We start from the raw sequence: 56,428 nt of genomic DNA, 5'->3' as shown, positions 1-56,428 counted from the left end.
GTAGATTGGAAACAGCACGGTTCCGAGCATGAACATGATCGCGAAGAAGACATAAAGGTTGCTGGTTCCGAACAGCATCGCGAGAACGCACATGAAAGCGCCGACGCCTCCGGCGAACGCCATGACGTAGCGGCGATCCATGCGGTCCGACATTCTGCCAAGTGGAATCTGGAGCAACGCCCCGCCGAACATGGCGAGCGCCAGCATGGTTGCGCCCGAAGCTGTGGAAAGGCCGCTCAGTTGCGCATAGACGGGCGCCAGGTTGAGCCAGCTACCGCCGATGACGCCTGCAAGCAGACAGCCGATCACCGCGGCGGGCGATGTCAGGTAAAGCTGCTTCAGGTTAATGGACACCTGCGTCAGCGGCTGCGGCGACTGCGCGTTGGACAGGCCTGTCGGGATCAGCGCCATGGCGTAGATCACGGCGCAGACCATGAACAGGGTCGGCAACATGGGATTGCCGAGCGGAACCATGTATTGGCCAGCCATCAATCCGATCATGGACACGACCATATAGACCGAAAAGACGGCGCCGCGCGTCTCGTTGGTCACCCGTTCGTTGAGCCAGCTTTCGATCACCATATAGCCGCCGGCGATCGAAAATCCTGCGATGCCGCGAATGAGGATCCAGGCGGGGATGTCGACGATAAGTGCATGCATGAGCAGCGATATCGACATGAGCGCAGCCAGAACCGCAAAGACGCGTACATGGCCGACGCGCAGCACCATGCGCGGGACCACGATGCATCCCAGCGTGAAGAAGAGCGAATAGCTCGTCGCGATCATCGAAATATGGAATGTCGACCAGCCTTCGCCCACCGCGCGAAGCGGCAGGAGATAGCCGGCCAGACCGCCGCCGATCATCATGAAGAATACGGACAATAGCAGGCTTGCTACGGGCAACAGATTGCGGGCCATATCAAATCAGTCCTTGCCTGAAACTGAGTTCAATTCGGTGGAAGCTCCGTTTTCGCAGCGAGTCGGCTGTGGATCCCTGTCGACGAATCGGACGGATACCTTTAACGCTTTCACATCTGGAAACGACATGCGCCCCAATTTGCGACAGGCGCGTATAATTCCGACTTGCTGGCGTCAACTGTCGTCCGGCTGTGATGCGACTTCATCAGCGCGTTTTTTGAGCGCCAGGAAATCCATCCAAGACAGGCGCTTGTGCGCGGGATTACGCAGGAGATAGGCGGGGTGCAACGTCGGAAGCGCCTGTATGTCCAGCGCGTCGCCCAGTTTGTAGCGCGTCCACGAGCCGCGGATCGAAAGAATGCCGCGCGTCGTATTGAGCATCGACTTGGTCGAGACATTGCCGAGAAAGACGATGATTTTCGGGTTCGCAAGCGCGATATGTCGTTCGATGAACGGCCGGCACAGTTCGATCTCGAAGGGCGTCGGCGTTCTGTTGCCGGGAGGACGCCAGGGGATCATGTTCGTGATGTAGACGCTTTCACGATCCAGGTTGATTGCGGCCAGCATTCTGTCGAGCAATTGTCCTGCGCGCCCGACGAAGGGCAGACCCTGCCTGTCCTCGTCGCGTCCCGGAGCCTCGCCTACGAGCATGATGTCTGCGGCCGGATTGCCGTCCGCAAAGACCGTGTTGCGAGCGCCGGAGCGCAGATTACAGCCGTTGAAAGCGAGCAGCGCCTCGCGCAAAGCGTCGATTGAGGCTGCTTTCGCTGCGGTTTCCCGCGCATTGTTCACCGCGGCTTGATCCGGAATGGCTGCGGCTGCAGGCGCCGCCGCGGGCGGCGGAGATTGCGGTCCGCTCTTTTCGCTGCGGCCGGGAGGCGGGGACTTTTCCGGCAGCGCGCGAGCAGGCGCTGGAGCCGGTTCAAGCTTCTCAGATTCCACAAAACGGTCGACCGGCTCATCTCCGACAAGCGTATCAACGCCGGATTCGGCGTAGAATCGCAGCAATGTCGCCAGATTGACATCCGGTTCCGCCTGAGCCGTTTTTTCATCACTTGCCGTCATGCCCTGATCCTATCGCAGCGACCGGTCGGTGAAAAGCAAACTGTGGGGGAGAACAGGCTGTGGACGAAATGCGCGCGACGCCGTTGGCCACAGGTTGCGGAACATCGGCGCATTCGCTCCTTTCAGACGGTTGATGTTGACTTACGTTTACGTCAAGGTAATTCAATATCTGAAGAACGGAATGGTTCTAAACAATTGCACTGGCCTTGCGCGCGGGTTATTCCCTGTAAGAATACGCCGAGGCGCAAGAGTTTTGGAGGGATTTGGCATGAGCGAAGAGATGGAACTGCCGGAACGCGAGAGCATGGAGTTCGACGTCGTGATCGTCGGCGCCGGCCCCGCGGGCCTGTCCGCGGCAATCCGTCTCAAACAGCTCGATCCGGAAATGTCGGTGGTTGTCCTGGAAAAGGGCGCCGAGGTCGGCGCGCATATCCTGTCGGGCGCCGTGGTCGATCCAGTCGGCGTGGACCGGCTTCTGCCGGACTGGCGCGAAGACCCCGAACATCCGTTTAAAACCCCCGTCAAACAAGACAAGTTCCTGTTTCTGGGTCCCGCCGGCTCGATCACCCTGCCGAATTTCATGATGCCGCCGCTGATGAACAATCACGGAAACTACATCGTCTCGCTCGGCAATGTATGCCGCTGGCTGGGCGCCAAGGCGGAAGAGGCGGGCGTCGAGGTCTATCCCGGCTTCGCGGCGACCGAATTGCTCTACAATGACGACGGCGCGGTGATGGGCGTCGCGACCGGCGACATGGGCCTGGATCGCGAGGGCAAACCCGGACCGAACTACGCGCGCGGCATGGAATTGCACGGCAAATATGTGCTGATCGGCGAAGGCGTGCGCGGGTCGCTCGCCAAGCAACTAATCAGCCGGTTCGATCTGGCGAAGGGCCGCGAGCCGCAGAAATTCGGCATCGGCGTCAAGGAGCTCTGGGAAGTTGCGCCGGACAAGCATCAGCCCGGCCTTGTCCAGCACAGTTTCGGCTGGCCGCTCGACATGAAGACCGGGGGCGGATCGTTCCTTTACCATCTCGAAGACAACAAGGTCGCCGTCGGCTTTGTGATGCACTTGAACTATCAGAATCCGTATCTCTCGCCATTCGGCGAGTTTCAGCGCTTCAAGACGCATCCGGCGATCGCGCCCACCTTTGAAGGCGCGAAGCGAATCTCCTATGGCGGCCGCGCCATCACCGAAGGCGGATGGCAGTCCGTTCCGAAACTGACTTTCCCGGGCGGAGCGCTGATCGGCTGTTCGGCGGGCTTCGTCAATGTGCCGCGGATCAAGGGTTCGCACAACGCGGTCCTCTCGGGCATGATGGCGGCGGAGCATGTCGCAGCGGCGCTGAAGGACGGCCGCGCGTCCGATGAAATCACGGCCTATGAAGAAGAGTGGCGCGACAGCGACATCGGCAAGGACCTGAAACTCGTGCGCAACGTCAAGCCGTTGTGGTCGAAACTCGGCACCATCGGCGGGGTCATGCTGGGTGGCCTGGACATGTGGGTCAACACGCTTCTCGGCGGCTTTTCCTTCCTCGGCACGCTGAAGCACGGCAAGCCGGACTATGCCTGCCTGAAGCCTGCGAAGGACTGCAAGAAGATCGACTATCCCAAGCCCGACGGCGTGCTGACGTTCGACCGGCTTTCTTCGGTCTTCCTGTCGAACACCAATCACGAGGAAGACGAACCGGTTCACCTGCAGGTCAAGAACCCCGAACTGCAGAAAGACTCCGAGTTCGAGGTCTATGCGGGGCCGTCGTCCCGCTACTGCCCGGCGGCTGTCTATGAATGGGTCACGGAAGGCGAGGAAGAACCGCGTTTCGTCATCAACGCGCAGAACTGTGTTCACTGCAAGACCTGTGATATCAAGGATCCCAACCAGAATATAAACTGGGTTCCGCCGCAGGGCGGCGAGGGACCTGTCTACACCGAGATGTGACGAGGCTTCAGGGGACCGGGGAACCTGATGGCGAGACTGGCGCTCCTGTTCGTTGTCTATATCGACATTCTGGGGCAGGGGCTTCTGTTCCCGCTTCTAAGCTCGATCATGCTCGATCCGGCCCAGGATTTCCTGCCGAAATCCATGTCGGCGGCCTCACGCGAAATGCGCTTCGGAATCGTACTCGGCCTGTTTTTTACGGCCTGGTTCTTCGGGGCGGCTTTTATCTCCAAACTCTCGGACTATATCGGCCGCAAGATCTGCATCCTGATTTGTCTTGTGGGCGCACTGGCCACCTATGCCTGCACCGTTATGGCGCTTGAGACCGCCAGCCTGACGCTTCTCGTTATCGGTCGAATTGTTGGAGGCTTCACGGCCGGCAACCAGCCGATTGCACAAGCCGCGCTGATCGATCAGTGCGATGACGACAGGCAGAAGGCGCGGCTGATGGGATATATCGGCGGCGCGGTCGCGCTCGGTTTGGTGACAGGCCCGCTCTTTACCGGCGTCTTCAGCGACAAGGCGGTGATGGGGGCATACGCTTCGTTACAATGGCCGCTCTACACCGCGATTTTGCTGATTGCGGTCAATATCGTGCTGATTTCGGTGTTTTTCTCCGAAACGCTGGCCAGGCGGCGCGCAATCGATTTCGGTCTTTCGGAGGTGTTTTTGACGCTCTGGCGGATCCTCGAACATCCGGTCACTTTGCGGCTGGCGCCGGTGTTCTTCTTCGCGGTGATGGGCTTCAACGCCTGCTTCATTTTCATGAGCGACTTCCTGTTTACGCGCTTCCATTTCGACACCGTTCAAAACAGCGCCGTCATGATCGTCATGGGTGCGACCATGGGATTTATCAGCGCGTTTCTGGTAGGCCCTGTCGCAGCCCGCGCAACACAGGCTCAGGTGATCGTGGTCACCGTCATCGTCATGATCGCCGCGATGGCGGCGCTTCTCGTCAATCCATGGCCGCTGCTCGCCTTTGTTCTCGTCATTCCGTTGATCGGCGCGTTTTCGTTCGCCTATCCGACTTTGCTGTCGATGTTCTCCCAAAGCGTGAACGGGACAGAACAGGGATGGGTCATGGGCGTGGCGATCGCCCTCTACACAATCGGCTCCGGGTCCTCTTCATTCATCGGCGGCGCCACGATGTCGATCAATCCGGGTTTCCCGCTTATGATCGGCATGGGCGCCTGCGCCATGGCGCTCGTCATGGTCGCGCTGCTGTGGCGGCGTCACCGCAGCATCAGCCGGCTGGATCCGAACTGGCGGGACGGCGTCGCGCCAGCATAGGTTACTGAAAAGCCGGCTCGAAGAAGCTTCTGAGCTTGCGGGAATGAAGACGCTCCGGCGGCATTTCCGCGAGTTTTTCCAGCGCCAGAATTCCGATTTTCAGATGCTGGTTGACCTGCTTTCGATAGAACTCGGTCGCCATGCCGGGCAGTTTGAGTTCGCCGTGCAGCGGCTTGTCCGAGATGCACAGAAGCGTGCCGTAGGGCACTCTGAAACGGAAGCCGTTTGCGGCGATGGTCGCCGATTCCATGTCGAGCGCAATGGCGCGCGATTGGGAGAGGCGTTTCACCGGACCACTCTGGTCAACCAGCTCCCAGTTCCTGTTGTCGATGGTGGCAACGGTGCCGGTGCGCATGATGCGTTTCAGGTCATACCCTTCGAAGCCGGTGACGTCTGCGACGGCTTCCTGCAGCGCTACCTGTATTTCGGCGAGCGCCGGTATCGGCACCCAGACCGGCAGATCGTCGTCGAGCACATGATCCTCGCGAACATAGGCGTGGGCGAGCACATAGTCTCCGAGCCGTTGCGTGTTGCGCAGTCCGGCGCAATGGCCGAGCATCAGCCAGGCATGGGGCCGCAACACCGCAACATGGTCCGTGATGGTTTTCGCGTTTGACGGGCCGATGCCGATATTGACCATGGTAATGCCGCCATGGCCTTCCTTCTTGAGGTGGTAGGCGGGCATTTGGGGCATGCGCACGGCGGTTTTCGGATCTGTCGGCGAATCCTGGCCGGCGCGGGTTTCCACATTGCCGGGTTCGACGAATGCGGAGTAGCCGCCGCCGCCATTGCGCATCAGTTCGCGCGCGTGCTCGCAGAATTCATCGATATAGAACTGATAGTTCGTGAACAGGACGAAGTTCTGGAAATGCTCGGCGCGCGTGGCCGTGTAATGCGACAGACGCGCCAGTGAATAGTCGACCCGCTGGGCCGTGAAGGCGGCAAGCGGAAGTTGGTCCGCATTGTCTATGTCGTAGGTGCCGTTGACGATGGCGTCGTTGGTGATGGTAAGGTCGGGCGTGTCGAAGAGATCGCGCAGCGGCGTGGTGATCGGATTGGCCATGGCGGCTTCCGCAATCGTGTCGTCGCCCATGGCGAAATGCAGCGGGATCGGCGTATCCGATTCGCCAATCTGCAGCTGAACATTGTGGTTTCGGATCAACAGATCAAGCTGTTTTTCCAGATAGGATCTGAACAGATCGGGACGGGTTATGGTTGCTGTATAATTTCCCGGAGCCGGAACATGGCCAAATGCGAGGCGCGAATCGACCTGCGAAAAAGTCGAGGTCGAAAGGGAGACCTGCGGATAATAGGCGCGATGCCGGCAGAGCTCGAAATCCTTGCCGGCGCCCAGCGATAGAAATTTCTTACGCAGGAAATTGACGTTTCGATTATAGATGGCCTCAATCGCGTCGACCGCTTCCCGCGCATCGGAATACGAGGCGTCCGGGATCTCCGGAGGCGATACGATCGAGATATGTTCGTGATGTTTGATTCTCTTGTCCATGCTCCAATATAGTCGTGACGGCATGGCATTTAAACGACAAACACTGTCTCACTGACCAATTTTTGAGCAGCATTTGAAACGGCCGGACCGAGCGACCGGAATGGTGTGATACGGTTGCGGCGCGGCGACCCGGGGCGCTCGTGTGACGGAGAATGCGCGGAATGGATAGCCGGCGCGACAATGATATGGCAGGTCGCAGCGACTCCGATGAAATGACGCGAAGGCAATGTTCCCATGGACAGACCAGGCCCAGTGCAGAAACACGACCGTTCCATCCGCCGTTCATCTCTTTTTTCTGACCGGATCGCCCCCTTGCTTCACGAAGTCCCTCCGGTGCACTAAGTGAGTAACATTACAATTTGCGGAGCTTCCCATGACCAAGCAGACCAGCCCGATCGAACTGTACTACTGGCCCACGCCGAATGGCTGGAAGATTTCCATCATGCTCGAGGAACTCGAATGTCCCTACGACGTGAAGTACGTGCACATCGGCAAGGGGGAACAGTTCCAGCCGGAATTCCTGAAGATCGCTCCAAATAACCGGATGCCGGCGATCATTGACCCGGAAGGTCCGGGCGGCGAACCGATATCGGTGTTCGAATCCGGCGCAATCCTGCAATATCTCGGCCGCAAGTTTGGTCGTTTCTATCCGTCGGACGAGCGCGTGCGTGTCGCCGTCGATGAATGGCTTTTCTGGCAGATGGGCGGTCTTGGCCCGATGGCCGGCCAGGCCCATCATTTCAGACAATATGCTCCGGAGAAGGTGTCCTACGCCATCGACAGATACACGAACGAGGTGAACCGTCTCTATGGCGTCATGGATACGCGGTTGAAGGATCGCGAATTCCTGGCCGGCGACTATTCGATCGCCGACATGGCGTGTATCGGCTGGGTCATGCCTTACGAGCGCCAGGGTCAGGATCTCGACGAGTTTCCGAATCTCAAGCGCTGGTTCGAAACGATGCGGGCGCGCCCGGCCGTAATCAGGGGAACGGAAGTCGGCAAGGACAAGCGCCGCCAGGCGAACCTTGCCGATGACAAGGAAGTCCAGAAGGTTCTCTTTGGACAACGGGCGCGACGCTGACGCCCGCTGTCTTGAGAATTGCTTCCTACTGCCTTTTCCAGTTCTGGGAGCGGCAAATCAGGCCGGCAAGCACGCAACCGCTCATCTTGAGCGTTGCGCCGGAGATCGACGCCTTGCCGCTGTAGGTCTTGTCGTCAGCAGGATCCGTGATCTTGCCCTTGTAGACGCCGCCGCTATTGGCGAGCGTGCCGATCTTCTTGCCTGCATAGGAGCCGGTTTTCAGCGTGATGCAGAAATTTCCGCTGCCGCAAGGCGCGATTGAGGCTGTTTCCCCGGACTCCGTCGTCCAGTTTCCTTGTATGGCGTCGGCGGCCAGGGCCGAAGGCGCGAATAGCAATCCGGGAAGCAGCGCGCAGATAAGCAACCGTCTGAACATATCATTTCTCCTCCACATTCAGGGTCTTGCGGACGACGATATCGGGAATTCTGTCGGCTGCCAATCGGTCACATCCGGACGCGGAATGAAGAAATTTTACGACGCCGCCTTTCGCTGTGGTTAGCAAAGGGTTTCAATTCGAATTCCTGCAATTTTATTAAATTCATTGCGAAACCGCGCAAAGCCGGGCGCTGCGATGTTTAACAAAAAACCAAATTTACCAATCGTTTGAGTTTTGTTTTCCTCCAGTTAATCATGCTGTTTAACACCGGATTCAGCGGCTGCGTGCACACTCGCCTCATCAACAAAACGCCGGACAAACCGGCAAGAACCGGGGCTCTCTCGGAAGTTTAACAGGCAAGACAAACGAACCAACGGGGACAAGAAGATGGCGCGTTACGAAATGCTCGATCAGCAGCTAGCAGTGGCAGGCGGCAAGGCGGAAGCCGATATTTTCTGTGAAATGGGAATGATGTATGCGATCGGTCGCGATTGTCCCCTGGACTACGTCGCAGCCCACAAATGGTTCAACATAGCAGCCATCAAGGGCTCGGAGAGGGCTGCGGAATTGCGCGCCGATCTGGCCAAGACTATGAGCAAGGGCGAACTCGCTTCCGCGCTGCGTTCTGCTCGCGAGTGGATGACGATGCACTGACGGGCGCTGGCCTCCAATCCGGCCGGTGGACTTGAAATCACCAGAATCACCGCGCATTGTCTTTCACACGGATCCTGGCCCGTCTTGCTGGACGGGCGGTATCGGCGAAAGGCGTTGTATGTTTACGAAATCTCTCTCTGCGGCCGTTTTGACATTCGGTGTTTTGAGCTGTTCCAACGCTTTCGCGGATGAGGAGTTGACGTTCGATTCGCTGGATTCCTTTGAATATGAGGAAGATAACAGCGTTTGTGCTTCCTATGGCGAAGGCTATGCGCTGGTTCCGGGCACGAAAACCTGCCTGCGCGTCAGCGGTTACGTTTCGACCCAGTTCGGGACGTCGAGCAGGTCTGGCGGCGACGAGACAGGCAGCCGCGCGGGCCTCCAGTTCGATAGCCGCGGCGACACCGAATTCGGGGATTTCGCAAGCCAACTGAGGCTTCAGGACGCTTTTGGCGACTGATTCCAGTCCCGAGCGCGCGCAATTTCCTTGCCTGGCGGGCCTTTTTCCGGTGTGAGAAAGCGCCAAAAAATTATCCTTTGAATCCATGAAATTGAAAAGCTTTTGACAAACAATAGCTTATTAAAAAAATACTGCAGGCTTCCATATTCTGACTGGAGGTCAGAAAATGAAAATCAAGAGCCTGCTTCTCGGCTCCGCTGCAGCACTGTTTGCAGCCTCTGGCGCATCCGCAGCCGATGCCATCATCGCTGCCGAGCCGGAACCCGTTGAATATGTCCGCGTCTGCGACGCGTTCGGCAACGGCTACTTCTACATCCCGGGCACCGAAACCTGCCTTCGCATCAGCGGTTATGTCTGGTTCCAGGTTGGCGCAACCAATGTGAGCTACGATTCCAGCTATGACGACAGCTGGGAAAACAGCACTCGTGCTCGCGTCAACATCGACGCTCGGTCTGACACGGAATGGGGCGAACTTGCTTCCCGCATCCGTCTTCAGGGCACTTTCGGAGACAATGGCGACGGACCTGTCGGCGTTGACCAGGGCTGGATCCGCCTCGGCGGCCTGTTCATGGGCTATTCGGAATCCTACTGGGTAAACGCTTACAACACCGGCCCGACGAACTTCGGTTCGCACTCCTGGGACGGTATGGGTTACGGCTATCAGCAGCGCCAGCAGATCGGTTACACCTTCAACACCGGCAACTTCTACATCGCTGGTTCTGTTGAGGATAACGACAATTCCGACTGGACGCCGAACTTCGTTGGCAAGATCGGGGGCGCATTCGGCCCGGTCAACGTCTTTGTCAAAGGCGGATATGACGACGACACAGGCAACGCCGGTTACGGCGCCGGTCTGGTGACGGACATCGGCTCCGCCGGTAACTTCATCCTGTACGGCTACTATGCTCCGGACGGCGCCACCGCATATGGCGGCAACAAGAGCTTCAAGACCGATACGGCCACCGGTGAATGTCTGTTTGGCGTACTTTCCTTTGCAAATTGTTCGGTAACGCCTGAATGGTCGGTCCTCGGTTCGTTCCGGTGGCAGTTCACGCCTGAATTCTCGGCGTCGATCGGTGGTCAATATTTTGGTGATTTCTATTACCCGGCCGGAACTACCTACCAGAATATCAGCACTGGTATTGACGCCTGGCAGGCCGAACTCGAACTGGTCTGGACCCCGATCACGGACTTCGAAATCCGTGCTTACGTTCAGTACTTCGACTCCGATGATATCGGCGATATCACGACCGGCTTCCTGCGCTTCACGCGTAGCTTCTAAGCCGGTCTGAAGGCTGAAAGAGGAACGGTTCGCTTGACGTGACAACGCTGTTCTTCGGGGCAGCCCACCAAAACGAACCGTTTTGACCAAGAGATTGGACCTGGCAGTCGAGACTGCCGGGTCTCCAGATGTGACTTTATACAACTAAATATACGCATCCATATTTTACACAACCGATATTTAAGCTATTGCCTTGGTCGTTAATTCAACAGGCGCGGAGTGTGTAAATGCATATGGATTATCATCTTCTCGATCTATGGGAGCGCTACGGCGATTTGCTGTGGGAACCCGGCAAGCACAAGGAGGCCTGCCGATCCTATATCGACGAGATGCATCGATTTATGACTATCAATAATCAGCGGGAGTTCGACAACGAGCTTCTTGACGCCTTGACGATCGAGTTCCGAAAAAAAGGAAACAGGAACTCGACCATCAATCGCAAATTTGCCAGTCTTTCGAAATTGCTGCGAAAGCATCAAAAGAACGGCTTTCTCGTCAACCTTCCGGATTTTCAGAAACTGCCGGAACGCAATGGTCGGATCCGTTTCCTGACGCAGGAAGAGGAAGCCGATCTGCTGGGTGAACTGGAGATGGAAGACAGAAAATATGCGCAGCTTTCACGCTTCCTGGCTGAAACCGGCGCGCGCATTGGCGAAGCCCTGAAACTCAACTGGGCCGACATCGAACCTGGACATACGACCTTCTGGGAAACCAAGTCTCATCGTCCACGAACCATTCCACTCAGCCGCAGGGCTCAGAGTGTCGTTAAAGAGGTGAGGAATCAGGAGCGCGCGCATTGCGGTCCGTTTCAGGACATCCCCTATCCAAAATTTCGTGACGGCTGGAACTTGGCCAAGAGCCGGACCACGATGCGCAATGATCCGCAAGTCGTGCCCCACGTGCTGCGGCACACATGCGCGTCGCGGCTTGCCCAGTCTGGCGTCGATATCAAGAGGATCCAGGAATTCCTGGGACACAGGACGCTCAGCATGACCTTGCGCTACGCCCATTTGTCGCCAAAGCATCTGGATGTGTGCGCTGACGCGCTCAACAACATGACCCACTAAAAAAGATCCGGCCTTGTCCGAAAGGGACAAGGCCGGATCACGGCGACAAACATATCGCACGAAAAAGCCCGGTAGCAGATGCTACCGGGCTTCTTTGACTGTGGTTCAGACTGACTTAGAAGCTGCGCGTGAAACGCAGGAAGCCGGTCGTGATTTCGCCCACCTGATCGGCGTCGAAGTACTGGATGTAAGCACGGATTTCGAAGTCCGTGACCGGAGTCCAGACCAGTTCAAGTTCTGCCTGCCAAGCGTCGATGCCAGTGCTGACCGTCGAAGCCGGGAAGTAGAAGTCGCCGAAGTACTGACCGCCGATAGAAGCGGAGAACTCAGGCGTGAACTGCCAACGGAACGAACCGAGGACTGACCACTCAGGAGTAAGCTGACAGTTGGAGAATACGCCCAGACCACCGAAGGTGCAGAGGCCGGTGCCGGTGTCGGCTGCGAAGCTCTTGTTACCACCGTAAGCAGTTGCGCCTTCAGCATAGTAACCATAGAGGATGAAGTTACCAGCAGAGCCAACGTCTGTGACCAAGCCAGCGCCGTAACCAGCGTTCTCGGTGTCAGCGTCGTAACCAGCTTTCACGAAGAGGTTAACCGGGCCAAGTGCGCCGCCGACCTTACCAACGAAGTTCGGCGTCCAGTCGGTGCCTTGATTGTCTTCAACTGAACCAGCGATGTAGAAGTTGCCGGTGTTGAAGGTGTAACCGATCTGGTGACGCTGCTGGTAGCCGTAACCCATGCCGTCCCAGGAGTGCGAACCGAAGTTCGTCGGGCCGGTGTTGTAGGCGTTTACCCAGTAGGATTCTGAGTAACCCATGAACAGGCCGCCGAGACGGATCCAGGCCTGGTCGATCAGATCAGGGCCATCAGTGTTTGTGCCCCAAGTGCCCTGAAGACGGATACGGGAAGCGAGTTCGCCCCATTCCGTATCAGACCGAGCGTCGATGTTGACGCGAGCACGTGTGCTGTTTTCCCAGCTGTCGTCATACTCGTCTTCCCAGCTGACGTTCGTCGCGCCAACCTGGAACCAGACATAACCGCTGATGCGAAGGCAGGTTTCGGTGCCCGGGATGTAGAAGTAGCCGTTGCCGAACGCGTCGCAGACGCGGACATATTCAACGGGTTCCGGCTCAGCAGCGATAATGGCGTCGGCTGCGGATGCGCCAGAGGCTGCAAACAGTGCTGCAGCGGAGCCGAGAAGCAGGCTCTTGATTTTCATTTTCTGACCTCCAGTCAAATTTTAATTTCGGTCTGGGTAAAATGCTGTCGGGCAGCGTTATCTTTCCCATCCCCAACTCAAAGAAGAACCACGGCTACCCGCCTCTCTTCCGAATCCGAAGATACCCATCCCCATTCTGCACGCAACTGCTATGTGCCCCGTCGGGCGGCAATCCCTGTCGATGAATTCTGTCTGTTGCAAAAAAGACACGATTTGATCCGGCAGCCGCTACGACTCTTAAAGAATGTTTAAGGAATCGGCCATCGCAATCGCTATTCCAGCCTGGTGAAGTGCGGTTTCCGCGCGACTGAGTCTTGCCAATCGCCGGATCAATCGCGCTCGGTTACGGTTTGGAGGCGTCTGATTCCCCCGGAAATACATGGTCTTTCGCGCCGAAAGATTCGGAGAGCAGAGAATCGCAAAGGGAATGACGGGGAGAAGTGCGCTGTGCGCAGGGGAGGGCGGCGCAGTGAATGCTTAAAGATCGCTACAGTTTCGATGAAGCAACTGAATTCTCTGCAAAGCAATTGAATAAAGAGAGAGTGGAAAAGGATGTCCGGTCTGGCGACTTGCACTGACCCGCAGGCAAGAAGGACGGATAATACGTTCGCTGTTATAGAGAGAGCGATCAGTTCGGCGCGGCGCGATCGATTCGCGTTGCCGCGCCAGACAGGCATCCGGCTTGTGAGATTGTCGACTGAAGCCGTCGCGGCTTTTTATGCAGACAATCTCACGCCGGTCTTGTCGTTACCGCGCGCGCGCCTTGCGGCGTCCTGGAAGGAGACCTTCGCGCTGCGCCAGCTTTCTGGTGAGCTTGCGATGCCGGCGAACGGCTTCGGCTTTTTCTCTCGCGCGCTTCTCGGAAGGCTTTTCATATGCGCTGCGGGATTTCATTTCCCTGAAAATTCCCTCGCGCTGCATCTTCTTCTTGAGCGCGCGCAGGGCCTGTTCGATATTGTTGTCTCTGACGTGGATTTGCAAAATGTCTCCTTTCGTATGCGTTGCTTGAGATGAAAGCCGACCGTCAGCTTTTACCCCGCACAAGTCCCCCGCAACGTTGCATTGCCGGAATGAAAACGGGGCCTCGTCGTCAATAGGAGCGTATAGCCCCAGGCCCCGAAAACGGAAAAGGCGGGAACGAGCCCGCCTCCCGGATCGCGCCGCTCACGCGGCGCGCCTGCCTGTCGCCTGCCTGCCAGTACATCCGTGACTCGACAGGCGCAGACAGTAATTACATTCAGGCGGCGCTGAGGTTGTCGGCGGCCGACTTGCCTGAACGTTGATCCTTGACGACTTCGAAATTGACCTTCTGACCTTCAGCCAGAGACTGCATTCCCGAGCGTTCCACTGCAGAGATATGCACGAAGACGTCGTTGCCACCGGCGTCAGGCTGAATGAAGCCAAAGCCTTTGGTGGTGTTGAACCATTTGACGGTTCCTGTAGCCATTGCGTTGTTCCTTTATGCAAGTGCTTGTCATGTTCCTGAGTGCGCCAGGCGCAGCCCTGAACGGTTTCGTCGAAATCAGGGTAGAAGAGACAAAGCAAGCGCGGAAAACGCGGGCCATAGTCAATCGGCCGAAAGTTCGATGGGCGCAATATGGCAATAAACTGTGACAGAAACAAGACCTGACGCGACGTTCCGTTGCGAAGTTTGAAAAAAATCCTTGATTCCTTTGCTCCGCAAAAATTCCGAAGTTCGGGAACAAATCGTTGTTTGTTGTTATTAGGTTAGGGAAAAACTTGTGATTGGAAAAATGCGGACCTCAGATATCGATCGGGAATTCTTCGGCGTCGGCTATCCCAATTTCAGCCATCTCAAGCAATTGCCCAATGCGACGAAGCGCCATAGGCGGACGTTGTGCGTTGCATAATCATTGCGAAGGTTACGTCTCTAATTCCCAGGAGCGAAATCCCCGTCAGGATCTGGTCCGCGTTGCAGAAATTCGATTACGCGCTGAATCTGATCGGCCCGTTCTTTCAATTCATTGATCTTCGACTCGATGACATTTCTGGCCAGGGATGCATCGCAACGCCCATCCATGGCTTCAATGATGTCACGCATGTCCGCAATCGACATGCCTGCGTCGCGCGCCTTGACGAAAAAATTCAGCCGGACCAGATTTTCCTCCGGATAGTCCCGGTAGTTGTTGGTCTCGCTCTGCCCTGCAACAGATGAGATCAATCCGTTGCGCTCGTAGAACCGGACCGTATCCCTGCTGACTCCTGAACGCTCTGCCAATTCACCGATGCGCATCAAATAACCTCCAACCATAAACCATGGTCTATTGTTTTTTGTAGGCTCACGCAATATATGTCGCTGAACGCGATGATTTGCAACCGCCTCAATGATACAGGAAATACAACATGACCAAACGCATTGCGATCATAGGGGGCGGCTATATCGGCGCCCGACTCGCCAAAACTCTTGAGAACAAGGCGGATATCACCCTGATCGAACAGCGCAGCCACTTCGTCCACACCCCGGCGATGATACGTGCCGTGGTTGATCCATCGATAGTCGATAGCGCGCTGATTCCCTTCGGCAATCTGCTGACCAGCGGAAAATTCGTGCAGGCGCGGGCGGCGAACGTGGATGGTCGCGGGGTTACGCTTGAGGATGGCGCCCGTATTGAGGCTGACTATATCGTCGTTGCCACCGGCTCGGAGAACGCCAAGCCCTTCAAGGCTGCAGGGGATGATATCGAGGGACTGCGTGCGGACAATGCGCGCATCCACGCCATGCTGAAGGGCGCCAACACGGTAGCCATCGTTGGCGCTGGCGCCGTCGGAACAGAACTGGCAGGTGAAATCGCACATTACATGCCGGAAAAGAAAGTCACGTTGATCTCCGATCAGCCCCGGCTGTTTCCGGACATGCCCTCCAAGCTTGGAAACGGGCTGACGACAAAATTGAAATCTGCCGGCGTCGACCTTGTATTCGGAGCTCGGGCGGAAAATCTGGAGAGCCTTGCCGAGCCCTATTCCGGGACGTTGACGCTCTCCAACGGAACGCAGATTTCTGCTGATCTGATTTTCCCGGTGATTGGTTCCCGCGCTTCCTCCGAATTGCTTGAGGACCTGCCCGGTGCAGCCAGGGGAAGTTCAAACCGGATAAAGGTTGACGGATGGATGCGTCCGTCCTCGCTGCCCAACGTTTTTGCGGCCGGTGATGTGGCTGAAACAGGCGACGGCATGACCATCGTCGCGGCAAGCCGGCAGCAGCCTTGGTTGACCAAGGCGCTTTCCGAGCTGGTTGACGGCAAGTCTGTCGAGGATCTGAAGCCATACAAGCCCTGGGACAAGGCGCCCATCCTCGTTCCGCTGGGTCCCAGGAAAGGAAATTCCTACCTCGTCGCCTTCACTGCAGGCGATTTAGTGACCCGGTTCATGAAGGGCAAGGATCTGTTCGTGCCGAAATATACAAAATTGTTGGGTCGTAAATAGGCGGATGCGTATCGCAATGTCCGGTTCAGGCCCTTTTTTCCAGGTGGGCCTCTCGAATCCTGTTCTGAGGGCGCACCATCTCGAAAATCGACTATTGGGATTCATCTCCTGCGCATCCCGTAATATTTGAATGCATCTTGGCAACCAACAGTTTAAAAGCTGTTTTCGATCACTTGGCTGGGCGAAGGTACCGTAAGCCTACCGCTCCAGCGCCCGGTTCACCAGCCCCTTGAGTTCGTCGTGCCTCTTCTGGCCATCAGCCTTTATGTCCACGAGAGGGTCCTTCAGGTCGGCGATGCGCTTGTGCAGCTCGGCGCTGTTGCGTGAAAGCTTGGCATAGAGATTGCGAATAACCCCGGCGAACGCCAGGGCCAAGGTGACCATAATACCGATAAACCAGCGCCAGTCCTCCGCCATCACGTCGAGCCCTTTGTCTTTTCCTTCGTGCGTTGGCCGACATAGTAGCCGCGAGCCTGCGATTTGTTAGCTGCTCGACGATGCACCAAGATATGTTCGAAATTCGGTGACCACGCCAGCTGCCGCGCACCCAGAACAAGGCAATCATATTGCGGAGACAAGAAACGTTTGGGGGTAACTTTAACGTTCACGCACGCCCATGCGAAGATCTGGAACAGGCCGAAATCCGGACTTGGCTCCGCAATGCGACGGAAATATCTTTATATGGTTTCTATTTACATGAACGGCCTGCGGGGAGAGTGTCAGTATCCACTTCTACGCTACTTCCATCTCAAACCGTGTGATGTCTTCCAACTATATTTTCACACACCACTTACAACGCTTGATAGCTGCCACATATATAGAAGATATCGGGTATTTCCTGATATTCACCGAGTGATCTCGGCGATTGCCTGAAAGGCATTCTCATGAATACCTCAAACAATAAGCCAAACGGCCGCGCCAGCGTCGCTGGCACCGTTGATTTTAGCCATTCCGATGCCGAGCAAATTGACCGTGCCGAAAACGAAGGCATGACCTTACGAACGGCAATTCCTCATACCAAACAACGCGCATCATACCACCCGCCCAAGACCAGAACATTGAATACACGCATGCTTGCCTACGAGCGGATTCTGCGATCAATTTCTTCTTTGAAGGGAAGTGTAGCAGATCGAATCTGGCCTGCTCCTTCGAGAAAATCTGAGTTATTACCCAGGGGAAAAAGGAAATCCAACAAGGCGAAGACTACGACTGATGTGTTCCAGATCATGGAAAAAAATGGAATCTGGAATGTAACTGAAAACGGTCACTTTTACGGTGACTTTCTCAGTGCAAGTGTAGCTGCAAAAGCTGTAGAAAACGCCAGGTTGAATGGCTTCATCAATCGTAGACAAAGTTTGCGCGCTCAATAATCTGATGTCGTAAACTGTAGGGAGGAATTCAAATGATATTGATCCCTAGGATAAGCAAATTTTATCGGATAGAAATCTTGGTCTGTTACATCACGTTGTTCGCGGTGGCTACTTTCGTTGTGATGTTGACGTCGGGAATAATCTAAGTCGCGGCCATAAAAGGGTAATGGAGCAACCGGCCCGCTTAGCGAGGCAGCGGGCGCCGATCTCCACGGCATGATTAATTTTCGCGTATGCTTATGCCGCCGTTACTGCGTTTCCACTGGGTATTGTCCAGTTTTTAGCGGTTAGGGTGGGTGTTCAAATCGTAACCGTTCCCAAAATCGTCACCGCCACTGAGGCCGGCTCGACATAGGCGCCGGTCTCGTCGACGAACTGTACGCGCACATTCCAGTCGTTCTTGCCCCGGATCACCGGGATGACGACGGCGGGGTAGCTTGAAGGCATCGCATCGACGAGAATCTGATAGTTCGTGTCCGCCATGTCCCGGTCGAAATTGATCGCGAAATCCCAGTCTGCGCGCCGGGTAATGCTTTCGACATTCGTCGAGGTCGAGATCGTCGGGTCGGCCCCGGTGTTGGCAGTGAAGGAGAGATGGAACGGCATGCAGCTGGAGCCGTTGCCGGAAGGAAATTCAGTCACAGTGCGATAGGAGAGTGTTTATGAGCAATCCGATACGAATGTTGGTCCATGAATTTGGATGGGTTCACCTTTCTCTCGGGCTGTTGGGCAACTTCTTCTTCTTTGTTGGAAGCCTTCTGTTTCTACCTTCGCTGGAAGCGTACAAACTCATAGGAGTTTGGCTCTTCATTATCGGTTCGTTTCTGATGTTTGTCGGAGCACTCGGCCGCTTGCTTGTCGATATCTGGAACGAAAATTGAAGATAAGCAGTACTGGCGCTGATGTTGTCATTCCTGAACTCGCTCTATGCCCTTCAGGGCAGATGGTGAATGGTTTTCGTTATGGCTCAGGACGCTCATTTGAGCTTCGTTTTCCAGAACAACAGCCTGGACATCCTCCACTCGAGCAAAACCGTGTTGTCTGATCGCGCTAAGTATTTCTGATTCGGCTACTCTCTCTTTTTTCATCTGATGCTTGAGAAACTTTCCGTCGTAGAAGAGCATTCTGGGTTCTGATTTCACGATTTCCGCAAACCGGGCGTTGCGAAAAGCAAGAAAGGTTACACTGTATTGCAGGGTCAGAAGGACAAACATCGCCAGCACCGCGTCCAGAATACTGACCTTCGACATCAGTATTCCCGAGGACGCCAGTGACCCGAAGGCTACCGTCACAATCCAGTCAAAATTATTCATTTGGGCGGTGGTGCGCTTTCCGTAAAGGCGCACAAAAAGTACAATAAACGCATAAATAGAGATTGCGGATACGACAATCTCCAGCTTTTCGTTCCAGTCGATCATAGTGAATTCCTTCAGCTTAAAAATTGAAGACCTGTCCCGCAGGATAGAAACTTCAAACTCCCGTTTTGGTTTCAGCGCCAGGCATGATCGATAGGGCCGCGCCAGCAAAAGCACGATTTGTCTGGTCGCACCGTCATGAGGGAACCAATCAGGTTTTTCTGCATTTGATTGTCATCACGCAATACGCAACCGAAAGGACAAAATGATGTCTCTCAAGAATCTCGAAGACCTCTTTGAACACACGCTGCAGGACGTCTATTTTGCCGAGAACTACATTCTGAAGAATCTCCCCACAATGATCGAGAAAAGTTCCAACGCGTCACTCGGAAAACTCTTCAAGGATCACCGATCCGAAACGGAAGGTCAGATTGAAAGGTTGAAAAAGGTTTTTGATCTGCTCGGCAAGACGCCTTCATCCGAAGAGTGCCCGGCGATCGAGGGTATCGTCAAGGAAGCCGAAGAGCTCATCGATGAAATCGAGGATGACGAAACCCTGGATGCCGCGCTTATCGCGGCTGGTCAGGCCGTAGAGCACTATGAAATTACACGCTACGGCACACTTCTTACCTGGGCTCAGCAGCTTGGATACGAGGACGCAATCAGCCCGTTGCGCGATAATCTCGAAGAGGAAAAAAGTGCTGATGCAAAGCTTACGCGGCTTGCTGAAGACAAATTGAACAAGAAGGCGGCCTGAGCCGGAAGTCAGGCATGTCTGACATATGGCGGTCTACAATTAGACCGGAATATCGTGGCGGTCCCCGGCGGTTGTGCAGCCGGGGACTGCAATTTCAATTTCAGCTTTGCCGCCTTGTTTCAATGACGCAGGAGGCCTCGCACTGCGGCGGCCCGGCTCGGCATGCGTTGTTCGAATCTCCAGTCCTCGATAGCTTCCAGCTCGCTATTGTCGAGCGTGATTTGCAAACGCGTTTCCCGATTTCCAGTCATTGACCCACCCGATCACTCTGGTTGCCTACGCTATATGGGTATAATGGCATCAAAGTGCAGGTTACTCGAAAGGCGCAGAATTGCTTGATGCTACAGATCAAATGAAGCGGGTGTCGCAACCGTTAGCAAGGCCCACGTTAATGTCCGTTGGCGCGACGTGGCGTTTACCGGAACAAACTGTGCCGTATTTGTGCCGTTTTTTGGCGCAGTTTCCGGTTTGATCATGCTTCGTTCTGCAATTTCTTGCACGTTTCTACGAGTTTTATTTCCAGCGAAAATGTCCCTAAAGTCCTTGCAAACAAAGGAATTTCGGGCTAAGTCGGGCCTTCCGGAGAGGTGGCCGAGCGGCTGAAGGCGCTCCCCTGCTAAGGGAGTATACCAGAGATGGTATCGAGGGTTCGAATCCCTTCCTCTCCGCCACCAAGTGGCTGAAATAATTGAAAATATTGGCGTCGCGCGACGGCAGTCCGACGCCTTTGTTCGTTTTCCAGCGATCATCATGACTTCGCATCGCCGCCGTCTGCTGCGGTTGCTGCGGCGGCGGCGAGAGCCTGCGCCTGATCCTCGTCGATTTCCATTTCGCCGCCCGGGCTCATCTGGACGCGAACCTCGCGGCGCGCGAAATGGATGCCGTTTTCATCGAACGCCTTTTGCACTTTCGCGTAGACCTGCTTGCGAATCACCCATTGGGTTCCGGGCTTCGCCATGAACTTGCCGCGCAGAACGATGCCGACGTCGTTGACGGCTGCGACGCCCTGCGACTTGAACGGCTGGATGAAGTCGTCCGCCACCGCCGGGTCTGCCATCATCTCCTGCCCGATCTTCTTGAAGAGCTTGCGAACCTTCTCGATGTCCGTGTCGAAGGGGACGGTGAATTTCAGTTTCATGATGACGTAGTCGCGGCTGTGATTCGTCAGCTTCGAGATTTCGCCATAGGGAACGATGTGAACGGGACCATTGGGATGGCGCAGTTGCAGCGACCGCACCGAAATCCGCTCCACCGAGCCCTGGATGCCGCCGGTGTCGATGAATTCGCCGACGCGGAACGCATCGTCGAGCAGGAAGAAGATCCCCGATACGACGTCCTTGACCAGCGTTTGCGCGCCGAAGCCGACGGCGAGGCCCAGCACGCCGGCGCCGGCCAGAAGCGGCGTGATGTTGACGCCGAGCTGGGCAAGCGCCAGCAGAACCGTCAGGGTGATGGTGACGGCCTGAAGCGCCATGCGGATCAGCGGCAGCACCGTCGCCATGCGCGACTTTCCGGCGCCGTAGCCTTCGCCCTGTTCCGCGCTTTCTCCGGTCGCCGCTTCCCAGATGTCCGTCACCAGCCGGCGATTGACGAACAGGTTGATGAATTCCCAGACCAGATAGCCGACTGCGATGATCATCAGGAAACCGAAGCCCTTGGCGGCGAACTGCACGCCGAAACCGGTTTCGGCGAAGCTGCGAATGCTGATGCCCAGAAGCCGCGCGGATATGAGGATGAGGATGACGAAAAGAATAACCCTGCCGATCCGCACATAGCTGTGGCGGGTTTCGTTGTATGCGGCCTCCGCAATCGGTCCTTCGCCCTGCATGTTCGGCACGAGGTGGCGCACGAGGCCGCGCATCATCGTGTCGAGGAACGGCGCGGACACGATGATCGCGAGCACCGTCACCGCCGCGCCGGCTGATATGTCCAGCGCCCCGGTCGCGCGCGCGATCTGCGCGGCAAAATACTGGAAAATGATGAGGGCGATGGAGAGTGGCGGCCACCATGTCGCCATGCGCGCAAGGCCCGGCGAGACATCATCGTCGCCGCCGCGCAGGATCGTCGTCAATCCGTCTCTGGCGCGCCAGGAGACATAGATGATGCCGCCATAGACGATGATGCCCGACACGAAGGCCAGCGGCGCGTAACCGGTGATGGAAAGCCGCTGCATCGCGGAGATCAGAAACAGCACGATGCCGGTGAACGTCGCGATCGTGACCAGGTGATAATAGATGAATTTCGCGGTCCAGTCGTCCGTCGTCACCAGTCTGTACTGCGATTCGAACGGCGCCAGAATGAAGCGCAGGATGGCCGCCGAGAAGCGATAGACCAGAATTGCATAGAAGATGAAGATCGTCGCCACATAGGCGTTGGTCGGATCGGCAAAGGCGAACTGGATCGCGATCAGGGCGGCGATGGAAAAGGAAATCTGTCCGGTAAGATCACGCCCGAGCGCGCGCAGCAATATGCTCAGCTGTTCGCCGAGATTGTCCGCGCCGGCATAGGTGCCGGCCCCTTTGTGCGTGCCGGCTTCGCGGCTTGTGCGCACGAAGCGTTCGACAATGGTCTCCACGAGCCAGGCAAACAGGATCGTTATGCCTAGACCGGCCAGGAAGCGCAGATTGAGGCCGGGTCCGTCAACCGTGACGATCCGATGGATCGTTCGTCCGACGCCTACGACAGCGTCGGGAAACCCTGTGATGTTCGACCACAGAAAGGTCTTGTAGCTTTGCCAGGCCAGCCCGAGTTCGGCGCGGAAATCGCGCGGCGCGGCGGCTCCGACCGTGTTGTCCTCGACTTGCGACGCCAGTGTTTCGAGCAATTGCCCCAGAACTTGCCGTTGCTCCGGCGTCAGCTTGGCGACCAGTTCCTCGACGTTGGCTCCGGATGGCTCGCCGGAACCGGTCTGGGCCATCGCGACGCCGCCGAAGAAGGAAAACACCACCAGAAACAGGACCAGAATTGTTTTGTTCATGTTCAACCCCATCCTGCCCATGACTATAGTTCAAAAGGGCCACATTTTTCTGTCGCCATCAAGTACAAAGGCGCTGATTAGATTTATATTCAAGAAGACTGATCAGCGTTTCATGAGCAATGCTGTTGGGCGCGGCGCGGAAGCCGCCGTCGACCTCAACGGGTATTGGCGTCAAACTGGATTTGCGCGCTATTGTGAACGCGCATGCCCTGCCGGAAGACTTTCCTGGCTTCGTTTTCGACTAATTTGCAGGTTTTCGCTGGTGGAATTCTGTTCACATCTCTCTGCTGTCGGGTCGGTGCATTTGCTTGTGGAGGCTCAACGCAAACGCACACGCGCTTTATCTGTAGCTCCCGCGTAAGGTATTGCGAAGTACATGCTTCTGCCTTTTGCGGAAGCTTTATTCATCATTGATCCGGGAGATCATAAATGAGTGCCCTGGAAGGTATAGGTCTGATTTTCATGCTGCTTTTGGCAGCGGCTGCCTGGAACACAAATCTGCTTCTGACATTATTCGGTAAATCCAAAAGAACAGCGATAATGTCTGAATCTGCCGAGTATGGCGCGCCCATGGACGACAGGAGGAAGGAGATTTTCTTCCATGCCGTCTACAGCAGATAAGGCAGAGTAAGAGGTATCGCGTTGTTAGCGGACAAAAGGGTGAAACTATTGACAGGAGTTCTGTTGGAAGATGGCGTTCTGATCGAACCGAATGAGGAATTGTCTTCCTCAGATTGCGCTCTGATTTCTTCGATACCTGTGGGCGACGACGACGATGTTATCGGCAAGGTGATTTCTGATGAAGCCTTTTTGGACTATGCGAAAATGCTGGATACAAAGCTGAAAGAAGCCAGTCAGACGTTGAGGATCAACCTCGAAAAGCAGAACAGCAGGTAGACCTTGCAAGACTGGCCATCCGGATCCCGACTCAACCTGGGCCCGGTCTCGTCAACGAACTGGACGCGGACGTTATTGCCCGTCACCTCAGTCGATGCCGCCAGCCTCATTCCACGGCGCGGCATGAACTGCGTATCTGCAGGCTCGGCGGAACCCGGATGACTAGCGGTTCGGGCTGGTTTTCCTCGCGGATGCGCGCCATCAGCAATTCCGCGGCCCTGGTGCTGGTGGTTGCGATATCCTGCTTCAGCGAGGTGATTGCGGGCGACCAGCCTTCAGCCGGGTGAAAGCCGTCGAAACTGATAACGGACACGTCTTCCGGAGCGCTGAGGCCGAGATTGCCAAGGCCGGCCATGGTTCCGAGCAACTGGGCGATGTTAATGCAGACGATGGCCGTCGGCGGATCCCGCATCGTCATCAGCTGCTGCACGGTCGCATAGGCCTGATCGCGCAGATAGACCGGTTGCCGCACGAGTTCGTCCCGGATGGCGACGTTGGTTTCGTCCATGGTTCTCCTGAAACCCGCAAGCCGCTCGTCGGAGGACGATATGCCCGCGCGGCCCGCCATGAAGGCGATGTCGCGGTGACCGAGCTTGTGCAGGTATCGCACGATCATCTGCGCGCCGAGAAGATTGTCGTCCGTCACCGAATCGAAGTGCGATTGCGGCAACACCCGGTCCACCAGCACTGTCGGCACGTGAATCGCTTCAATCAGGCGGGCGCTGTAATTCTCTCCGCGCGATGTGGGGACCACGACCAGCCCGGCGACGCGATGCGCCGAAAACACCTCGATCTCGCTGAACTCGCGCTCCGGGTCGTCCTCGCTGCTGGCGAACAGCATGTTGTAGCCGATTTCGGAGAAGGCGCGCTGCATGGATTTCGCGAGATGCGCGGCCCAGGGGATCGAGATGTCGGGCACGATCAGGCCAATCGTCGTCGATACGCCCTTGCGCAGATTGCGGGCGATCGGATCGGGCTGGTAGCCGACTTCGCGGATCGCCGCCCAGACGCGCGCCTTCAGGGCGTCGCTGACCGGAGCGGTGCCGTTGATGGTCGCCGATACGGTCGTCACCGAAACATTGGCGCGTCGCGCCACATCCTTGATTGTCGCCAACCGACTCGTCCTCGCACTCAAGATGCGCCAAAATAGCGACGCGAAACGTTTCGTCAAACAGGAAATCCACAAAAGTCCCTGTTAAAGAGCAATAACCGGGTTGCATAGTATTTGTGGAATCGCTAAACACGAAACGTTTCGCGTTTTGGGAGAATGCAAGGCTTCGAGGCGCGGAATTCTGGTTCATAATTGATACGTAACGTTTTGCGCCGCCATGCGGCGGACGGAGGAGAACAGAATGCGACGATTGAAAACCATTGTTCTGTCGGCGGCAATCGGGGCGGCGATGCTCGCCGGAACCGTGTCCGCCTCGGCCGAGGAGGTTCTGCGGCTGAGACTGAACGGAGACATCAACACGCTCGACCCGATCTCGACGACGAATTTCACGATCCGCAACGCCGCCTATCTCATGTACGATACGCTGTTTGCGCTGGATTCGAACTATGAAGTGCAGCCGCAGATGGCCGAGGGCTACACGCTTTCCGACGACGGCCGCGTCTACACGATCACGCTGCGCGACGGATTGATGTTCCACGATGGTTCACCCGTCACCGGGGCTGACGTCGTCGCCTCCATCGAGCGCTGGGGAAAGGTCGATGGTCTCGGCAAGATCCTGTTCTCCAAGCTTCAGTCGATCGAGGCTCCGGACGACAAGACCGTCGTCCTGACGATGAACGAGCCCTGGGGGCAGGTGATCCCGGCGCTTGGAAAGATTTCCTCAAACGTTCCGGTGATCATGCCGGCGAGCCTGGCGGCGAACGATCCGAGCGAGGCGGTCGCCGACCCGATCGGCTCCGGCCCCTACAAGCTGCTTCCCGACGAATGGGTGCCGGGCAGCATCGCGGTCTTTGAAAAATTCGGCGATTACGTTCCCCGCGACGAGCCGGCCGATATGGCCGCTGGAGGCAAGGTCGCGCATTTCGACCGCGTGGAACTCGTCTATATCCCGGATACGGCGACAGCGATCGACGCCCTGATCGCGGGCGAAATCGACTGGATCGAGGAAGTGCCCGCCGACATGCTCGCCTTTTTCGAGGGCGCAGACAGCGCCAAGCCGATCGCCGCGCGCCAGTCGGGCAACTCGATGCAGCTCGTCGTCAATCACCTGAACCCGCCGTTTGACGATCCGAAGATCCGCCAGGCGCTGCAATGGGCGGTCGAACAGAAACCCTTCCTGCAAGCCGCCTACGGCAATGCCACCGACCGCTATCTGGAGTGCGCTGCCGTATTCTTCTGCGACACGCCCTATGCGACGGACGCCAACACGGAACGGGTGCTGAACCGCGACGTCGACAAGGCGAAGGCTCTGCTCGAAGAGGCCGGTTATGACGGCACGCCGGTCGTGCTGATGCACGTGACCGACATTCCTGCGCACGACGCCTACTATTCGGTGCTCAAGCCGATGCTCGAGGAAGCCGGTTTCGTCGTCGACGCCCAGCCTTCCGACTGGGCGACCGTGGCGACACGCAGGGCCAGCAAGGAACCGGTCGCCGATGGCGGCTGGAACCTGTTCTTCACGGGTTGGGGCTTTGTCGATCAGTCCAATCCGATGACCAACGTCTATGTCGCGGGCGATTGCGACAACGGCTGGTTCGGTTGGGCCTGTTCGGAGGAATTGCAGGAACTGCGCAAGCAGTTCGCCGAGGCCAAGGATCCGGAAGTGAAAAAGGCGCTGGCGGAAAAGATGCAGATCCTGACCCACGATCTTGTCAGCTACGTTCCGCTCGGCCAGAGTTTCCCCTCCCAGGGTATTGCGACCAATCTCGAGGGCTTTATCGAGAGCCCCGTGCCCTTCTTCTGGGAAGCGCAGCGTACGCAATAGCCGCAATGACAATGGCCATCCGGGCGCGCGCCGGATGGCCGCTACCAAGGGTTCGACATGCTGGGTTACGTCTTGGGAAGGTTGCTTGCCGCCATCCCCATCTTCATCCTCGTCGCGATTTTCATCTTTTCGCTTGTTCATTTGACGCCCGGCGATCCCGCCGTGCTTCTGGCCGGCGACAACGCAAATCCGCAGCAGGTGGAAAAAATCCGCGAACGGCTGCATCTCGACGAGCCGCTCATCGTCCAATTCGGCATATGGGCCGGCAATGCTTTGCAGTTCGACCTCGGTGAATCGATCTATTCCAACAAGCCCGTGACCCAGCTGATCGCCCAGCGGATCCAGCCGACCTTCGTGCTCGCAGCGGTTACATTGTTTCTGACCGTGGCGATCGCCGTGCCTCTCGGCGTCATCGCCGCCTGGCGCGCCAATGGCTGGATCGACAGGGGCATCATGGCCTTCGCCGTTCTCGGATTTTCGGTGCCTGTCTTCGTGATCGCCTATCTTCTCGTCTATTTCTTCGCGGTCAGTCTACGCTGGTTTCCGGTTCAGGGTTACAAGCCGCTCTCCAACGGCCTGCTGACGACGCTGCATTCGGTCACGCTTCCTTCGATCGCGCTGGCGCTGGTCTTTGCGGCGCTGATTGCCCGCGTCACCCGCGCGGCGATGCTGGAGGCGCTCAGCGAGAACTTCACGCGGACTGCGCGCGCCAAGGGGCTCGGAACGTTTCGCATCCTCGTGGTCCATGCGCTGAAATGCGCCGGAATTCCCGTCATAACGGTAATCGGCATCGGTTTCGCGACGCTGGTCGGCGGCGTCGTGGTGACCGAGTCGGTGTTCAATATTCCAGGCATCGGCCGCCTGACGGTGGATGCGATCACCCGCCGGGACTATCCGGTCGTGCAGGGCGTGATCCTGTTCTTCTCCGCGTTGCTTATCCTCATCAATCTCCTGATCGATTTGAGCTACGCGTTGTTCGACCCGCGGGTAAAAGGCTGATCATGAGTGTGTACGACCAGGTTTCAGCCAATCGCGGCAGGCATGGCGGCCGGATTTCGGCGGCGGCCAGCTATCTGCCCGCAAACCCCGCGACGGCCATCTGCTTCGGCGTCCTGTTGCTGTTCGCACTTATGGCTGTCTTCGCGCCGCTGATCGCAGGCGACCCGGTGAAGATCGATCCGGCGCAGCGGCTGACCGGCCCTTCGGCAAGCGCCTATTGGGGGCGCGATCACCTGGGACGCGACGTGTTTGCGCGCGCGGTCTACGGGTCTCGCATGTCCTTGCTGGTCGGCTTTTCGGTCGCCGCGATCGCAACCGTTTTCGGCGTCGCGATCGGAATCTACGCCGGAATGTCGCGCATCGGCGGCGCCATAGCGATGCGGCTGGTGGATGCGATGATGGCGATCCCCGCCATCCTGCTCGCCATCGCCTTCGCAGCCCTCATGGATGCCGGAATTCTCACGGTCATCATCGCAATCTCCATCCCGGAAATTCCTCGCATGGTGCGGCTCGTGCGATCGGTCGTTCTGGGCGTCCAGCAGCAGCCCTATGTCGCGGCGGCGATATCCATCGGCACGGGCGGATTGCCGCTGGTCTGGCGTCATATTCTGCCGAACACGCTGGGGCCGGTGCTCGTGCAGGCGACCTATGCCTGCGCCTCTGCGATCATCACCTCTGCGGTCCTGAGTTTTCTCGGCGTCGGCACGTCGCCGGAAGTGCCGAGTTGGGGCGGCATGATGGCCGATGCGCGCTCGTTCTTCCGCATTCATCCTGAACTGATGGTCTATCCGGGCGTGCTGCTGTCGCTTCTGGTCCTCGTCGTCAACGTGCTGGGCGACCGGCTGAGCGATGCGCTGGATCCCCGCAAGATGGTGAGGGGCTCGGTATGAACGACATGACCTCACGCACTCCCGACTCCGATATGGTTCTAGAGGTTGAAAACCTCAGCCTGGAATTCGCGGACAGGGACAAGGTGACCTACGCGCTCGACGCCGTTTCGTTTTCCGTCGGTGAGGGCGAGATCGTCAGCCTCGTCGGCGAGTCCGGTTGCGGCAAGAGCGTGACCGCAATGACGATCATGGGGCTCTTGCCGAAACACGGCGCGCGGGTGACCAGCGGATCTGCGCTGCTGCGGGGCAGGGACCTGTTGCATACGAGTGAAAGGGAGATGCGCCGGATTCGCGGCGACCGGATCGGCATGATCTTCCAGGATCCGATGACCTCGCTCAACCCCGTTCATACTGTGGGCATGCAGGTTTCCGAAACGATCCGCAAACATCGCCGCGTCAGTCGCGGCGCCGCGGAAAAGCGGGCGCTGGAAATGCTTGACCTTGTGCGCATTCCGGACGCGGCGAGCCGGCTGCGCGCCTATCCGCATGAACTCTCCGGCGGGATGCGGCAGCGCGTGATGATCGCCATGGCGCTCGCCTGCGACCCGGAACTGCTGATTGCCGACGAACCGACGACGGCTCTGGATGTCACTGTCCAGGCCCAGGTTCTGGATTTGATCGCCGACCTGCGTCGCGATATCGGCATGAGCGTCATTCTCATCACCCATGATCTCGGAGTGGTCGCAGGCGTCGCCGACCGGATGATGGTGATGTACGCCGGCCGCATCGTCGAACAGGGGCCGACGGAAAAGCTCTTCGCGGATCCGGCGCATGGCTACACCGCCGGCCTGATGCGTTCGCTGCCCGGCGTCAACGCCCGCATGCACGACGAGCTGCGTGAAATTCCGGGCTCCGTTCCGCGGCTGGACCGGAAGATCGAGGGATGCGTCTTCGCGCCGCGCTGTGAATTTTCCTCCGAAACCTGTCTCGCCCCGCTGCCACAGGCGCAGGAGCGGGCGCAGGGGCACTGGACCCGCTGTATCCACGCGGACGCAGTCCGCCAGGCGATGAGCGACAACGACATTGTAAGGGCGTGGGCATGACCGGTTATCTTGTTCTCGAGAATGTCGGCAAGATCTATACGCTGAAGCCGTCGAAGATTGGCGGCGGCGTGCGTCATGTTCATGCGGTTGAAGGCGTGAACCTCGAGGTCGCCCGGGGAGAGACGCTGGGACTTGTCGGCGAGAGCGGCTGCGGAAAATCCACGCTCGCCAAGCTGATCATGCATCTCGAAGTTCCGACAGGCGGTCGCGTGGTGATCGACGGCGTCGACCATTCCCGGCTGCGCGGCCCGGCTCTCAAGCAGGCGCGCCGCAATTTCCAGATGATTTTCCAGGACCCGCAGGCGTCGCTCAATCCGCGGATGAAAGCGCGCGCGATCATTGGCGAGATACTCGGGAATTACGGGGCAGCGTCATCGCAGCGCGTCGACGAACTGGCCGTGCTCGTCGGCCTCAGCGATTTTCATCTCGACCGTTATCCGCATCAGCTGTCCGGCGGCCAGTGCCAGCGCATTGGCATAGCGCGGGCGATTGCGCTCAATCCCGGACTGATCATCGCAGACGAGCCGGTGTCGGCCCTCGACGTGTCGATACAGGCGCAGATCCTCAACCTCATCGGCCGTCTGCGTCAGCAGCTGGATCTGACCATGGTCTTCATTTCGCACGACTTGTCGGTCGTCTCGCACGTCGCCGACCGCGTCGCGGTCATGTATCTCGGCAGGATCGTGGAAATCGGCGGTACGGAAAGCCTGTTTCGCAATCCGCAGCACCCCTATACGCGCATGCTGCTCGAAGCCGTGCCGCAGCCCACGCCGGCGAAGCGCCATGCGCGCGCCGCCGTCAGCGGTGAGTTGCCCAGCCCCATCGATCCGCCGTCCGGTTGTCATTTCCGCACCCGCTGCGCCTTCGCCGGAGACGAGTGCGCTTCGAAGGTTCCGGAGCTTCGGCCGATTGACGGCCTACATCGCGTCGCCTGCCACAAGGCCGAGACGATCGCATCCTCCCTGAATATGAATGTCGCGTGAGAAATATTGAGATGAAAGAATCAGTGGTGCTGCTGCCGGGATTGCAATCCGACTATCCGTCGTGGAGTTTCCAGACGGAGCATTTCGGCGATCGATACAACGTCGTGGTGCCGTCGGGCTATCACGACAACGTCACGATCGACGCCATGGCGCAGGCGATCGAGCCGCAACTGCCGGAGCGGTTTCATCTGGTCGTCTGGTCGATGGGCGGCTATATCGGTTTTCGGATGCTGGCCGACATGGCGGACCGGATATCCAGCCTGGTCTGCATTGCGACCTCCGCCAGACCGGAAAACCCCGACAGCACCCGACGCCGTCTTGAAAATCTTGCGGTCGCAGAACGCGACGGCATGCTCGCCGCCAACATCAAGACCATGGCGTTCAGCTGCCAGGACATCGACGCCGTTCCGCCGGATCGACTGAAGGCGGTGCAGGACGCCGCCGTACGGCTGGGAGTGAAGGCCTACGGCGCGCAGCAGCACGCCATCATCGATCGTGACGACAGCCGTCCGGTGATTGCCGGCGTGCGCTGTCCGACGCTGGTTATCGTTGGAGACAACGACAAGGTTACGCCGCCTGACTGCTCGGAGGAAATCCACCAGGCGATCGCCGGGTCGCGCCTCGTCATTCTTGATAATTGCGGCCATTGTCCACCGCTTGAAAAACCGGAAACGGTCAATGCGATCCTGGAAGAATGGTTCGCCGAATGCGCGGCGCAAGGCCTGTCGTTAGCCAGATAGGAAGGAACCGGGCTCGCGCCCGGCTCTGCATTGACGGGAAGCGGCGAAAAATCAGGCTTCGTACCAGGGACCGCGCTTGACCTCGACGCCGTCGCCGACGAGGCCGGCGAACTTGTCGATATCCGCATCCCTGTAGTGGTAGGGATAAACGTAGGCTGGCATGAATTCGTTGATGGCGGACGCCGCCTGTTCCTCGTCCATCGTGTAGGGGAGGTTCATCGGCACGAACGCGATGTCGATATCGGTCAGCGCCCGCATTTCCGGAATGTCCTCGGTGTCGCCGGCGATATAGACCCGAACGCCGTCGATTGTCAGAACATAACCGTTGTCGCGGCCCTGTGGATGGTACTTCAGGCGATCCTCGGTGATGTTGTACGCCGGAATGGCGTCGATCGGCATGTCGCCCACCATTGTGCTGTCGCCATTCGCGATGGCGCTCGCCTTCGATTTCAGGTCTTCCGGCAACATGCCGAACACGGCGGGATTGGCGATAATCCGCGTATTTTCCGCGACGATCCCCTGCAGTGTTTCGACGTTGTAGTGGTCGCCGTGCTCGTGTGTGAGCAGGACCAGATCCGGCGCCGGCATGCCTGAATATGTATCTGCGCCGCCGACCGGATCGTTGTATATCACCATCGAGGGGGTCTTCATCACGAACGACGCGTGGGCGACCGGAATAATCGCGATCTCGCCATTATCGGTGTCGAAGATATCCTCTTCCATGGCGCCGCTCCGGGCGAGCGCGGCGTAGGGAAGGATTGTCGAGGCTCCGATCATGACGGCGGCCGTCGATCCATATTTCATCAGGTTGCGGCGTGTAACAGGCATTCGGCTATAACTCCTTTTCCCGGTGCGAACTGACACGGCACATAGGGCCCGCAGCAGCTCCTGACAGGTCTTTCGTGGTCAATACTCACGGGAATTTGAAGTCCGGCGCCGACAGTAGGGATCGATCGAGCGTCTTCACGGCTGTTCCAACCGGCAAGCGGGTTTTGTTTGCATTATCATTCAGCCGCGATATGTGTGCATCCTTCGATACTGTTCCGCCGGGCTGGCGGAAATGAAAAAGACTTCCGTAATGGCGCCATGACACACTCCTCTTTGCTTCAGTTCGGCGTGATCCCGAAATGATCACCAACGACACACGCCGCGGCATGTGGCTGATGGTGGCGACCACCCTCATATTCGCCTCCCAGGATGGTCTGTCCCGACATCTCGCCGAGGTGACCAATACGCCGATGATCGTCATGGTCCGCTACTGGTTCTTCGCGTTTTTCGTGATGGCGATCGCGCGCCGCCAGAAAGGCTCCATAGCGGCGGCCGCGCGCACGTCGCAGCCGCTCATACAGATCCTGCGCGGCGCCCTTCTGGCGCTGGAAATCATCGTCATGGTCATGGCCTTCGTCTATCTCGGACTTGTCGAAAGCCACGCCATCTTCGCGATTTATCCACTGCTTGTCGGCGCGCTGTCCGGCCCGGTGCTGGGCGAACATGTCGGCTGGCGGCGCTGGACGGCGATCGGCGTCGGTTTCATCGGCGTGTTGATCATCCTGAAGCCTGGCTTCGGCGCATTCTCGCCCTATGCGGCCATTCCGCTGCTCGCGGCTTTCATGTTCGCGCTCTACGGGCTGCTCAATCGCTACGCCGCCCGCAAGGACGACACGGCGACCAGCTTTTTCTGGACGGGAACGGTCGGCGCCGTGGTGGCGACGGCGATCGGGGTGTTTTTCTGGGAGCCGATGAGCCTCTTCAACTGGATGCTTCTCGCTTGCCTCTGCGTGACTGGCATGGCGGGCCACTATTTCATGATCCGGGCCTACGAGGCCGCGGAAGCCTCCGCTATCCAGCCCTTCGCCTATCTGCAGCTCGTTTTTTCCTCGACGATCGGGATATTCGTGTTCGGCGAAGCGCTACGACTGAACGTCCTTTGCGGGATCGTTCTGATCGTCGGTGCAGGGCTGTTCGCGCTGCATCGCGAACGCATCAAAAGCGCCGCCAAGCGGAAAGTGTGAGGACCAAAAAGTGAAGGCTGAGTCTTGCCTTCTGACCTCATTTCCTTGCGCCTTCCGAACAGGGCCGCGCGCAGCCTCAGCAGCCGCGCCTTTCTTCTCCATCTTTTGCGGCTTTCGATGCGTCGTCGGATCATGTCCGCTTCTGTCCGGCTCCCGGTTTCGGGCGTCGCGACGCAACGCATTGCATGACCTGCAAGCATGAGGATATCTTTCAATATTGAGAATGTCGGATGATGCCTGCTAATATACAGGCGCTGTAAAGGTATGCACAGAAACGGAATTTGAAATTCAGTTTTCAGAAATGAAACAAAACCTCAGTCTTGACGATGTCCTCATGTTTCTCGCGGTGGCCGACTCCTCGGGGCTTGCCGGCGCTGCGCGCATGACCGGATCAAGCGTACCGACGCTCAGCCGGCGCATGGCCGAACTGGAAAGGCGAACCGGCAGGCGGCTCTTTCATCGCGGCAGGAAGGGTTACCGCCTGACTGCGGAAGGCAGGCTGCTGGTCGACGAAGCGGAGAGCTTGCGGACGCTCGCGGCCAGGCTGGGCCGCTGGACCTCTAAAGAGCGCAGCCTGCCGCGCGTGCGCATTGCCGCCGGCATGTGGACCTCGCGCTTTCTGGCGAGAAACATATCGAGGTTCTGGTCGGGCGACGACGAATGGATGCCGGAATTCCTCGCCTCCAACGCGACGGTAGACATAGCCCGGCGCGAAGCGGATATCGGGATCCGCAATCGCCGGCCGGAGCAGGCCTGGCTTGCAGGGCGGCGCACCAACGTCATACGCCACGCGGTCTACGCAGCCGGACCGGACGTGCCCGGTTTCGTCACGATTGATCAAGGGTCAGCGACCACTCCATCGGACCGGTGGCTGAAAGCCAATCACGCCGACGACATCGTGACAACGGCGAGCGATGCGCGGCTGGCGCTGGACCTTGCCTTGTCGGGCGTGGGCCGTATCGTCATGCCCTGTTTCGCGGCCCATGGAGAACAGGGATTGATGCGGATTTCCGATCCGATCGCCGAACTTACCCATGAAGAGTGGCTTGTGTGCCACCACGACGCGCGGCACGATCCGCCGGTCAGGAAGGCGCTCGACGCGATCCACGGGCTCTTGACGGATTCGAGAGACGAGGGTTGAGCGCGCCCGTCGCTCACACAAGGCTGAAAACAAAGAGCGCCCACAGCACGCAAACGCCGAGCGGCCACCACAGGGGCGCGCCAAAGAAATAGAGCCAGCCGATGAAGATGAAGGCGCAGCCGATCAGGGTGATGAACAGCCGGTCGCCGCGTGTTGTCTCCAGCGCGAACACGCCGCGGCGCGGATTGCCGCCTGGGCTGAAATATTCCCACGCGCCCATCAGGGCGATGCAGCCGAAAACGAACAGGAAAAACGCGATGGTGGCGCGGGTCCAGGCCATCCAGGTGCCGAGCGGTTCGGTCCACCATTGAACGCTGAACATGACGGCGTCTTCCATGACGGCTCCTTACACCCGGCCGAGGGCAAAGCCCTTGGCGATATAATTGCGTACGAAATAGATCACGATGGCGCCCGGAATGATCGTCAGCGTTCCGGCCGCCGCCAGCAGTCCAAGCTCATAGCCGGATGAGGACGCCGTCTTCGTCATGGTCGCTGCGATCGGCTTGGCGGCGACGGCGGTCAACGTCTTCGCCAGCAGCAGCTCCACCCAGGAAAACATGAAGCAGAAGAAGGCGGCGACGCCGATCCCGGACGCGATCGTCGGAATGAAGATCCGCACGAAGAAACGCGGAAACGAGTAGCCGTCGACATAGGCCGTGTCGTCGAGCTGTTTCGGCACGCCGGACATGAAGCCCTCCAGGATCCAGACGGCGAGCGGAATGTTGAAGAGCGTGTGGGCAAGCGCCACCGCCAGATGGGTGTCGAACAGGCCAACGGCCGAATAGAGCTGAAAGAAGGGCAGGGCGAACACCGCCGCCGGGGCCATGCGGTTGGTCAGAAGCCAGAAAAACAGATGCTTGTCGCCAAGGAAGCGATAACGCGAGAAAGCGTAGGCCGCGGGCAGCGCGGCGCCGACCGACAGCACCGTGTTCAACGTCACGTAGATCAGAGAATTGACGTAGCCCATGTACCAGGTCGGGTCGGTCAGGATGACGCGGTAGTTGGCGAGCGTGAATTGCTGCGGCCACAGCGTAAAGGAGCCGAGGATCTCGTTGGTCGTCTTGAAGGACATCGAGACCAGCCAGTAGATCGGCAGCATCAGAAACAGGATGTAGATCGTCGGGACAAGCCAGGAGAAGCGTCTCATCGCGTCAATTCTCCTCGTTCCGGGTCATGAGCGTGTAGAAGATCCAGCTCATCAGCAGAATCACCAGGAAATAGACCAGCGACATGGCCGCCGCCGGGCCGAGGTCGAACTGCCCGAGCGCGATCTTGACGAGATCGATCGAGAGCAGCGTCGTCGAGTTTCCGGGGCCGCCGCCGGTCAGCACGGAGGGTTCGGTATAGATGTTGAAGGAGTCCATGAACCGCAGCAGGATTGCGATCGTCAGCACCCGTTTCATCTTCGGCAACTGGATGTAGCGGAAGATCGCGACGGGACTGGCCCCGTCGATGCGCGCCGCCTGGTAGTAGGCGTCCGGTATGGAGACAAGGCCGGCATAGGCGAGCAGCACGACCAGCGAGGTCCAGTGCCAGACGTCCATCATCACGAGCGTGAACCAGGCGGCCCCGGGCTGGCGTGTGTAATTGTAGTCGAAACCCAGCGAATTCAGCGTCTTGCCGAGCAGTCCGATTTCCGGCAGCGCGAAGATATTCCACATTGCGCCGACGACGTTCCAGGGGATCAGCAGCGGCATCGCCATCAGCACGAGACAGACCGAAACCCAAATCCCCTTGCGCGGCATGGCGAGCGCAATCGCCACGCCCAGCGGAACCTCGATCACGAGGATCGTGAAGGTGAAGGCCAGTTGCCGTCCGAGCGCCGCATGGAAACGCGGCGATTGCAGCACATCCTCGAACCACGTGATGCCCGACCAGAAGAAGACGTTGTCGCCGAAGGTCTCCTGGACCGAGTAATTGACGACGGTGATCAGCGGAACGATGGCGTTGAAGGCCACCAGCAGCAGCACCGGAAGGACGAAGAACCACGCCTTGTGATTGACGGTCTTGTTCATGCCGCCCCCCTTGCGCCGGCGAGCCAACCGTCGACATAGATGCGTGTGTTGTCTGGCTTGAAGGCCAGCCTGGTCGTTTCCGAGGGGATGGGCGCGCCTTCCGGCGCCACCAGCTTGACAGGTTTGCCATGACACACCGTCTCGACGATCGAGAACCGCCCGGCGTCCGACACCTTGACCACTTTCGCCTCCAGGCCGTCATCCGAGAACGTGACGAATTCCGGCCGCACGCCGAGTTCGCCATTCGTGACCGCCGCGTCGGCCGCGTTGGCGGTCGCAACGCGCACGCCGTCGATAAAGGCGGCGCCGTTCTTCACGTCGCACGGGATGACGTTCATTCCGGGCGAGCCGATGAAGTGCCCCACGAAGACGTGCTGCGGCGTTTCGAACAGTTCCTCCGGTGTGCCGATCTGCACCACCTCGCCGACATTCATGACGACCACCTTGTCTGCGAAGGTCAGCGCTTCCGTCTGGTCGTGCGTCACGTAGATCATCGTGTTCGCGATGCGATTGTGCAGCTCCTTCAGCTTGGAGCGCAGCTGGAATTTCAGATGCGGATCGATGACTGTCAGCGGCTCGTCGAACAGGATCGCGTTGACGTCGGTGCGCACGAGGCCGCGCCCCAGCGATATCTTCTGCTTGCCGTCCGCCGTCAGGCCCGAGGCGCGCCGGTCCAGCATCGAGGTCAGATCTGTCATCTCGGCGATCTCGGCGACCTTTGCGCGCACCGTCGCCTCGTCGACACGGCGGTTGCGCAGCGGGAAGGCCAGATTGTCGTAGACCGTCATCGTGTCGTAGACGACGGGAAACTGGAAGACCTGCGCGATATGCCTTTTTTCGGTCGGCAATTGCGTCACATCCTCGTCGCCGAAAAGCACGCTGCCATGCGTCGGCGTCAGCAATCCCGAAATGATGTTGAGGAGGGTGGTTTTGCCGCATCCCGATGGACCGAGAAGGGCGTAGGCGCCGCCGTCGTCCCATTCAAGATTGAGTTCCTTCAGCGCCCAGTCGGCGTCCGACACGGGGTCGGGCCGGTAGCTGTGGGCCAGGTTGGCAAGTCGGATGCGCGCCATGATCTCAGCCCGCCAGCCCGGTTGCGCCGACGAGCCGGCCGTCAGCGTCGAAATACATGCCGTGTTCGGGTTCGGCGTAAAGCGTCGCTGTCGCGCCTGTTTCGAACGGGTGGACGCCGTGAGAGAGCGAAACCCAGTCGTTCCCGAAGGCTTCGAAATGGATCATGCTCTCCGATCCGCTCAGTTCGGCGACGACGATCTGTCCTTCGATCGGCACGGCGTTTTCGGTCTTGCGGAAGGGCAGGACGTAGTGCGGACGGATGCCGAACGTGTAATCCCCGTCGGGCAAGTCGCTGCTCACCGGCCAGTTAACCCCATCCGTCCAGGTCACGCGCTCGCCGCTCTTCGTCACCCTGGCCGTGTTCATCGGCGGTTCCGAGAACACCCTGGCGCTGGTGATGTTGGCCGGATGGCGATAGATCGAGCCAGTTGGCCCCGAATCGACGAGGCGGCCCTTGTCGAGCGCTGCGGTGAACCCGCCGAGCAGCAGGGCTTCCGAGGGCTCCGTGGTCGCATAGACGATCACGCAGTCGCGGTTGGCGAAGATCCTCGGCAGCTCGTCGCGCAGTTCCTCGCGCAGCTTGAAATCGAGATTGGCGAGCGGTTCGTCGAGCAGGATCAGTTCGGAATCCTTGACGAGCGCCCTGGCCATGGCGGTGCGCTGCTGCTGACCGCCCGAGAGTTCCGACGGACGGCGATCGAGCATCGCCGAGATTCTCAGCAGTTCCGCCATCTCGCCCACGCGCCGCTTGACCTCGTCGCGGCTTTCGCGGGCGACCCTGAGCGGCGAGGCGATATTGTCGAAAACGCTCATGTTCGGATAATTGATGAATTGCTGGTAGACCATCGAGACGTTGCGGGCCTGCACCGGCACGCCGGTCACGTCGGCGCCCTTGAACCAGATCTCGCCCTCCGTCGGCTTTTCCAGTCCGGCCATCAGATGCATGAGGGTGGTCTTGCCGGCGAGCGTGGTGCCGAGCAGCATGTTGAAGCGACCGCTCTCCAGGACGAGATCGATCGGGTAGATCCAGTCCTCGCCGGCGACCCGTTTCGATACGTTTCGCAACTCAAGCGTCATACACGCCTCGCATCCAACGCTTCCGCACCAGAATGATCCTCTGCAAAATGCGGGCCCGGCGCGATCCAAAGGGAGGAGACGCCGGACCCGTGCGCGCAATTACCGGATGAGGGGTAACTACTGCTCTTTCCAGCGTTCGACGAGCTCGTCGTAGCTGACTGTTTCGCCCTGCGGCTTCTCGTTCTCCAGCTTGGCCTTCGGGCCATCCGGCTTGCCGAGCCATTCGGACGGATCCTTCGGCTCGTTGAGCCGCGGTCCGCAGCCGCCATAGACGTTGCCCTGCTCGTCGGCGCGCTGCATGCGGGCCATGGTGATGTCCATTTCCTCGGCGAGACGGTCCATGGCTTCCTGCGGCGTGAAGGCGCCGGAGTTCACGTCGCCGATCTGCTGCCACCAGATCTGGGCGAGTTTCGGATAGTCAGGCACGTTGATGCCGGTCGGCGACCAGCGCACCCGGTCAGGAGAGCGGTAGAACTCGACCAACCCGCCCAGCTTCGGAGCGCGCTCGGTGAAGCTCGGTCCGCGAACCGTGGAATCGCGGATGAAGGTCAGGCCCACATGCGACTTCTTGGTGTCCACCGTCTTGGAGACGACGAACTGAGCGTAGAGCCAGGCCGCCTTGGCGCGATCGGTCGGCGTGGATTTCAGGATCGTCCATGAACCCACGTCCTGGTAGCCGACCTTCTGTCCTTCTTTCCAGTAGGGACCATGCGGCGAGGGGGCCATGCGCCACAGCGGATTTCCGTCGTCGTCCACCGTGTTGTTGCCGTCGCTTTTCGGAGCGACCATGTCGGCCGTGAACGCCGTGTACCAGAAGATCTGCTGGGCGACGTTGCCCTGCGCCAGAGCCGGGAGCGACTGGTAGAAGTCGTAATCCGCGGCGCCGGGAGGCGCGTATTTGCGGAGCCACTCGTCCCATTTCCTGATGGCGTAGACGGAGGCGGGGCCGTTGGTTTCGCCGCCGCGCGACACGCTCGCGCCCTGCGGGTTGCAGGATCCGGCTTCCATGCGGATGCCCCATTCGTCGATCGGCACGCCGTTCGGCTCGCCCTTGCTTCCCGTTCCCGCCATCGACAGCCAGGCGTCGGTCATGCGCCAGCCGAGGTCGGGCGCGCGCTTGCCGTAGTCCATGTGGCCGTAGATGGTGACGCCGTCGACTTCCTTGACGTCCTCGGAGAAGAATTCGGCGATGTCCTCATAGGCGGACCAGTTGACCGGAACGCCGAGATCGTAGCCGTATTTCGCCTTGAACTGGTCCTTCAGATCCTGCCGGTCGAACCAGTCCTTGCGGAACCAGTATAGGTTGGCGAACTGCTGGTCGGGCAACTGGTAGAGATCGCCGTCCGGGCCGGTCGTGAAGCTGATGCCCATGAAATCCTCGAGATCGAGGCCGGGATTGGTGACGTCCTTGCCGTCGCCGATCATCCAGTCGGACAGGTTGACGGCCAGTTGCAACCTGGAATGCGTGCCGATCAGATCGGAGTCGTTGACGTAGGCGTCGTAGAGGTTGCGACCGGTCTGCATCTGCGTCTGCACGGCCTGCACCACTTCGCCTTCGCCGAGGATCTGGTGGTTGACCTTGATGCCTGTGATTTCCTCAAAGGCCTTGGTCAGGACCTTGGATTCGTAGTCGTGAGTAGGAATGCCCTCCGACAAAACGTTGATTTCCATGCCGGCGAAGGGTTCGGCCGCTTTCATGAACCATTCCATTTCGGCCATCTGCTCGTCCACAGACAGGACCGAAGGCTGGAATTCGTCATTGACCCATTTTTCCGCAGCGGCCATGTCGGCTTGCGCGGGCAACGCCCAATAGTTTAAGGCCACGGCAGCCGCCGAGGCCATGAGAAACTTTCTCATAAGTGCTCCTCCCTAAAACTGGACCTTTCGGCGCGGGCGTCCGCAACCGTCAAACATCCAAACGCAACCAAAATGCGAAAATTAACGAAAGTCAATAGACTCTGTTATTGAAATTATCGAAAAATATCGCAATTATCCGAAAGTCGCTCAGGAGATACAATGCAGCCGTTACTACCACCCCGACAAATGGATATTCTCGAGACAGCCCGGCGCGAAGGCCGGGTGACGGTGGATTCTCTGGCGACCCGGTTTGACGTGACGCCGCAGACAATTCGCAAGGATCTCAATGACTTGTGTGATAGAGAGATTCTCCATCGCGTGCATGGCGGCGCCGTTTTCCCGTCCAACACGGTCAACCTCGCCTACCTGTCGCGACGGGAAATCGCCGCCGGGGGCAAGGTTCGGATCGGCGAAAAAGTCGCCGAACTGATCCCCGACAATGCTTCGCTTATCCTCAATATCGGAACCACCACGGAAGCTGTGGCCAGCGCACTGACCCGTCATGACGGGCTGATGGTCATCACCAACAACCTGAATGTGGCGATGATCCTTTCGGAAGCGCCCGGCGTGGAACTGGTGATTTCCGGCGGCATGGTCCGCAAGAGCGATCGCGGCATCGTCGGCGCGGCAGCCATCGATCTGATCCGCCAGTTCAAGGTGGATTATGCGATCATCGGCGCCTCGGCGATTGACGAGGAAGGCGCGCTTCTCGATTTCGACTATCGCGAGGTTCGCGTCGCCCAGGCGATCCTCGCCCAGGCGCGCAAGAAGATCCTGGTCGCAGACGCGACCAAGTTCGAGCGCCGGGCGCCAGTCCAGATCGGTCATATCTCGGATATGGACTATTTCGTCACCGACGCGCCGCCGCCGGACGAAATCGCCGAGTTGTGCAAGGTCGCAGGCGTCTCGGTGAAAGTGGCGGAGCCGGCACAGTCGGAACTGGTCTACGGATGATGGAGCAAGCCACGGACGCCGCCGGCGCGCAGCCGCAATCGGATTTCGACCTGCTGATCATCGGCGGCGGGGTCAATGGCGCGGGCATTGCGCGCGACGCCGCGGGTCGCGGCTTTTCGGTCTGCCTGTGCGAAGCCGGAGATTTCGGAGGCGGGACGTCGTCCGCGTCGACCAAGCTGCTCCACGGCGGCCTGCGTTATCTCGAATATTTCGAGTTGAGGCTGGTGCGCGAAGCGCTGATCGAGCGGGAAAATCTTCTTGCAGCGATGCCGCATATCAGCTGGCCGATGCGCTTCGTTCTGCCCTGTCACGACGATATGCGGTTCGACAGCGAAACGCCGACATCGCGTCTCCTGTCGGTTGTCATGCCGTGGATGAAGGGTCGCCGGCCGAACTGGCTCATCCGGCTCGGCCTGTTTCTGTACGACAATCTGGGCGGAGGCCGCATTCTGCCGCCGACGCGCGCGCTGGATCTTGCGACGGACGAGGCCGGCAAGCCGCTGAAACCGGAATTCCGCAAGGCGTTCGAGTATTCCGATGGCTGGGTCGAGGATTCCCGGCTGGTGATTCTGAATTTGCGCGACGCGCAGCGGCTGGGGGCGGAAATCAATCCGCACAACCGGGTCACCCGCGCGAAATTCGCCGACGGCCGGTGGACGGTCACGCTGTCCGACACCGAACACGGCGCCGTGCGCACGATCACCGCTTCCATGATCATCAACGCCTCCGGTCCCTGGGTGGACGACGTGCTGAAATCCGTCTTTGGACGCAACGACGCGCACAATGTTCGACTTGTGCGCGGCAGCCATATCGTGGTGCCACGCAAATACGACCATGACCGCTGCTATTTCTTCCAGAACGCAGATGGACGCATCATTTTCGCAATTCCCTTCCAGGACGATTTCACGCTGATCGGAACCACGGACGCCGATCATTCGGGAATGAACGTGCGACCCGAAATCACGGAAAGCGAAACCGCGTATCTGTGCCGTATGGCGAGCGAATATTTCGAGGAGCCTGTGCGCGCCGAAGACGTTGTTTGGACCTATTCCGGCGTGCGCCCGCTCTATGACGACGGCGCGTCGTCCGCACAGTCGGCGACGCGGGACTATGTCGTTCGCCGTGACCCGAAGCTGGGCGACGGCAAACTGATCAACATCTTCGGCGGCAAGATAACAACCTTTCGCCGCCTCTCGGAATCCGTCGTCCAGGAGGTGGAGCACACACTCGGCAAACGCGGCAAGGCCTGGACCTGCAAGGCGCCGCTTCCAGGCGGTGATTTTCCGGTCGACGGATACGACGATCTGGTCGGAAAAACCGCGCAACGTTTTCCCTTCGTCGAAAAGCCGGTGATCGCTCGCCTCGTGCGCTTCTACGGCACGGACGCCGACCACGTACTGGCGGGTTGCGCGAGCCTCGCCGATCTCGGCCAGGATTTCGGTCACGGGCTTTACGAGGCCGAGCTTCGTTATCTGATTGAAAACGAGTGGGCGAGAAACGCGCAGGACGCGCTCTTCCGGCGCACCAAGCTGGGTATTCGCATGAGCGAAGAAGAGATCGCCGCAGTGGAGGCCTTCATGGCGCGTCACCTTCAGGAAATTCGGACCTGATATTCCGGTATCCATGTTACTCCTTGCAAGGACAGCAAGGGAAAACGGCTATGACAAAAGCGGAGTTCACGGTCGGAATAATCGGCGGAAACGGCATGCTGGGCGGCGCGATCGCCAGGGGATTGCTCGATTCCGGCCTTATTCAACCGGATCAGCTTGGGATATCGAGCCGATCCGGCAAGCTGCCCGAACTCGGGCATGGCGGCGTCAGATCGTTTACCGACAGCCAGGCGCTGGCGGACGCATCCGACTTCATACTCCTGTCGGTTCCGCCGGCAAATTTCGCCGACGTCCGTTTTGAAGCAGGAAATTCCCTCATTTCATCGGTAATGGCGGGCGTCTCCATTCAGCGCATTATCGACCAAACCGGGACCGACCGCGTCATTCGCGCCATGTCCAGCCCGGCCGCTTCCCTGCGGCTGGCCTTTTCGCCCTGGTGCGCGTCGCATGCGGCCACGGACGCCGACAAGTCCCTTGCCTGTACGGTGTTTGGGGCGGTCGGCGCCACGGACGAAGTCCCGAACGAGGATCAGATAGATCTGTTCACCGCCGTCACCGGACCTGTGCCCGGCTTCGTCGCGCAATTTGCGGCGAGCATGGTCGATTACTCGGTTGAAAGAGGCGTCGATCCGAAGACGGCCGAGCGGGCCGTTCGGCAACTGTTTCACGCCGCGGGCGCAATGATGGCGGACGGTCCCATGTCGCCGGCGGATCATGTGACGGAAATGATCGACTATGCCGGCACGACCGCCGCCGGCCTTCTGGCGATGCAGGACACCGATCTGGACATGTGCATCGCCAAGGGCCTCGACGCGGCGTACGAAAAGGCCCGCCGGATCGGCTGACGCCGGTCAACGATTGCGCATCGTCTGCACGGCGATTTCATCTTCCAGTTCGGCGGGATAGTCCTGAACGCCGGCCGGGTTGTCGTCGGCGCCGCCCGTCAGTATCCAGTGCAAGCCCCGCAACATGATGGCGGCGAACGGATCGAACGTGTCGGAACTGCCCAGTCCGCCGGTCGCGGCCAGATTGATCATGCTTCCACGGTTGAGCAAATAGAACCGCCGACCGGCGACGTCATAGCGTTCGATGTGGTCGATCATCTGATCTTTCGGATGGCGATCGAGCCAGTCGACGTCGATTTCGCGGTTGCTGTGACCGACGTTGAAGAGGATCGCGCCGTCCCGAACTTTCGACAGCATGTCCGTGCCGAGCACGCCGTCCCGACCGGTCGAGGTCACGACAATGGAGGACCGGGACAGGCCTTCTTCAAGCCCAACCGCCTCGCAGCCGAAATGCTGCGCCTCCAGACTGCGCACCGGATCGAGATCGCAGACACGGACGACGGCGCCCATCTGCCTTGCCCTCTCGGCGACGCCGCGCCCGACGGGACCGAAACCGATGACGAGCACGCTCCGGCCGAACAACGTCATTCCGGTCATCGCACTGAAGGCCGGCCATGTTGAATCGCCGACGTGATAGCGATTGTGCAGCGCGTCCTTGATGCGGATGTCGTTCCAGTTGAATACGGGGAAGGGCGGCATGATCTCTGCGAGACGATGGAGACCGGTGGTCGTAGCCTCCAGCGCGCCGGAAACGGTCGTACCCGCCAGTGTCGCCGCCTCGATCAATTCGCCGCCCATATCGCATATTGCGTCGGTCGGCCCGGATACAAATCGCTTCAGTGTGTCCTGATACTCGGCGGACGAAGGCGAGCCTCCGGGATAGACCTCGACGCCGCGTGCGGTCAGATAGTCAACGACCCGTTGGTCGGTGCTGTCGGGATTGCAGGCGCCGATGCGCACCCTCGCGCCTGCTTCGACGAGCGGCATGAGCGAGAGGATCGTGTCGGGCAACAGATGCATCCAGCACGATACGGATTTCCCGGTCAGGTCATCCAGGCGGATGGCGCGGGCAAAGTGCTCTGAAACTGGATGAGTATGCCTGATCCATTCGAGACCAAGGCCCGAATCGTCATGGGGAGGGGACTGCAATTCCATTCGATCAAACTCCTGGATGAACGGTCGCGACTATTGGAATTTCAGGTGGTTCCGTCAAACGCATTCGCAAGCCGGACAACAGATCCTATTGTTCAAACATCCGATTATAGGGTTGTAGGACAAATTTGCTTGTGTTAACGAATCCGCACTGAACGCGATCGGCAGTCGGCGCCAAACCGGCTGTCGACACGGCAATGCCAGGGGAATGCGCACGTGACGGATGATTTCCGGCAATTATCGCAAAAGCTTTCGCCGACGCAGCCGCTTCCAAGCCGCGTGGCCAGCATTCTGAGCCAGGAAATCAGTTCCGGGCGCCTGAAACCCGGCGACCGCCTGCCGACGGAACACCAGATTGCGGAATCTCTCGGCATCAGCCGCAACGTGGTGCGTGAGGCGATCTCGCAGTTGCGGGCCGATGGCCTGGTGCGGGCGCGTCAGGGGGCCGGGGCTTTCGTGATGGAGCCGGAGGAAAGGCTCGCCATCCGGCTTGACCCGACGGATCTTGAGAATATCGAGGGCATGGAAGGCCTGTTTGAACTGAGGGCGCTGCTTGAGGGCGAGGCCGCGCGACTCGCCGCCATGCGCCGCACTGACGAGGACCTTGCCGAAATTTCGGCGGCGTTGGAAGACATGCGCGGCGACGAGAAATGGTCCGAGGGCAGCATCGAGGCCGATCTCCTCTTTCACCGGACAATCGCGAAAGCCACGGGCAACTCCTACATCCACACCTTCGTGTGCTTCATCTGCGACCAGATCCGGCGTTCGATCCACATGGCGCGCTACGCAAATCAGATCGAGCAACTCGTTGAGGTCAATGTCGGGGAGCATGTTGTCATCCTTGATGCGCTGGTCGCCGGCGATCCCGAGGCCGCCCGCGTCGCTATGGTGCATCATATCACCGAAGCCGGACGCCGGATCGGGATCATCATCAGGAACGAACAGGACAAAACCGGAAAAGGGAACGCTGAGTCATGAGCCAGCCGAAAAAGATCATCACGGACGTCTGTGTCCTCGTCGAGGATGTCGAGCGCTCAGTCGCCTTCTACACGGACGTGATGGGCTTCCGACTGCGCCGCAAGGCGGAAGGCTTCGCCGATTTCGAGGCGAAGAACGTGATCTTGGCAGCCTGGGAGCTCGACCATATTCACAAGCACACCGGGGTCAGCAAGCTGCGCGCGCCGGAAGGCGCCCTGAAAGGCTGCATCGCCATGAACCTCGACAAGCCGGAAGACATCGACGCGATGTACGAGGACCTCGCCGCCAAGGGCGTGAAGTTCCAGCGGCCGCCGGAAGATTACGAATGGAACGCGCGCTGCGCCTACTTCACCGATCCCGACGGGATGCTCTGGGAACTCTATGCCTGGCTTGAGGGCGGGCCGGACTCATATCACGAAACATATCAATAAAAACAGCACTCTATCTGTAAAAGGGGAATCAAAATGACAAGACAGAACGGCATCGACAGAAGACATTTCCTGAAATCCGCCGGTCTCGGCTTCGGCGTTCTCGCCGTCGGGCCGGGCATGAGCCTCGTTGCGCCTGCGCGCGCTGCGGACAAGACCAAAATCGTGGTCAAATTCGACTGGCTGATGTCCAACGGACAGATCGGCGATGTCATGGCGCTGAAGCACGGATTTTTCGAAGAAGCCGGCTTCGAGGTTGAATTCAGCCCTGGCGGGCCGAACTCGGCGACCGTGCCTCCGGTCATATCGGGCGCCGCCGCCCTCGGGCAGTTTTCCGAGACGCCGCAGCTCTTCAATGCGCGCGCCAGCGGCGTGCCGGTGAAGATTCTCGCCTGCGGTTTTCGCACCGGGCCCTATGCCTTCGCCTCGCTGCCGAAGAAGCCGCTGCGCTCGATCGACGACCTGCCGGGCTTGAAGATCGGCATCCAGCCGACCGCGCGCTTCCTGCTCGACGCGATCACAGTGAAGAACGGCATCGATCCGTCTACCGTGACTGCGGTCAATGTCGGTTTCGACAAGGCGCCGCTTATCCGCGGCGACGTGGACGCCATCGGAGGATGGATCACCAACACGGAAGCCCTCAGCATCATCGGCGAAGACCGCATCGACCTGATGGCGAGCGACCTGGGTCTGCCATCCTACGCCAACGTCTATTTCGCGACGGACGACGCGATCGAGGAGAACGCCGATGTTTTGGCCGGCTATATTGGCGCTGCAGCCAAAGGCTGGGGCTGGACTTACGAGAACCCGCAGGAAGCCGTCAAGCAGATGGTCGAAGCCTATCCGGCGCTGAGCCTCGAATGGGAAATGAAGACCATCGACAAGATCATCGAGTTGAGCTTCGACGCCGCGACGGCCGAAAACGGCTGGGCCACCTTCGATCCGGCCTCGCTCGAGGAGCAGCTCTCCCTCTACGACCGGATTGGCCAGTATCCGAACGGCCGGCCGAAGCTCGAGGACGTCTATACAACGAAGATCCTCGAAATGACCGCAGACGTGCGTCCCAAGATCGGCTGATCGCATCTCCGTGAATGCGATCCAGACAAAGGCGCTGAACATCGGCTATCGAAGCCCGAAAGGCGATTTGACCGTCCTTTCGGGCGTCGACCTGTCGATTGCAGACGGCGAATTCCTCACCATTCTCGGGCCTTCCGGATGCGGAAAGTCGACATTGCTCAGGGTCGTCGCCGATCTGCTGGAGCCGCTTGCCGGCGATATCAGCGTGCTGGGCGAAGATCCGTCCGTCATCCGCAGCCGGCGCCAGGTGGGTTTCGTCTTCCAGGAGTCGACGCTTCTTCCCTGGCGAACTGTCGAAGCGAACATTGAACTGCCCGTGCAAGTGGGGCGCGGCCGCACCGGCGTGCGCGACAGCGACCGCAAGCGCGTGAAAGATCTCCTGGAGATGCTGGGGATAGCCGGGCTTGAAAAGCGCTATCCGAAACAGCTGTCCGGCGGCCAGCGCCAGCGCGTGGCGATCGCGCGGGCGCTCTTCAGCGAGCCGCGCATCCTGCTCATGGACGAACCGTTCGGCGCGCTCGACGAAATCACCCGCGACCGGCTCAACGACGAACTTCTGGAGGTCTGGAGGCGCACCGGCACGACGATCCTTTTCGTCACCCACTCCATCATGGAAGCGGTCTATCTCGGCCAGCGGGTGATGGTGCTCGGCGCAAATCCCGGCCGCGTCATGGCGCTGCGCGACCTCAAGGGTGAAAAGACGCCGGACAATCGCTGCACGAGGGAAGATCCGGCCATCGTCAACCTCATGTCGGAATTGCGTAAGACGCTGGAGCAGGTCTCGTGAACGGTCTTCTTCGCTCGGTCATAGCTCCCGTGTTTGGTCCGCTCTCGATTATTCTCGCATGGCAGTTCCTGGTGCCGATCGCCGGTATCCCGCCCTACATCCTGCCGACGCCGACCGGCATCGCCAGCGTGCTTGCGAACCAGTGGCCGCTGCTTGCCGACAATGTGTGGACGACGGTCGTCGAGGCCGTCTCGGGCTTCCTGATCGGCAATCTGGCGGCGGTTCTGATGGCGGTCGTTTTCGTCTACAGCGCGCCGATCCGGGCCGCCTATTTCCCGGTGGTGCTCTTCTTCAACACGATCCCCGTGCTGGCGCTCTCGCCGATCATCATTCTCATCTTCGGGCTGGGGCTCACGCCCAAGATCATCGTCGCCGCCGTCATCTGCTTCTTCCCGACGCTCGTCAACATGATCCGCGGGCTTGATTCGGCCTCGTCTAACGAGCGCGAACTGCTGCATATCCTGTCGGCCACGCCCTGGGACGATTTCTGGCGCCTGCGGTTGCCGAGATCCCTGCCGATGCTGTTTTCCTCGCTCAGGATCGCCACGGCGACCGCCGTCATCGGCGCCATCGTCGGCGAGTGGATCGGTTCGGACAAGGGGCTCGGCGCGCTGATCATCCAGGCGTCCTTCAACTATCAGTCCGACCGGCTCTACGCCGCGATCGTGCTGTCCTCCTGCCTGTCGATCGTCCTCTTCCTTATCGTTGTCGGGGTCGAGAAGCTGGTGCTCAAGCACGAGTAGGGGCCATTGAATTCCGGGAAAATGGACCGGACGCAAGTTGCCTGCTATGGAAGGTGTCCACACAAACGACAGGCATTGAGATATGGCGGATACACCCAGCAAAAACGGCGCAAGGCTGCGTTCCCAGGAATGGTTCGACAACCCGGACAATCCGGGCATGACGGCGATTTATCTAGAGCGCTATCTCAATTTCGGGCTGACGCCGGAAGAACTTCGCAGCGGCAGGCCGATCATCGGCATCGCCCAGACCGGCTCCGATCTTTCCCCCTGCAATCGTCCGCATCTGGAGCTCGCCAAGCGCGTGCGCGAGGGGATCCGAGAGGCCGGCGGCATCGCCATCGAGTTTCCGGTTCATCCGATCCAGGAGACCGGCAAGCGACCGACTGCCTCGCTCGACCGCAATCTCGCCTATCTCGGGCTCGTCGAACTCCTCTACGGCTACCCGATCGACGGCGTGGTGCTGACAACCGGCTGCGACAAGACCACGCCGGCCTGCCTGATGGCGGCCGCCACCGTGGACATCCCGGCGATTGTCCTGTCCGGCGGGCCGATGCTCAACGGCTGGTTCAACGGCGACCGCTGCGGGTCGGGCACCATCGTCTGGGAAGCGCGCAAGCTGCTTTCTGCGGGAACCATCGACGACGAAGAGTTCATCGGCATGGTGGCCGAATCCGCGCCGTCAGCCGGTTATTGCAACACGATGGGCACGGCCTCCACCATGAACTCGCTGGCCGAGGCGCTGGGCATGTCGCTGCCGGGCTGCGCGTCCATTCCCGCGCCCTACCGGGAGCGCGGCCAGATAGCCTACCGCACGGGCAAGCGCATCGTCGAGATGGTGCATGAGGACCTGAAGCCGTCCGATATCATGACGCGCGAGGCCTTCGAGAACGTCATCGTCGTCAATTCGGCGATCGGCGGCTCCACCAATGCGCCGATCCACATCAACGCCATCGCCCGGCACATCGGCGTCGATCTGAACCTCGCCGACTGGGAGACGCACGGCCTCGACGTGCCGCTGCTGGTCAACCTGCAGCCGGCCGGAAAATATCTCAGCGAGGATTTTCACCGCGCCGGCGGCGTGCGCGCCGTTGTCGCCGAACTCATGAAGCACGGCCTGATCAACGAAGGCGCCGTCACCGCAAACGGCAAGCCCATGGGCGACAATTGCCGCGAGGCGAAGATCGCCAATACCGACGTCATCCGCGACTTCGACACGGCCCTGACGAAAAAGGCCGGCTTCAAGGTCATGCGCGGCAACATCTTCGATTCCGCGATCATGAAGCTCAGCGTGATCTCGGACGATTTCCGCAAGCGCTACCTGTCGGACCCGCAGGACCCCGACGCGTTTGAGGGAAGGGCGATCGTCTTCGACGGGCCGGAAGACTATCACCACCGGATCGACGACCCGGCGCTGGAGATCGACGAGCGCTGCCTGCTCTTCATTCGCGGCACGGGGCCGATCGGCTATCCGGGCGCGGCCGAGGTCGTCAACATGCGCGCGCCCGACTATCTCATCAAGAAGGGCATAACGGAACTGCCCTGCATCGGCGACGGTCGCCAGTCGGGCACCTCCGGTTCGCCCTCGATCCTCAACGCCTCGCCTGAAGCCGCCGCCGGCGGCAATCTCGCGCTGCTGAAGACCGGCGACCGCGTGCGCATCGATCTGCGAAAGGGCGAGGCGGACATTCTCGTGGACGACGCCGAGATCGCCGCACGCCGCGCCGCGCTGGAGGCGGAAGGCGGCTACAAGTATCCGGAGTCCCAGACGCCCTGGCAGGAGCTGCAGCGCGCCTTCGTCGACCAGCTTTCCGACGGCATGGTTCTCAAACCCGCCGTCAAATACCAGAAGATAGCATCCAAAGGCGTGCCGCGGGACAATCACTGAGGATAGCAGGCCGTTGTACGAACTCTACTATTCTTCGGGAACGGCCTGCCTCGCCCCGCATATCGTGCTGGAGACGCTGCAACTGCCCTACAGGCTTGTCGAAACGGACATTGCGAAGGGCATGCACCGCACGCAGGACTATCTGGCGGTCAATCCGGCGGGCAGGGTGCCCGCCCTGCGTTTGCCGGACGGAAGGATCATGACGGAGGCGGCGGCGATCTGCCTTTATCTCGCCGACCTGCATCCGCAGTCAAACCTGTCGCCCGCGCCCGGTCACCCGGACCGTCCCGAATTCCTGCGGTGGCTGATGTATCTCGCGACGTCCGTCCAGGAAGCCTACAAGCGGTATTACTATCCGGAGCGCTATGTGCAGGACCCGGCGCTCAAGGCCTCCGTCAACGCGCAGGCGACCAGTGATCTAAAGGACCGCTGGGCGCTCGTGGAAAACCACCTGTCGAAGAACGGCCCGTACTTCGTCGGCGACGAACCCACGATTCTCGACATCTTCATGACCATGCTCGTCACCTGGTATCAGCCGGTCGACGCATTGCTGTCGGCGTCGCCCGCAGTGAAACGCTGCCACGACGGCGTCCTCGCGCTGCCGGCGGTCAAGACCTGCCTCGAGGGCCAGGGCGAGATCAGCGCGTGCAGATAACGAAGGGCCCAAACGCCGCTACATCGCCCGCGCTTGCGGCGCTTCGAGCGTAATCATCGCCGGCTTTCGCTTCGCGCGCAGGCGTTTGCATTCAATGCAGGTGTAAAGCTGCTTGCACTTGGTCAGTCCGCACGAGATCGGGCTGTCGAAAGCGTGCCAGATGCGCTCAAGGTGATCGGCGCCGGAGGCTTTGATGTAAAGCATCGATCCGCGCCTGAGGCGGCTCTCAAGATGGCTGCGCAGATCCTCGAATTCGGTGATGGCGAAAAGGCGACCCGGATGCTGCGGCAACAGGCGCCTGATCCTGTCGCTCTGGGGTCCGTAGAATATCACCTCGTCGGCGGCGTCCAGCGCGGCTTCCGCCGCCCTGCGATACCGCGTCCGCGCCGTCCCCTGGTAGTCGGATATGGTGCCGATCACGGCGATCTTGTGCGCAGACGCCGCAGCCTTCACGATTTCCATGCTTGTGGGGATGCTCCAGTTGGGAGCCTTGAACGTGTCGAGGACGACGGTCACGCCGTTCTTCTCGTGAACGGAGTCCTTGTATATCTCCGGCTCTACGCCTGAGATCGCCTTGGCGCACGCGTCCAGCGGAACGCCCATGGCGTGGCCGCAGGCGATGGCCGCCAGGATGCAGGTGATCCAGCGATCCCCGGGAAACTGTGTCTGGATGTCGATCGTCTGTTCGCCGGCCTTCACCGTCAGGCTCAGTCGACGCGGCAAACCGCTTTGCGCGGACACCATCCGCACATCCGCGGATTCCGACGTCCCGTAGCTCAAAACGCGGGCTTTGGTTCGTGTCGCCATGGCGATGATCCGTTCGTCATCCGCATTCAGAATGGCGATGTGTCCCGGATCGAGCAATTCGACGAGCTGCGCCTTCACATCGGCGATCTCGTCCTGGTTGCGATGGGTCGAGATGTGATCCAGGCCGATGGTGGTCACGATGCCGATTGTTGGTCTCACAAACCTGATCTGTTTCAGAAGATCGGTTCGTTCATGACCGCTCAGTTCCTGAACCCAGTATTTCTCACCGCGACGGGCCTTGGTGAAGCGCTTGACGATGCCGAGATAGGTGTTTACCCCGAAAGCCGTTCGCGTGGGAGCCTGCGTCTGCAGGATCGCGCCGACGAGGCGCGCCGTGGTCGACTTTCCGGCGCTTCCGGTAATGCCCACAACGGCGTCATAGTTGATATAGCGTCTGCGGATCTTGCCTGCGGTCCGGCGCCAGTCCTTGCGGACATAGCGGACGGTCTTGCGCACGGGGCTGTTTTTGCCGGCGACAGCGTTCTTTACCGATTCCACCAGCTTGCGAGCCATCGCCTGGATCCTGAAACTTCTCGATCTTGGTATACAAGCCGCTTTGTCTTGCAGAGAGGTTTCGGTTACTGGCCGGTGTGGCAAATAGCAACAGAATCTGGAGAAACTGCCCGAATAAATAGTGTGTGTTGCTATCGAACAACCAGCAACAAACGGAAGTAACGATCGGAATAATTGAACGTGGCGCTCATTGAGGCTGCGATACTGCTATTCGCTTAATCCCATCTGCTTCGCAAGGTTCAGGCGCTGAATTTTTCCGGTTGCGCCTTTCGGAATTTCATCGACGAACAGGATGGTTCCAGGAATCTTGAAGGCGGCAACCTTGTCGGCCAGATAGTCGCGCACCTCATCTTCGCCGAGCCGCGAATTTTCCAGGCGGACGATCGCCGCAGCGATGTCCTCGCCCAGTCGATCATGCGGCGCTGCAAAGGCGATCGCCTCGACAATGTCTGGATGTCGCAACAGGATGTTGTCGAGTTCGAGGGGCGCGATCTTTTCGCCGCCGCGATTGATGATTTCCTTGAGGCGGCCGGTGATCGTCAGGCAGCCGTCCTCGTCGAGGCGTCCCTGGTCGCCGGTTCGAAACCAGCCATCGGCGAATGCCGTTCTGTTGGCTTCCGGCGCATCGATATAGCCGGCGTGAATATTCTCGCCCGCAATGACGATCTCTCCCGTCTCGTCGGCGTCGAGAATACGCCCCGCTTCATCCATGATGGCGACACGGGTGGTCGCAGGCCATCCAACGCTGCCCGGTTTCCGGGCGCCGGGCGGCAGCTGGTTGCTGGTAATCTGGTGGGCGGCTTCCGTCATGCCGTAGGCTTCGATGACCGGACAGCGGAAAATCTGTTCCAGCGCTTCCAGCGTCACGATCGGCATGGCGGCGGAAGAGCAGCGAACGAACCGCAGTTGCAGGCGTTCCACGATCTCCGTGTTGCGCGATGCGCGCGCTGCAATCGCCTGGTGCATGGTGGGCACTGCCGAATACCAGCTTGGCCTGAAGGCGTCGGCCCAGCGGAAAAACTGCAAGGCGTTGAAGCCGGGCGTGCAGACGATCGATCCGCCCGCGCTCAGCGGAGCGAGCACCGTCGCGACGATGCCGTGAATATGAAACAGCGGCATGACGCAGAGACCCGTGTCCTCCGGCCCTAGTTCGAGGGTCGACCGGATATTGGCCATCGACGCCTCGATGTTGCTGCGCGACAGCCCGACAAGCTTCGGCTTTGCCGTCGTGCCGGATGTGTGCAGCAGCAAAATGACGTCGTCCGCTTCGTTATGCGCCGCGGTTTCTGTCGCCGGATCCGCATGCGCCGTCGCCGTCATCGATACGACGCCGCAGGCCGAAGCGGTGTCGAAATCCACCGTCATCACAGGAATTTCAAGCGACGAAGCGACGAACTGCACGGCGTCAAACCCCGCCGCCGGGCAGATCAGCAGCTTCGCGTTCAGATCCTCGAGATAAAAACGAAGTTCGGATTCCGTGTAGGCGGGATTGAGCGGCGCGGCCGACGCCACGGACATGGTGGCAAGCAGGATCGCAACGAGTTCCGGACCGTTGGGCATGACAATCGCCACGGCGTCGCCGCGACCAACGCCAAGCCCCGCCAGTTCGTCAAAGACCGCCCTGGAGGAGCGCCGCAACGCTTCATGGGAGCAGGCGGGTCTCTCCGGCGCGAGAAGCGCCAGGCGGTCATCGGATGCAAGAGCGCAGGCAAGAAACGAATTATCCAATTGAACCATTCTGACATTAATCCGAATAGCGAAAAAAGGTCATTATTACGCCTGCCACATTACCGGACAAGGAAGTCGTTGGTCACGAATAATGACGACAATTGGCTGCAGGGAGAGGATTGTCTCCGAACACCGACGCCAGGGGCGGTTTGCTTCCCCTGCAGGCTATAGTTTTTCAATCCGGTATCGCCGGCCTTCCGCCGCATCTGACGAGAGTCCGACGATAGCCGCATGCGTCCGGTCAGCCGCTCCCGCGTATCCGCAAACCCTGAAAATGTTGTGCGTCAGAATCTCTCCCACACTCCTCATTCCGGCCTTGAGCCGGCTCGCCATCTCAAGCGATCTGGAATCCAGCGATCTCCCGCCCGCATCCAATATGGCACTAAGTCGACACACAGGAATCCAATCGGCTTCTTGTTGCGTTCAGCCCGAAGACGCGTGAGTCCGGCAATATGGAAGGTTTTGTAGCAACAGGACCTCTCACACTCCTCACGGCGGGCTTGAGCCGGCAGACGATATCAGGATGCGTGCGGCCCGAAGCGATCACGAGCCGCGAATACGGTGGGTGTTATGAAGCCAGAACCTCCCCCACTCCTCATTCCGGCCTTGAGCCGGAATCCAGTCGGCGCCGCGTCTGCGGCGCGTGGGGAGGGTTGATTTATGAGATTGATTAGATCTGGATGACCATGCGCGCGCTTCGTGTCATGAAGGAGGCCAGAACGGAATTTGGGATTGAGTAAACTGTCACCGTAATCTTTTAATCTTTGTTGTGTTGATACGGTAATCACCTGACAGATTGGCCATGCGAGGCGTGGCCATGCTGCCTCTGGGCGGTAAGATTGAATTGCACCTCAATTTTATCGAACCGGAGCACACCATGACCACGAAAGACAAGGTAGCACGGCGCAAGCTGTCGCTTCTACAACTCGCCCACGAACTGTCGAACGTCTCGAAGGCCTGCCACATCATGGGCTATTCGCGGCAGCAGTTCTACGAGATCCGCCGCAACTATCAGACCTATGGCAGCCAGGGGCTGCTCGACCGTCTCCCCGGCGCGAAGGGGCCGCATCCAAACCGGGTGAGCGAAGACGTCGAGAAGGCCATTCTGCAATACGCGCTCGATTATCCCACGCATGGTCCGCTGCGGGTAGCGCAGTCCTTGTGTCTTGAGGGCGTTCAGGTCTCGTCCGGCGGGGTGCGCGGCGTTTGGCAGCGCCACAATCTGCTGACCAGACATGAACGCCTTCTGCGGCTGGAAGAGCATGTCGGCAAACAGGCCATCAGGCTGACGGATGAGCAGGTTCGTCTGCTGGAACGCTTCTCGCCCGAGTTCCGCGAAAGACACATCGAGACCCGCTTCACGGGTGACCTGGTAGCCGTGGATACCTTCATGGTCGGACATCTCAAGGGCGTGGGACGTGTCTATCTGCAGACCGTCATCGACACCTTCTCGCGGTATGCCTGGGGCAGACTCTACTCTTCCAAGCTGCCTGTCACTGCCGTGCACATTCTCAACGAGGATGTTCTGCCCTTCTTCGAAGCCCACAGCAGCGAGATCAAAACCATACTGAGCGATAATGGAAGGGAGTTCTGCGGGCGGCCCGACAAACACCCCTATGAGCTCTTCCTGCAGCTTGAGGGTATCGAGCATCGAACGACCAGGGTCCGCCGGCCACAATCCAACGGCTTCGTCGAGAGGCTGCACCGGACGCTGGATAACGTACAGAATCTTTCGCAAATTTGAGAATGAGGCTGGTGGCCTCTGAACTGTCTTAAGCTGGTTTTGCGAAGAATCAGCCACCGACAGGAGAAGCCACCATGGCACAGGATAACACGA

General features: G+C 59.2%; 54 protein-coding genes, 1 tRNA gene and 1 pseudogene (1 of these 56 cut by a window edge). 33 read left to right on the top strand and 23 right to left on the bottom strand.

The annotated features are described in order from the left end of the window. Together AAFN47_RS24625 and AAFN47_RS24620 are read right to left on the bottom strand one after the other, a co-directional pair. Positions 1-918, bottom strand: partial view of an MFS transporter gene (locus AAFN47_RS24625; RefSeq protein WP_499811922.1) — the 5' portion only. The gene continues 345 nt to the left of window position 1, outside the view; the window shows 918 of its 1,263 coding nt (coding positions 1-918); the start codon lies at positions 916-918; its stop codon lies off the left edge, out of view. Positions 919-1,092: 174 nt separating this feature from the next. Then, complete coding sequence (locus tag AAFN47_RS24620) at positions 1,093-1,983, bottom strand: uracil-DNA glycosylase (protein WP_499811921.1); 891 nt, start codon at positions 1,981-1,983, stop codon at positions 1,093-1,095. Between the two features lie 268 nt (positions 1,984-2,251). Between AAFN47_RS24620 and AAFN47_RS24615 the strand changes: the two genes are divergently transcribed. Continuing rightward, complete coding sequence (locus AAFN47_RS24615) at positions 2,252-3,922, top strand: electron transfer flavoprotein-ubiquinone oxidoreductase (RefSeq protein WP_499811920.1); 1,671 nt, start codon at positions 2,252-2,254, stop codon at positions 3,920-3,922. Positions 3,923-3,949: 27 nt separating this feature from the next. After that, complete coding sequence (locus AAFN47_RS24610; RefSeq protein WP_499811919.1) at positions 3,950-5,212, top strand: MFS transporter; 1,263 nt, start codon at positions 3,950-3,952, stop codon at positions 5,210-5,212. Between the two features lies 1 nt (position 5,213). On the opposite strand, the gene AAFN47_RS24605 is transcribed toward AAFN47_RS24610, so the two are convergent. Beyond that, on the bottom strand, positions 5,214-6,719 hold the full coding sequence (locus AAFN47_RS24605; RefSeq protein ID WP_499811918.1) for an AMP nucleosidase: 1,506 nt from the start codon (positions 6,717-6,719) through the stop codon (positions 5,214-5,216). A gap of 373 nt (positions 6,720-7,092) precedes the next feature. On the opposite strand from AAFN47_RS24605, the gene AAFN47_RS24600 reads away from it, so the two are divergent. Beyond that, positions 7,093-7,803, top strand: a complete 711-nt coding sequence (locus AAFN47_RS24600) for a glutathione S-transferase family protein (protein ID WP_499811917.1) — start codon at positions 7,093-7,095, stop codon at positions 7,801-7,803. 25 nt (positions 7,804-7,828) lie between these two features. On the opposite strand, the gene AAFN47_RS24595 is transcribed toward AAFN47_RS24600, so the two are convergent. Next, a complete protein-coding gene (locus tag AAFN47_RS24595) occupies positions 7,829-8,179 on the bottom strand; it encodes a DUF2147 domain-containing protein (protein WP_499811916.1) in 351 nt (116 codons plus the stop codon). Positions 8,180-8,567: 388 nt separating this feature from the next. Between AAFN47_RS24595 and AAFN47_RS24590 the strand changes: the two genes are divergently transcribed. The 4 genes from AAFN47_RS24590 (at position 8,568) to AAFN47_RS24575 (ending at position 11,643) form a co-directional block, all read left to right on the top strand. Then, positions 8,568-8,834 (top strand): sel1 repeat family protein, encoded by a 267-nt coding sequence (locus AAFN47_RS24590; protein WP_220230230.1) that lies wholly within the window; start codon positions 8,568-8,570, stop codon positions 8,832-8,834. A 196-nt stretch (positions 8,835-9,030) separates the two neighbouring features. After that, positions 9,031-9,294 (top strand): porin, encoded by a 264-nt coding sequence (locus AAFN47_RS24585; protein ID WP_499811915.1) that lies wholly within the window; start codon positions 9,031-9,033, stop codon positions 9,292-9,294. A 166-nt stretch (positions 9,295-9,460) separates the two neighbouring features. Next, a complete protein-coding gene (locus AAFN47_RS24580; protein WP_499811914.1) occupies positions 9,461-10,576 on the top strand; it encodes a porin in 1,116 nt (371 codons plus the stop codon). Between the two features lie 227 nt (positions 10,577-10,803). Further along, positions 10,804-11,643, top strand: coding sequence for a tyrosine-type recombinase/integrase (locus tag AAFN47_RS24575; protein WP_499811913.1), 840 nt, complete (start codon positions 10,804-10,806; stop codon positions 11,641-11,643). A gap of 115 nt (positions 11,644-11,758) precedes the next feature. Here AAFN47_RS24575 and AAFN47_RS24570 read toward each other — a convergent pair whose 3' ends face one another. The 4 genes from AAFN47_RS24570 to AAFN47_RS24555 form a co-directional block, all read right to left on the bottom strand. Then, positions 11,759-12,862, bottom strand: a complete 1,104-nt coding sequence (locus tag AAFN47_RS24570) for a porin (RefSeq protein ID WP_499811912.1) — start codon at positions 12,860-12,862, stop codon at positions 11,759-11,761. Between the two features lie 747 nt (positions 12,863-13,609). After that, positions 13,610-13,843, bottom strand: coding sequence for a 30S ribosomal protein S21 (rpsU, locus tag AAFN47_RS24565; protein ID WP_220230235.1), 234 nt, complete (start codon positions 13,841-13,843; stop codon positions 13,610-13,612). 256 nt (positions 13,844-14,099) lie between these two features. Next, the gene (locus AAFN47_RS24560) at positions 14,100-14,309 is read right to left on the bottom strand and encodes a cold-shock protein (RefSeq protein ID WP_220230236.1); all 210 of its coding nucleotides are present in this window, start codon (positions 14,307-14,309) and stop codon (positions 14,100-14,102) included. Between the two features lie 444 nt (positions 14,310-14,753). After that, positions 14,754-15,116 (bottom strand): MerR family transcriptional regulator, encoded by a 363-nt coding sequence (locus AAFN47_RS24555; protein ID WP_499811911.1) that lies wholly within the window; start codon positions 15,114-15,116, stop codon positions 14,754-14,756. Positions 15,117-15,226: 110 nt separating this feature from the next. Between AAFN47_RS24555 and AAFN47_RS24550 the strand changes: the two genes are divergently transcribed. Then, positions 15,227-16,306 (top strand): NAD(P)/FAD-dependent oxidoreductase, encoded by a 1,080-nt coding sequence (locus tag AAFN47_RS24550; protein WP_499811910.1) that lies wholly within the window; start codon positions 15,227-15,229, stop codon positions 16,304-16,306. Positions 16,307-16,504: 198 nt separating this feature from the next. Here the strand turns inward: AAFN47_RS24550 and AAFN47_RS24545 are convergent, their stop codons facing one another. Then, a complete protein-coding gene (locus tag AAFN47_RS24545) occupies positions 16,505-16,723 on the bottom strand; it encodes a hypothetical protein (RefSeq protein WP_499811909.1) in 219 nt (72 codons plus the stop codon). Between the two features lie 467 nt (positions 16,724-17,190). Between AAFN47_RS24545 and AAFN47_RS24540 the strand changes: the two genes are divergently transcribed. After that, the gene (locus AAFN47_RS24540) at positions 17,191-17,676 is read left to right on the top strand and encodes a hypothetical protein (protein ID WP_499811908.1); all 486 of its coding nucleotides are present in this window, start codon (positions 17,191-17,193) and stop codon (positions 17,674-17,676) included. Between the two features lie 300 nt (positions 17,677-17,976). On the opposite strand, the gene AAFN47_RS24535 is transcribed toward AAFN47_RS24540, so the two are convergent. Continuing rightward, positions 17,977-18,282 carry a hypothetical protein gene (locus AAFN47_RS24535; protein WP_499811907.1) on the bottom strand — a complete coding sequence of 102 codons (306 nt, stop codon included), beginning with the start codon at positions 18,280-18,282 and terminating at the stop codon, positions 17,977-17,979. Between the two features lie 56 nt (positions 18,283-18,338). On the opposite strand from AAFN47_RS24535, the gene AAFN47_RS24530 reads away from it, so the two are divergent. Continuing rightward, positions 18,339-18,557 (top strand): YrhK family protein, encoded by a 219-nt coding sequence (locus tag AAFN47_RS24530; RefSeq protein ID WP_499811906.1) that lies wholly within the window; start codon positions 18,339-18,341, stop codon positions 18,555-18,557. Between the two features lie 27 nt (positions 18,558-18,584). Here the strand turns inward: AAFN47_RS24530 and AAFN47_RS24525 are convergent, their stop codons facing one another. After that, a complete protein-coding gene (locus AAFN47_RS24525) occupies positions 18,585-19,094 on the bottom strand; it encodes a DUF421 domain-containing protein (protein ID WP_499811905.1) in 510 nt (169 codons plus the stop codon). A 205-nt stretch (positions 19,095-19,299) separates the two neighbouring features. Between AAFN47_RS24525 and AAFN47_RS24520 the strand changes: the two genes are divergently transcribed. After that, a complete protein-coding gene (locus AAFN47_RS24520) occupies positions 19,300-19,788 on the top strand; it encodes a YciE/YciF ferroxidase family protein (RefSeq protein ID WP_499811904.1) in 489 nt (162 codons plus the stop codon). A gap of 581 nt (positions 19,789-20,369) precedes the next feature. After that, a tRNA-Ser gene (locus AAFN47_RS24515) sits at positions 20,370-20,459 on the top strand. 77 nt (positions 20,460-20,536) lie between these two features. On the opposite strand, the gene AAFN47_RS24510 is transcribed toward AAFN47_RS24515, so the two are convergent. Continuing rightward, complete coding sequence (locus tag AAFN47_RS24510) at positions 20,537-22,765, bottom strand: mechanosensitive ion channel family protein (RefSeq protein WP_499811903.1); 2,229 nt, start codon at positions 22,763-22,765, stop codon at positions 20,537-20,539. A 429-nt stretch (positions 22,766-23,194) separates the two neighbouring features. On the opposite strand from AAFN47_RS24510, the gene AAFN47_RS24505 reads away from it, so the two are divergent. Both AAFN47_RS24505 and AAFN47_RS24500 read left to right on the top strand, forming a co-directional pair. Continuing rightward, positions 23,195-23,386: a hypothetical protein gene (locus AAFN47_RS24505; RefSeq protein ID WP_499811902.1), complete on the top strand. Its 192-nt coding sequence runs from the start codon at positions 23,195-23,197 to the stop codon at positions 23,384-23,386. Positions 23,387-23,425: 39 nt separating this feature from the next. Continuing rightward, positions 23,426-23,662 (top strand): hypothetical protein, encoded by a 237-nt coding sequence (locus AAFN47_RS24500; protein ID WP_499811901.1) that lies wholly within the window; start codon positions 23,426-23,428, stop codon positions 23,660-23,662. Positions 23,663-23,768: 106 nt separating this feature from the next. Here the strand turns inward: AAFN47_RS24500 and AAFN47_RS24495 are convergent, their stop codons facing one another. Then, positions 23,769-24,776: a LacI family DNA-binding transcriptional regulator gene (locus AAFN47_RS24495; protein WP_499811900.1), complete on the bottom strand. Its 1,008-nt coding sequence runs from the start codon at positions 24,774-24,776 to the stop codon at positions 23,769-23,771. Between the two features lie 238 nt (positions 24,777-25,014). On the opposite strand from AAFN47_RS24495, the gene AAFN47_RS24490 reads away from it, so the two are divergent. Genes AAFN47_RS24490 through AAFN47_RS24465 form a run of 6 tightly spaced genes read left to right on the top strand, consistent with a single transcriptional unit; the run spans position 25,015 to position 31,253 of the window. After that, entirely contained in the window at positions 25,015-26,598 is a 1,584-nt protein-coding gene (locus AAFN47_RS24490) for an ABC transporter substrate-binding protein (RefSeq protein WP_499811899.1), read from the top strand. A 57-nt stretch (positions 26,599-26,655) separates the two neighbouring features. Continuing rightward, positions 26,656-27,597: an ABC transporter permease gene (locus AAFN47_RS24485; RefSeq protein ID WP_499811898.1), complete on the top strand. Its 942-nt coding sequence runs from the start codon at positions 26,656-26,658 to the stop codon at positions 27,595-27,597. A 2-nt stretch (positions 27,598-27,599) separates the two neighbouring features. After that, positions 27,600-28,487, top strand: a complete 888-nt coding sequence (locus tag AAFN47_RS24480) for an ABC transporter permease (RefSeq protein WP_499811897.1) — start codon at positions 27,600-27,602, stop codon at positions 28,485-28,487. Continuing rightward, positions 28,484-29,530, top strand: coding sequence for an ABC transporter ATP-binding protein (locus tag AAFN47_RS24475; protein ID WP_499811896.1), 1,047 nt, complete (start codon positions 28,484-28,486; stop codon positions 29,528-29,530). Before AAFN47_RS24480 ends, AAFN47_RS24475 begins: the two co-directional genes overlap by 4 nt. Continuing rightward, positions 29,527-30,513: an ABC transporter ATP-binding protein gene (locus tag AAFN47_RS24470; RefSeq protein ID WP_499811895.1), complete on the top strand. Its 987-nt coding sequence runs from the start codon at positions 29,527-29,529 to the stop codon at positions 30,511-30,513. Before AAFN47_RS24475 ends, AAFN47_RS24470 begins: the two co-directional genes overlap by 4 nt. Before the next feature lie 11 nt (positions 30,514-30,524). After that, positions 30,525-31,253, top strand: a complete 729-nt coding sequence (locus AAFN47_RS24465; RefSeq protein ID WP_499811894.1) for an alpha/beta fold hydrolase — start codon at positions 30,525-30,527, stop codon at positions 31,251-31,253. Between the two features lie 51 nt (positions 31,254-31,304). On the opposite strand, the gene AAFN47_RS24460 is transcribed toward AAFN47_RS24465, so the two are convergent. Then, positions 31,305-32,081 carry an MBL fold metallo-hydrolase gene (locus AAFN47_RS24460; RefSeq protein WP_499811893.1) on the bottom strand — a complete coding sequence of 259 codons (777 nt, stop codon included), beginning with the start codon at positions 32,079-32,081 and terminating at the stop codon, positions 31,305-31,307. Positions 32,082-32,380: 299 nt separating this feature from the next. Here AAFN47_RS24460 and AAFN47_RS24455 point away from each other — a divergent pair, with 299 nt between their 5' ends. Together AAFN47_RS24455 and AAFN47_RS24450 are read left to right on the top strand one after the other, a co-directional pair. Then, positions 32,381-33,265, top strand: a complete 885-nt coding sequence (locus AAFN47_RS24455) for a DMT family transporter (protein ID WP_499811892.1) — start codon at positions 32,381-32,383, stop codon at positions 33,263-33,265. Positions 33,266-33,566: 301 nt separating this feature from the next. Next, positions 33,567-34,406, top strand: coding sequence for a LysR family transcriptional regulator (locus AAFN47_RS24450; RefSeq protein WP_499811891.1), 840 nt, complete (start codon positions 33,567-33,569; stop codon positions 34,404-34,406). Between the two features lie 13 nt (positions 34,407-34,419). Here AAFN47_RS24450 and AAFN47_RS24445 read toward each other — a convergent pair whose 3' ends face one another. From AAFN47_RS24445 to AAFN47_RS24420, 6 genes are all read right to left on the bottom strand, one after another. After that, positions 34,420-34,743, bottom strand: a complete 324-nt coding sequence (locus tag AAFN47_RS24445; protein ID WP_220230255.1) for a DUF2160 domain-containing protein — start codon at positions 34,741-34,743, stop codon at positions 34,420-34,422. 9 nt (positions 34,744-34,752) lie between these two features. Then, positions 34,753-35,553 (bottom strand): carbohydrate ABC transporter permease, encoded by an 801-nt coding sequence (locus AAFN47_RS24440; protein WP_220230256.1) that lies wholly within the window; start codon positions 35,551-35,553, stop codon positions 34,753-34,755. A gap of 4 nt (positions 35,554-35,557) precedes the next feature. Then, positions 35,558-36,421: a carbohydrate ABC transporter permease gene (locus AAFN47_RS24435; protein WP_499811890.1), complete on the bottom strand. Its 864-nt coding sequence runs from the start codon at positions 36,419-36,421 to the stop codon at positions 35,558-35,560. Beyond that, positions 36,418-37,494 (bottom strand): ABC transporter ATP-binding protein, encoded by a 1,077-nt coding sequence (locus AAFN47_RS24430; RefSeq protein ID WP_499811889.1) that lies wholly within the window; start codon positions 37,492-37,494, stop codon positions 36,418-36,420. The genes AAFN47_RS24435 and AAFN47_RS24430 overlap by 4 nt, the downstream gene beginning before the upstream one ends. A 4-nt stretch (positions 37,495-37,498) precedes the next feature. Then, a complete protein-coding gene (locus AAFN47_RS24425) occupies positions 37,499-38,572 on the bottom strand; it encodes an ABC transporter ATP-binding protein (RefSeq protein WP_499811888.1) in 1,074 nt (357 codons plus the stop codon). 117 nt (positions 38,573-38,689) lie between these two features. Next, complete coding sequence (locus tag AAFN47_RS24420; RefSeq protein WP_499811887.1) at positions 38,690-40,429, bottom strand: ABC transporter substrate-binding protein; 1,740 nt, start codon at positions 40,427-40,429, stop codon at positions 38,690-38,692. A 159-nt stretch (positions 40,430-40,588) separates the two neighbouring features. Between AAFN47_RS24420 and AAFN47_RS24415 the strand changes: the two genes are divergently transcribed. From AAFN47_RS24415 to AAFN47_RS24405, 3 genes are read left to right on the top strand one after another with little or no spacing between them, the layout of a single operon-like run. Next, entirely contained in the window at positions 40,589-41,383 is a 795-nt protein-coding gene (locus tag AAFN47_RS24415) for a DeoR/GlpR family DNA-binding transcription regulator (protein WP_499811886.1), read from the top strand. Next, positions 41,380-42,993 (top strand): glycerol-3-phosphate dehydrogenase, encoded by a 1,614-nt coding sequence (gene glpD / locus AAFN47_RS24410; protein WP_499811885.1) that lies wholly within the window; start codon positions 41,380-41,382, stop codon positions 42,991-42,993. Before AAFN47_RS24415 ends, glpD begins: the two co-directional genes overlap by 4 nt. 50 nt (positions 42,994-43,043) lie before the next feature. Beyond that, positions 43,044-43,838, top strand: a complete 795-nt coding sequence (locus tag AAFN47_RS24405; RefSeq protein ID WP_499811884.1) for a pyrroline-5-carboxylate reductase family protein — start codon at positions 43,044-43,046, stop codon at positions 43,836-43,838. 6 nt (positions 43,839-43,844) lie between these two features. Here AAFN47_RS24405 and AAFN47_RS24400 read toward each other — a convergent pair whose 3' ends face one another. Then, a complete protein-coding gene (locus AAFN47_RS24400; protein WP_499811883.1) occupies positions 43,845-44,993 on the bottom strand; it encodes an NAD(P)-dependent oxidoreductase in 1,149 nt (382 codons plus the stop codon). 213 nt (positions 44,994-45,206) lie between these two features. On the opposite strand from AAFN47_RS24400, the gene AAFN47_RS24395 reads away from it, so the two are divergent. From AAFN47_RS24395 to AAFN47_RS24365, 7 genes are all read left to right on the top strand, one after another. Then, complete coding sequence (locus AAFN47_RS24395) at positions 45,207-45,968, top strand: FadR/GntR family transcriptional regulator (RefSeq protein WP_499811882.1); 762 nt, start codon at positions 45,207-45,209, stop codon at positions 45,966-45,968. Next, positions 45,965-46,399 carry a VOC family protein gene (locus AAFN47_RS24390; protein WP_499811881.1) on the top strand — a complete coding sequence of 145 codons (435 nt, stop codon included), beginning with the start codon at positions 45,965-45,967 and terminating at the stop codon, positions 46,397-46,399. The genes AAFN47_RS24395 and AAFN47_RS24390 overlap by 4 nt, the downstream gene beginning before the upstream one ends. 33 nt (positions 46,400-46,432) lie before the next feature. Then, positions 46,433-47,473, top strand: a complete 1,041-nt coding sequence (locus tag AAFN47_RS24385; protein ID WP_499811880.1) for an ABC transporter substrate-binding protein — start codon at positions 46,433-46,435, stop codon at positions 47,471-47,473. 10 nt (positions 47,474-47,483) lie between these two features. Continuing rightward, positions 47,484-48,260, top strand: coding sequence for an ABC transporter ATP-binding protein (locus tag AAFN47_RS24380; protein WP_499811879.1), 777 nt, complete (start codon positions 47,484-47,486; stop codon positions 48,258-48,260). Next, positions 48,257-49,003, top strand: coding sequence for an ABC transporter permease (locus AAFN47_RS24375; protein ID WP_499811878.1), 747 nt, complete (start codon positions 48,257-48,259; stop codon positions 49,001-49,003). Before AAFN47_RS24380 ends, AAFN47_RS24375 begins: the two co-directional genes overlap by 4 nt. An 82-nt stretch (positions 49,004-49,085) precedes the next feature. Further along, complete coding sequence (locus AAFN47_RS24370; protein WP_499811877.1) at positions 49,086-50,888, top strand: IlvD/Edd family dehydratase; 1,803 nt, start codon at positions 49,086-49,088, stop codon at positions 50,886-50,888. 13 nt (positions 50,889-50,901) lie between these two features. Then, on the top strand, positions 50,902-51,543 hold the full coding sequence (locus tag AAFN47_RS24365) for a glutathione S-transferase family protein (protein ID WP_499811876.1): 642 nt from the start codon (positions 50,902-50,904) through the stop codon (positions 51,541-51,543). Positions 51,544-51,561: 18 nt separating this feature from the next. Here the strand turns inward: AAFN47_RS24365 and AAFN47_RS24360 are convergent, their stop codons facing one another. Together AAFN47_RS24360 and AAFN47_RS24355 are read right to left on the bottom strand one after the other, a co-directional pair. Beyond that, positions 51,562-52,863, bottom strand: a complete 1,302-nt coding sequence (locus tag AAFN47_RS24360; protein ID WP_499811875.1) for a Mur ligase family protein — start codon at positions 52,861-52,863, stop codon at positions 51,562-51,564. 207 nt (positions 52,864-53,070) lie between these two features. Further along, on the bottom strand, positions 53,071-54,600 hold the full coding sequence (locus tag AAFN47_RS24355; protein WP_499811874.1) for an acyl--CoA ligase: 1,530 nt from the start codon (positions 54,598-54,600) through the stop codon (positions 53,071-53,073). 868 nt (positions 54,601-55,468) lie between these two features. Between AAFN47_RS24355 and AAFN47_RS24350 the strand changes: the two are divergent. After that, positions 55,469-56,305 (top strand): annotated as a pseudogene (locus AAFN47_RS24350) (DDE-type integrase/transposase/recombinase); the annotation flags it as partial. Between the last annotated feature and the right edge of the window lie 123 nt (positions 56,306-56,428).

It is taken from the genome of Hoeflea sp. CAU 1731, assembly GCF_039888615.1.
Taxonomy (GTDB): Bacteria; Pseudomonadota; Alphaproteobacteria; order Rhizobiales; family Rhizobiaceae; genus Flavimaribacter.
Note: the sequence above shows the minus strand (reverse complement) of the source record. Positions and strands in the feature narration are given on the sequence as shown.

Coding starts and splice junctions, on each gene's coding strand:
- AAFN47_RS24620 (WP_499811921.1), bottom strand. CDS start 1,983: ATGACGGCAAGTGATGAAAAAACGGCTCAGGCGGAACCGGATGTCAAT.
- AAFN47_RS24615 (WP_499811920.1), top strand. CDS start 2,252: ATGAGCGAAGAGATGGAACTGCCGGAACGCGAGAGCATGGAGTTCGAC.
- AAFN47_RS24610 (WP_499811919.1), top strand. CDS start 3,950: ATGGCGAGACTGGCGCTCCTGTTCGTTGTCTATATCGACATTCTGGGG.
- AAFN47_RS24605 (WP_499811918.1), bottom strand. CDS start 6,719: ATGGACAAGAGAATCAAACATCACGAACATATCTCGATCGTATCGCCT.
- AAFN47_RS24600 (WP_499811917.1), top strand. CDS start 7,093: ATGACCAAGCAGACCAGCCCGATCGAACTGTACTACTGGCCCACGCCG.
- AAFN47_RS24595 (WP_499811916.1), bottom strand. CDS start 8,179: ATGTTCAGACGGTTGCTTATCTGCGCGCTGCTTCCCGGATTGCTATTC.
- AAFN47_RS24590 (WP_220230230.1), top strand. CDS start 8,568: ATGGCGCGTTACGAAATGCTCGATCAGCAGCTAGCAGTGGCAGGCGGC.
- AAFN47_RS24580 (WP_499811914.1), top strand. CDS start 9,461: ATGAAAATCAAGAGCCTGCTTCTCGGCTCCGCTGCAGCACTGTTTGCA.
- AAFN47_RS24575 (WP_499811913.1), top strand. CDS start 10,804: ATGCATATGGATTATCATCTTCTCGATCTATGGGAGCGCTACGGCGAT.
- AAFN47_RS24570 (WP_499811912.1), bottom strand. CDS start 12,862: ATGAAAATCAAGAGCCTGCTTCTCGGCTCCGCTGCAGCACTGTTTGCA.
- AAFN47_RS24560 (WP_220230236.1), bottom strand. CDS start 14,309: ATGGCTACAGGAACCGTCAAATGGTTCAACACCACCAAAGGCTTTGGC.
- AAFN47_RS24555 (WP_499811911.1), bottom strand. CDS start 15,116: ATGCGCATCGGTGAATTGGCAGAGCGTTCAGGAGTCAGCAGGGATACG.
- AAFN47_RS24550 (WP_499811910.1), top strand. CDS start 15,227: ATGACCAAACGCATTGCGATCATAGGGGGCGGCTATATCGGCGCCCGA.
- AAFN47_RS24545 (WP_499811909.1), bottom strand. CDS start 16,723: ATGGCGGAGGACTGGCGCTGGTTTATCGGTATTATGGTCACCTTGGCC.
- AAFN47_RS24540 (WP_499811908.1), top strand. CDS start 17,191: ATGAATACCTCAAACAATAAGCCAAACGGCCGCGCCAGCGTCGCTGGC.
- AAFN47_RS24535 (WP_499811907.1), bottom strand. CDS start 18,282: ATGCCGTTCCATCTCTCCTTCACTGCCAACACCGGGGCCGACCCGACG.
- AAFN47_RS24530 (WP_499811906.1), top strand. CDS start 18,339: ATGAGCAATCCGATACGAATGTTGGTCCATGAATTTGGATGGGTTCAC.
- AAFN47_RS24525 (WP_499811905.1), bottom strand. CDS start 19,094: ATGATCGACTGGAACGAAAAGCTGGAGATTGTCGTATCCGCAATCTCT.
- AAFN47_RS24520 (WP_499811904.1), top strand. CDS start 19,300: ATGTCTCTCAAGAATCTCGAAGACCTCTTTGAACACACGCTGCAGGAC.
- AAFN47_RS24510 (WP_499811903.1), bottom strand. CDS start 22,765: ATGAACAAAACAATTCTGGTCCTGTTTCTGGTGGTGTTTTCCTTCTTC.
- AAFN47_RS24505 (WP_499811902.1), top strand. CDS start 23,195: ATGAGTGCCCTGGAAGGTATAGGTCTGATTTTCATGCTGCTTTTGGCA.
- AAFN47_RS24490 (WP_499811899.1), top strand. CDS start 25,015: ATGCGACGATTGAAAACCATTGTTCTGTCGGCGGCAATCGGGGCGGCG.
- AAFN47_RS24485 (WP_499811898.1), top strand. CDS start 26,656: ATGCTGGGTTACGTCTTGGGAAGGTTGCTTGCCGCCATCCCCATCTTC.
- AAFN47_RS24480 (WP_499811897.1), top strand. CDS start 27,600: ATGAGTGTGTACGACCAGGTTTCAGCCAATCGCGGCAGGCATGGCGGC.
- AAFN47_RS24475 (WP_499811896.1), top strand. CDS start 28,484: ATGAACGACATGACCTCACGCACTCCCGACTCCGATATGGTTCTAGAG.
- AAFN47_RS24470 (WP_499811895.1), top strand. CDS start 29,527: ATGACCGGTTATCTTGTTCTCGAGAATGTCGGCAAGATCTATACGCTG.
- AAFN47_RS24465 (WP_499811894.1), top strand. CDS start 30,525: ATGAAAGAATCAGTGGTGCTGCTGCCGGGATTGCAATCCGACTATCCG.
- AAFN47_RS24460 (WP_499811893.1), bottom strand. CDS start 32,081: ATGCCTGTTACACGCCGCAACCTGATGAAATATGGATCGACGGCCGCC.
- AAFN47_RS24455 (WP_499811892.1), top strand. CDS start 32,381: ATGATCACCAACGACACACGCCGCGGCATGTGGCTGATGGTGGCGACC.
- AAFN47_RS24450 (WP_499811891.1), top strand. CDS start 33,567: ATGAAACAAAACCTCAGTCTTGACGATGTCCTCATGTTTCTCGCGGTG.
- AAFN47_RS24445 (WP_220230255.1), bottom strand. CDS start 34,743: ATGGAAGACGCCGTCATGTTCAGCGTTCAATGGTGGACCGAACCGCTC.
- AAFN47_RS24440 (WP_220230256.1), bottom strand. CDS start 35,553: ATGAGACGCTTCTCCTGGCTTGTCCCGACGATCTACATCCTGTTTCTG.
- AAFN47_RS24435 (WP_499811890.1), bottom strand. CDS start 36,421: ATGAACAAGACCGTCAATCACAAGGCGTGGTTCTTCGTCCTTCCGGTG.
- AAFN47_RS24430 (WP_499811889.1), bottom strand. CDS start 37,494: ATGGCGCGCATCCGACTTGCCAACCTGGCCCACAGCTACCGGCCCGAC.
- AAFN47_RS24425 (WP_499811888.1), bottom strand. CDS start 38,572: ATGACGCTTGAGTTGCGAAACGTATCGAAACGGGTCGCCGGCGAGGAC.
- AAFN47_RS24420 (WP_499811887.1), bottom strand. CDS start 40,429: ATGAGAAAGTTTCTCATGGCCTCGGCGGCTGCCGTGGCCTTAAACTAT.
- AAFN47_RS24415 (WP_499811886.1), top strand. CDS start 40,589: ATGCAGCCGTTACTACCACCCCGACAAATGGATATTCTCGAGACAGCC.
- glpD (WP_499811885.1), top strand. CDS start 41,380: ATGATGGAGCAAGCCACGGACGCCGCCGGCGCGCAGCCGCAATCGGAT.
- AAFN47_RS24405 (WP_499811884.1), top strand. CDS start 43,044: ATGACAAAAGCGGAGTTCACGGTCGGAATAATCGGCGGAAACGGCATG.
- AAFN47_RS24400 (WP_499811883.1), bottom strand. CDS start 44,993: ATGGAATTGCAGTCCCCTCCCCATGACGATTCGGGCCTTGGTCTCGAA.
- AAFN47_RS24390 (WP_499811881.1), top strand. CDS start 45,965: ATGAGCCAGCCGAAAAAGATCATCACGGACGTCTGTGTCCTCGTCGAG.
- AAFN47_RS24385 (WP_499811880.1), top strand. CDS start 46,433: ATGACAAGACAGAACGGCATCGACAGAAGACATTTCCTGAAATCCGCC.
- AAFN47_RS24370 (WP_499811877.1), top strand. CDS start 49,086: ATGGCGGATACACCCAGCAAAAACGGCGCAAGGCTGCGTTCCCAGGAA.
- AAFN47_RS24360 (WP_499811875.1), bottom strand. CDS start 52,863: ATGGCTCGCAAGCTGGTGGAATCGGTAAAGAACGCTGTCGCCGGCAAA.
- AAFN47_RS24355 (WP_499811874.1), bottom strand. CDS start 54,600: ATGGTTCAATTGGATAATTCGTTTCTTGCCTGCGCTCTTGCATCCGAT.